Annotated in this window: 58 protein-coding genes, 1 tRNA gene and 2 pseudogenes (2 of these 61 running past the window's edge); 23 read left to right on the top strand and 38 right to left on the bottom strand. The window is 66.0% G+C overall.

The genetic code is table 11. The features are described 5' to 3' along the window. A protein-coding gene (gene waaA, locus HWX08_RS10950) for a lipid IV(A) 3-deoxy-D-manno-octulosonic acid transferase (protein WP_174919540.1) crosses the window boundary here: on the top strand, positions 1-584 show its final stretch. Its footprint begins 772 nt before the window's first position; 584 of the gene's 1,356 nt are visible here — the last part of the coding sequence; the start codon falls outside the window, past its left edge; its stop codon occupies positions 582-584. Positions 585-647: 63 nt separating this feature from the next. Here waaA and ureG read toward each other — a convergent pair whose 3' ends face one another. The 16 genes from ureG to hemN all read right to left on the bottom strand — a co-directional run bounded on the left by ureG (position 648) and on the right by hemN (position 15,396). Then, positions 648-1,295 carry an urease accessory protein UreG gene (ureG, locus tag HWX08_RS10945; protein WP_174919539.1) on the bottom strand — a complete coding sequence of 216 codons (648 nt, stop codon included), beginning with the start codon at positions 1,293-1,295 and terminating at the stop codon, positions 648-650. A 15-nt stretch (positions 1,296-1,310) separates the two neighbouring features. Next, on the bottom strand, positions 1,311-1,991 hold the full coding sequence (locus HWX08_RS10940) for an urease accessory protein UreF (RefSeq protein WP_069255969.1): 681 nt from the start codon (positions 1,989-1,991) through the stop codon (positions 1,311-1,313). After that, positions 1,978-2,619: an urease accessory protein UreE gene (gene ureE, locus HWX08_RS10935; protein ID WP_174919538.1), complete on the bottom strand. Its 642-nt coding sequence runs from the start codon at positions 2,617-2,619 to the stop codon at positions 1,978-1,980. Before ureE ends, HWX08_RS10940 begins: the two co-directional genes overlap by 14 nt. A gap of 22 nt (positions 2,620-2,641) precedes the next feature. Next, positions 2,642-4,348 (bottom strand): urease subunit alpha, encoded by a 1,707-nt coding sequence (ureC, locus tag HWX08_RS10930; RefSeq protein WP_069255971.1) that lies wholly within the window; start codon positions 4,346-4,348, stop codon positions 2,642-2,644. Between the two features lie 29 nt (positions 4,349-4,377). Then, positions 4,378-4,683, bottom strand: a complete 306-nt coding sequence (locus HWX08_RS10925; protein WP_046545089.1) for an urease subunit beta — start codon at positions 4,681-4,683, stop codon at positions 4,378-4,380. Positions 4,684-4,696: 13 nt separating this feature from the next. Continuing rightward, complete coding sequence (gene ureA, locus HWX08_RS10920) at positions 4,697-4,999, bottom strand: urease subunit gamma (RefSeq protein WP_006406310.1); 303 nt, start codon at positions 4,997-4,999, stop codon at positions 4,697-4,699. A 236-nt stretch (positions 5,000-5,235) separates the two neighbouring features. Further along, positions 5,236-6,111 carry an urease accessory protein UreD gene (locus HWX08_RS10915; protein WP_174919537.1) on the bottom strand — a complete coding sequence of 292 codons (876 nt, stop codon included), beginning with the start codon at positions 6,109-6,111 and terminating at the stop codon, positions 5,236-5,238. Positions 6,112-6,315: 204 nt separating this feature from the next. Then, positions 6,316-7,008 (bottom strand): urea ABC transporter ATP-binding subunit UrtE, encoded by a 693-nt coding sequence (urtE, locus tag HWX08_RS10910; protein WP_174919536.1) that lies wholly within the window; start codon positions 7,006-7,008, stop codon positions 6,316-6,318. 4 nt (positions 7,009-7,012) lie between these two features. Further along, positions 7,013-7,870, bottom strand: coding sequence for an urea ABC transporter ATP-binding protein UrtD (urtD, locus tag HWX08_RS10905; protein WP_107310899.1), 858 nt, complete (start codon positions 7,868-7,870; stop codon positions 7,013-7,015). Further along, complete coding sequence (gene urtC / locus HWX08_RS10900) at positions 7,867-9,054, bottom strand: urea ABC transporter permease subunit UrtC (RefSeq protein ID WP_174919535.1); 1,188 nt, start codon at positions 9,052-9,054, stop codon at positions 7,867-7,869. The genes urtD and urtC overlap by 4 nt, the downstream gene beginning before the upstream one ends. A gap of 1 nt (position 9,055) precedes the next feature. Further along, complete coding sequence (urtB, locus tag HWX08_RS10895; protein WP_174919534.1) at positions 9,056-10,675, bottom strand: urea ABC transporter permease subunit UrtB; 1,620 nt, start codon at positions 10,673-10,675, stop codon at positions 9,056-9,058. Positions 10,676-10,830: 155 nt separating this feature from the next. Next, a complete protein-coding gene (gene urtA, locus HWX08_RS10890; RefSeq protein WP_069255977.1) occupies positions 10,831-12,138 on the bottom strand; it encodes an urea ABC transporter substrate-binding protein in 1,308 nt (435 codons plus the stop codon). A 439-nt stretch (positions 12,139-12,577) separates the two neighbouring features. Then, positions 12,578-12,901 (bottom strand): rhodanese-like domain-containing protein, encoded by a 324-nt coding sequence (locus tag HWX08_RS10885; protein ID WP_069255978.1) that lies wholly within the window; start codon positions 12,899-12,901, stop codon positions 12,578-12,580. Between the two features lie 14 nt (positions 12,902-12,915). Continuing rightward, positions 12,916-13,572: a protein-L-isoaspartate O-methyltransferase family protein gene (locus HWX08_RS10880; protein ID WP_069255979.1), complete on the bottom strand. Its 657-nt coding sequence runs from the start codon at positions 13,570-13,572 to the stop codon at positions 12,916-12,918. A 104-nt stretch (positions 13,573-13,676) separates the two neighbouring features. Then, the gene (locus tag HWX08_RS10875; RefSeq protein WP_069255980.1) at positions 13,677-13,934 is read right to left on the bottom strand and encodes a hypothetical protein; all 258 of its coding nucleotides are present in this window, start codon (positions 13,932-13,934) and stop codon (positions 13,677-13,679) included. Positions 13,935-14,004: 70 nt separating this feature from the next. Beyond that, complete coding sequence (gene hemN / locus HWX08_RS10870; RefSeq protein WP_174919533.1) at positions 14,005-15,396, bottom strand: oxygen-independent coproporphyrinogen III oxidase; 1,392 nt, start codon at positions 15,394-15,396, stop codon at positions 14,005-14,007. Positions 15,397-15,567: 171 nt separating this feature from the next. On the opposite strand from hemN, the gene HWX08_RS10865 reads away from it, so the two are divergent. The 3 genes from HWX08_RS10865 (at position 15,568) to HWX08_RS10855 (ending at position 17,375) form a co-directional block, all read left to right on the top strand. Further along, the gene (locus tag HWX08_RS10865) at positions 15,568-15,885 is read left to right on the top strand and encodes a YkgJ family cysteine cluster protein (protein ID WP_069257951.1); all 318 of its coding nucleotides are present in this window, start codon (positions 15,568-15,570) and stop codon (positions 15,883-15,885) included. Then, a complete protein-coding gene (locus HWX08_RS10860) occupies positions 15,882-16,463 on the top strand; it encodes a DUF1439 domain-containing protein (RefSeq protein ID WP_069255982.1) in 582 nt (193 codons plus the stop codon). Before HWX08_RS10865 ends, HWX08_RS10860 begins: the two co-directional genes overlap by 4 nt. An 81-nt stretch (positions 16,464-16,544) precedes the next feature. Next, positions 16,545-17,375, top strand: coding sequence for an undecaprenyl-diphosphate phosphatase (locus HWX08_RS10855; RefSeq protein WP_174919532.1), 831 nt, complete (start codon positions 16,545-16,547; stop codon positions 17,373-17,375). A gap of 112 nt (positions 17,376-17,487) precedes the next feature. Here HWX08_RS10855 and trmB read toward each other — a convergent pair whose 3' ends face one another. Further along, the gene (gene trmB, locus HWX08_RS10850; protein ID WP_174919531.1) at positions 17,488-18,255 is read right to left on the bottom strand and encodes a tRNA (guanosine(46)-N7)-methyltransferase TrmB; all 768 of its coding nucleotides are present in this window, start codon (positions 18,253-18,255) and stop codon (positions 17,488-17,490) included. Positions 18,256-18,978: 723 nt separating this feature from the next. Between trmB and HWX08_RS10845 the strand changes: the two genes are divergently transcribed. Beyond that, entirely contained in the window at positions 18,979-19,311 is a 333-nt protein-coding gene (locus HWX08_RS10845; RefSeq protein ID WP_174919530.1) for a hypothetical protein, read from the top strand. A gap of 246 nt (positions 19,312-19,557) precedes the next feature. On the opposite strand, the gene HWX08_RS10840 is transcribed toward HWX08_RS10845, so the two are convergent. From HWX08_RS10840 to HWX08_RS10825, 4 genes are all read right to left on the bottom strand, one after another. Further along, a tRNA-Gly gene (locus tag HWX08_RS10840) sits at positions 19,558-19,632 on the bottom strand. A 183-nt stretch (positions 19,633-19,815) separates the two neighbouring features. Further along, positions 19,816-20,718, bottom strand: coding sequence for a hypothetical protein (locus tag HWX08_RS10835; RefSeq protein ID WP_174919529.1), 903 nt, complete (start codon positions 20,716-20,718; stop codon positions 19,816-19,818). A 56-nt stretch (positions 20,719-20,774) separates the two neighbouring features. Then, a complete protein-coding gene (locus HWX08_RS10830; protein WP_244122731.1) occupies positions 20,775-21,344 on the bottom strand; it encodes a hypothetical protein in 570 nt (189 codons plus the stop codon). Continuing rightward, complete coding sequence (locus tag HWX08_RS10825; protein ID WP_174919528.1) at positions 21,337-22,179, bottom strand: DUF7946 domain-containing protein; 843 nt, start codon at positions 22,177-22,179, stop codon at positions 21,337-21,339. Before HWX08_RS10825 ends, HWX08_RS10830 begins: the two co-directional genes overlap by 8 nt. Positions 22,180-22,505: 326 nt before the next feature. On the opposite strand from HWX08_RS10825, the gene HWX08_RS10820 reads away from it, so the two are divergent. Next, a complete protein-coding gene (locus HWX08_RS10820) occupies positions 22,506-22,796 on the top strand; it encodes a hypothetical protein (RefSeq protein ID WP_174919691.1) in 291 nt (96 codons plus the stop codon). 146 nt (positions 22,797-22,942) lie between these two features. Here HWX08_RS10820 and HWX08_RS34355 read toward each other — a convergent pair whose 3' ends face one another. Continuing rightward, positions 22,943-23,356 (bottom strand): toll/interleukin-1 receptor domain-containing protein, encoded by a 414-nt coding sequence (locus HWX08_RS34355; protein WP_244122730.1) that lies wholly within the window; start codon positions 23,354-23,356, stop codon positions 22,943-22,945. A 363-nt stretch (positions 23,357-23,719) separates the two neighbouring features. On the opposite strand from HWX08_RS34355, the gene HWX08_RS10810 reads away from it, so the two are divergent. The 7 genes and pseudogenes from HWX08_RS10810 to HWX08_RS10780 all read left to right on the top strand — a co-directional run bounded on the left by HWX08_RS10810 (position 23,720) and on the right by HWX08_RS10780 (position 30,961). Then, positions 23,720-24,139, top strand: coding sequence for a type II toxin-antitoxin system HigB family toxin (locus tag HWX08_RS10810; RefSeq protein WP_341773826.1), 420 nt, complete (start codon positions 23,720-23,722; stop codon positions 24,137-24,139). After that, entirely contained in the window at positions 24,120-25,343 is a 1,224-nt protein-coding gene (locus HWX08_RS10805; protein WP_174919526.1) for an ImmA/IrrE family metallo-endopeptidase, read from the top strand. Before HWX08_RS10810 ends, HWX08_RS10805 begins: the two co-directional genes overlap by 20 nt. Positions 25,344-25,378: 35 nt before the next feature. After that, the gene (locus tag HWX08_RS10800) at positions 25,379-26,479 is read left to right on the top strand and encodes a beta family protein (RefSeq protein ID WP_085517527.1); all 1,101 of its coding nucleotides are present in this window, start codon (positions 25,379-25,381) and stop codon (positions 26,477-26,479) included. 628 nt (positions 26,480-27,107) lie between these two features. Then, a pseudogene (locus HWX08_RS10795) lies at positions 27,108-27,416 on the top strand (phage late control D family protein); the annotation flags it as partial. A 91-nt stretch (positions 27,417-27,507) separates the two neighbouring features. Beyond that, positions 27,508-28,584: an Imm71 family immunity protein gene (locus tag HWX08_RS10790; RefSeq protein WP_107310911.1), complete on the top strand. Its 1,077-nt coding sequence runs from the start codon at positions 27,508-27,510 to the stop codon at positions 28,582-28,584. A 338-nt stretch (positions 28,585-28,922) separates the two neighbouring features. Further along, entirely contained in the window at positions 28,923-29,267 is a 345-nt protein-coding gene (locus HWX08_RS10785; RefSeq protein ID WP_174919525.1) for a cupin domain-containing protein, read from the top strand. A gap of 527 nt (positions 29,268-29,794) precedes the next feature. Further along, complete coding sequence (locus HWX08_RS10780) at positions 29,795-30,961, top strand: mandelate racemase/muconate lactonizing enzyme family protein (protein ID WP_174919524.1); 1,167 nt, start codon at positions 29,795-29,797, stop codon at positions 30,959-30,961. Between the two features lie 119 nt (positions 30,962-31,080). Here HWX08_RS10780 and HWX08_RS10775 read toward each other — a convergent pair whose 3' ends face one another. After that, positions 31,081-32,010, bottom strand: a complete 930-nt coding sequence (locus HWX08_RS10775) for a LysR substrate-binding domain-containing protein (RefSeq protein WP_174919523.1) — start codon at positions 32,008-32,010, stop codon at positions 31,081-31,083. A gap of 171 nt (positions 32,011-32,181) precedes the next feature. Between HWX08_RS10775 and HWX08_RS10770 the strand changes: the two genes are divergently transcribed. The 3 genes from HWX08_RS10770 (at position 32,182) to scpB (ending at position 35,595) form a co-directional block, all read left to right on the top strand. Further along, positions 32,182-33,504: an MFS transporter gene (locus tag HWX08_RS10770; RefSeq protein WP_069255996.1), complete on the top strand. Its 1,323-nt coding sequence runs from the start codon at positions 32,182-32,184 to the stop codon at positions 33,502-33,504. Positions 33,505-33,565: 61 nt separating this feature from the next. Then, positions 33,566-34,789, top strand: coding sequence for a CaiB/BaiF CoA transferase family protein (locus HWX08_RS10765; RefSeq protein WP_174919522.1), 1,224 nt, complete (start codon positions 33,566-33,568; stop codon positions 34,787-34,789). Continuing rightward, positions 34,786-35,595 carry a methylmalonyl-CoA decarboxylase gene (scpB, locus tag HWX08_RS10760; protein WP_174919521.1) on the top strand — a complete coding sequence of 270 codons (810 nt, stop codon included), beginning with the start codon at positions 34,786-34,788 and terminating at the stop codon, positions 35,593-35,595. The genes HWX08_RS10765 and scpB overlap by 4 nt, the downstream gene beginning before the upstream one ends. 122 nt (positions 35,596-35,717) lie before the next feature. On the opposite strand, the gene HWX08_RS10755 is transcribed toward scpB, so the two are convergent. From HWX08_RS10755 to HWX08_RS10745, 3 genes are all read right to left on the bottom strand, one after another. Next, positions 35,718-36,257: a chromate transporter gene (locus HWX08_RS10755; protein ID WP_069255999.1), complete on the bottom strand. Its 540-nt coding sequence runs from the start codon at positions 36,255-36,257 to the stop codon at positions 35,718-35,720. Beyond that, on the bottom strand, positions 36,254-36,865 hold the full coding sequence (locus HWX08_RS10750) for a chromate transporter (RefSeq protein ID WP_174919520.1): 612 nt from the start codon (positions 36,863-36,865) through the stop codon (positions 36,254-36,256). The genes HWX08_RS10755 and HWX08_RS10750 overlap by 4 nt, the downstream gene beginning before the upstream one ends. A 180-nt stretch (positions 36,866-37,045) precedes the next feature. Next, entirely contained in the window at positions 37,046-37,801 is a 756-nt protein-coding gene (locus tag HWX08_RS10745) for a DeoR/GlpR family DNA-binding transcription regulator (protein WP_069256001.1), read from the bottom strand. A gap of 81 nt (positions 37,802-37,882) precedes the next feature. On the opposite strand from HWX08_RS10745, the gene HWX08_RS10740 reads away from it, so the two are divergent. From HWX08_RS10740 to HWX08_RS10720, 5 genes are all read left to right on the top strand, one after another. Beyond that, the gene (locus HWX08_RS10740; RefSeq protein ID WP_174919519.1) at positions 37,883-38,482 is read left to right on the top strand and encodes an NUDIX domain-containing protein; all 600 of its coding nucleotides are present in this window, start codon (positions 37,883-37,885) and stop codon (positions 38,480-38,482) included. After that, the gene (locus tag HWX08_RS10735) at positions 38,479-38,859 is read left to right on the top strand and encodes a DUF4406 domain-containing protein (RefSeq protein ID WP_069256003.1); all 381 of its coding nucleotides are present in this window, start codon (positions 38,479-38,481) and stop codon (positions 38,857-38,859) included. The genes HWX08_RS10740 and HWX08_RS10735 overlap by 4 nt, the downstream gene beginning before the upstream one ends. Positions 38,860-39,041: 182 nt before the next feature. After that, positions 39,042-39,914 carry an SIR2 family NAD-dependent protein deacylase gene (locus HWX08_RS10730; protein WP_174919518.1) on the top strand — a complete coding sequence of 291 codons (873 nt, stop codon included), beginning with the start codon at positions 39,042-39,044 and terminating at the stop codon, positions 39,912-39,914. 200 nt (positions 39,915-40,114) lie between these two features. Beyond that, positions 40,115-40,501, top strand: coding sequence for a fluoride efflux transporter CrcB (gene crcB, locus HWX08_RS10725; protein WP_174919517.1), 387 nt, complete (start codon positions 40,115-40,117; stop codon positions 40,499-40,501). 23 nt (positions 40,502-40,524) lie between these two features. After that, positions 40,525-40,878 carry a DUF190 domain-containing protein gene (locus HWX08_RS10720; RefSeq protein WP_069256006.1) on the top strand — a complete coding sequence of 118 codons (354 nt, stop codon included), beginning with the start codon at positions 40,525-40,527 and terminating at the stop codon, positions 40,876-40,878. 12 nt (positions 40,879-40,890) lie between these two features. Here HWX08_RS10720 and HWX08_RS10715 read toward each other — a convergent pair whose 3' ends face one another. Together HWX08_RS10715 and HWX08_RS10710 are read right to left on the bottom strand one after the other, a co-directional pair. Further along, a complete protein-coding gene (locus HWX08_RS10715) occupies positions 40,891-41,454 on the bottom strand; it encodes a YggT family protein (RefSeq protein WP_027788138.1) in 564 nt (187 codons plus the stop codon). Positions 41,455-41,530: 76 nt separating this feature from the next. Then, positions 41,531-42,460: a Rossmann-like and DUF2520 domain-containing protein gene (locus tag HWX08_RS10710; protein WP_174919516.1), complete on the bottom strand. Its 930-nt coding sequence runs from the start codon at positions 42,458-42,460 to the stop codon at positions 41,531-41,533. A gap of 511 nt (positions 42,461-42,971) precedes the next feature. On the opposite strand from HWX08_RS10710, the gene HWX08_RS10705 reads away from it, so the two are divergent. Further along, complete coding sequence (locus HWX08_RS10705; RefSeq protein ID WP_006488565.1) at positions 42,972-43,268, top strand: hypothetical protein; 297 nt, start codon at positions 42,972-42,974, stop codon at positions 43,266-43,268. A 124-nt stretch (positions 43,269-43,392) separates the two neighbouring features. On the opposite strand, the gene HWX08_RS10700 is transcribed toward HWX08_RS10705, so the two are convergent. Together HWX08_RS10700 and HWX08_RS10695 are read right to left on the bottom strand one after the other, a co-directional pair. Then, entirely contained in the window at positions 43,393-44,061 is a 669-nt protein-coding gene (locus tag HWX08_RS10700; RefSeq protein WP_174919515.1) for a LysE family translocator, read from the bottom strand. Positions 44,062-44,118: 57 nt separating this feature from the next. Beyond that, positions 44,119-45,675 carry a UbiD family decarboxylase gene (locus tag HWX08_RS10695; protein ID WP_069256008.1) on the bottom strand — a complete coding sequence of 519 codons (1,557 nt, stop codon included), beginning with the start codon at positions 45,673-45,675 and terminating at the stop codon, positions 44,119-44,121. Positions 45,676-46,271: 596 nt separating this feature from the next. Between HWX08_RS10695 and HWX08_RS10690 the strand changes: the two genes are divergently transcribed. Beyond that, positions 46,272-47,393: a transglycosylase SLT domain-containing protein gene (locus HWX08_RS10690; RefSeq protein ID WP_069256009.1), complete on the top strand. Its 1,122-nt coding sequence runs from the start codon at positions 46,272-46,274 to the stop codon at positions 47,391-47,393. 114 nt (positions 47,394-47,507) lie between these two features. Here HWX08_RS10690 and HWX08_RS10685 read toward each other — a convergent pair whose 3' ends face one another. The 8 genes and pseudogenes from HWX08_RS10685 to HWX08_RS10650 form a co-directional block, all read right to left on the bottom strand. Next, a complete protein-coding gene (locus HWX08_RS10685; protein WP_174919514.1) occupies positions 47,508-48,704 on the bottom strand; it encodes a pyridoxal phosphate-dependent aminotransferase in 1,197 nt (398 codons plus the stop codon). Positions 48,705-48,777: 73 nt separating this feature from the next. Further along, positions 48,778-49,215 carry a transcription antitermination factor NusB gene (gene nusB, locus HWX08_RS10680; RefSeq protein WP_021157083.1) on the bottom strand — a complete coding sequence of 146 codons (438 nt, stop codon included), beginning with the start codon at positions 49,213-49,215 and terminating at the stop codon, positions 48,778-48,780. Beyond that, positions 49,212-49,727 (bottom strand): 6,7-dimethyl-8-ribityllumazine synthase, encoded by a 516-nt coding sequence (ribH, locus tag HWX08_RS10675; RefSeq protein ID WP_006476661.1) that lies wholly within the window; start codon positions 49,725-49,727, stop codon positions 49,212-49,214. Before ribH ends, nusB begins: the two co-directional genes overlap by 4 nt. Positions 49,728-49,780: 53 nt before the next feature. After that, the gene (gene ribBA / locus HWX08_RS10670) at positions 49,781-50,923 is read right to left on the bottom strand and encodes a bifunctional 3,4-dihydroxy-2-butanone-4-phosphate synthase/GTP cyclohydrolase II (protein ID WP_069256011.1); all 1,143 of its coding nucleotides are present in this window, start codon (positions 50,921-50,923) and stop codon (positions 49,781-49,783) included. A gap of 193 nt (positions 50,924-51,116) precedes the next feature. Next, a pseudogene (locus HWX08_RS10665) lies at positions 51,117-51,630 on the bottom strand (DUF1993 domain-containing protein). Between the two features lie 278 nt (positions 51,631-51,908). Further along, positions 51,909-53,030, bottom strand: coding sequence for a bifunctional diaminohydroxyphosphoribosylaminopyrimidine deaminase/5-amino-6-(5-phosphoribosylamino)uracil reductase RibD (gene ribD / locus HWX08_RS10660; RefSeq protein WP_069256013.1), 1,122 nt, complete (start codon positions 53,028-53,030; stop codon positions 51,909-51,911). A gap of 15 nt (positions 53,031-53,045) precedes the next feature. After that, positions 53,046-54,329 carry a glutamate-1-semialdehyde 2,1-aminomutase gene (hemL, locus tag HWX08_RS10655; protein ID WP_107310932.1) on the bottom strand — a complete coding sequence of 428 codons (1,284 nt, stop codon included), beginning with the start codon at positions 54,327-54,329 and terminating at the stop codon, positions 53,046-53,048. Positions 54,330-54,508: 179 nt separating this feature from the next. Then, a protein-coding gene (locus tag HWX08_RS10650; RefSeq protein ID WP_174919513.1) for a hypothetical protein crosses the window boundary here: on the bottom strand, positions 54,509-54,730 show its 3' portion. It continues 231 nt past the right edge of the window; the window shows 222 of its 453 coding nt (coding positions 232-453); its start codon lies beyond the right edge, outside the window; its stop codon occupies positions 54,509-54,511.

Genomic DNA, 54,730 nt, shown 5'->3' with positions numbered 1-54,730 from the left:
CCGGCGCGCTGCTGGTGCTCGTGCCGCGTCATCCGCAGCGATTCGCCGAAGTCGAGGCGCTCGTTGTGCGCAGCGGGCTCAAGTGCGTGCGCCGCTCGGTGTGGGCCGCCGACGCAGGGGCGCTCGCGGCCGGCAAGCCGGCCGCCGAACCGCTGCCGGACGACGTGACGGTGCTGCTCGGCGATTCGATGGGCGAGCTCGGCGCATATTACGCGGCGGCCGACATCGCGTTCATCGGCGGCAGCCTGCTGCCGCTCGGCGGCCAGAACCTGATCGAAGCATGCGCGGTCGGCGTGCCGGTGCTGATCGGGCCGCACGTGTTCAACTTCACGCAGGCGACCGCCGACGCGGTCGCGGCCGGCGCGGCGCTGCAGGTCGCGGACCCGCTCGATCTCGCGCACGTGCTCGACGCGCTGTTCGCCGACAACGCGCGGCGCATCGCGATGGGCGCGGCCGGCGCGGCATTCGCGTCGCGTCACCGCGGTGCGACCGCGCGCACGGTCGACGTGCTCGCGGCGCTGCTGCCGCCCGCCGAGCGCGGCGCGCGGGCGCTGCAGGACGAGCAGGACACGTCCGACGACTAAGCGAAGGCGGCGCAATGCCGCCGGGAGCCTGCGCGGCGGCACCGGAGGGCGCCGCCGTGCCGCTCAGACCGCGAGCAACCCCTTCTTCTCGATGAACGCGATCACGTCCGCGACGCCTTCGAGCGCCTTCAGGTTCGTCATCACGTAAGGCCGTTCGCCGCGCATCTTCTTCGTGTCGGACGCCATCACGTCGAGATTCGCACCGACCAGCGGCGCGAGGTCCGTCTTGTTGATCACCAGCAGGTCGGACTTCGTGATGCCCGGGCCGCCCTTGCGCGGAATCTTCTCGCCGCCGGCAACGTCGATCACGTAGATCGTCAGGTCCGACAGTTCGGGGCTGAAGGTCGCGGCGAGATTGTCGCCGCCCGATTCGATGAACACGATGTCTGCATCGGGAAAGCGCGCGAGCATCCGGTCGACGGCTTCGAGGTTGATCGACGCATCCTCGCGGATCGCCGTATGCGGGCAGCCGCCCGTCTCGACGCCCATGATGCGTTCCTCGGGCAGCGCGCCCGCGACCGTCAGCAGTCGCTGGTCTTCCTTCGTATAGATGTCGTTGGTGATCGCGACGAGGTCGTACCGGTCGCGCATCGCCTTGCACAGCATTTCGAGCAGCGTGGTCTTGCCGGAGCCGACGGGGCCGCCGATGCCGACGCGCAGCGGCGGCAGTTTCTTCGTGCGGCGGGTGGAGGAGGGGGCAGGTGCGTTCATGGTCTGGCGATGGGATCAGGAGCGGAACAACCGCGAATACTGGGTTTCGTGCCGCGCGGACAGGATGCCGAGCTGCGGCGCGAACGTGTTGACGGCGTCGGGCGGCGTCGCGAGCGCGCGGCGCACGGCCGCGTCGATCGCGCCGCGCAGCGCGACGATGATGCGTTGCCCGGCGAGCTGGCCGAGCGGCACGGCCTTCAATGCGGCGGACGTCTGGTTTTCGACCCAGCCGAATGCGTAGGCGGCGAGCACGGCGTCGGCGCTCGCGTCGTGTGCGGCGGCTGCGTATGCGAATGCGGTGGGCAGTGCGACCGGCGACAGCGACGCGAGTGTCGCGCGACGCGCGGCGTCGCCCCATTCGAGCGACGCGCACAGCTGCGCGAGCGACCAGCCCATCTGTTCGGTTTCGCGGCGCAGTTCCGCCGATTCGCGGCTCGCGACGTACCACGCGTTTTCCGTGGCAAGCGCGTGCGCGTCGTGCGCATGCCAGCGTGCGAGCTGGTGCGAGAGGAACGGCAGCTCGCCGTGCGCGAGCACGTCGGTCAGGCCGCTCGCGATCCAGTCGCGCGCGGAATCGGCGTCGTGGATCAGGTTCGCGTCGAGCGCCGCTTCGAGGCCCTGCGAATAGCTGTACGCGCCGATCGGCAGCGCAGGCGACGCGAGATGCAGCAGCGCGACGAGTTCAGTGGTGGTCATGGCCGTGGCCGTGCGCGCATCCGGGACCATGCTGATGGTCGTGGTCGTGGTCGTGGTCGTGGTCGTGGTCGTGGTCGTGGTCGTGGCTATGGCTGTGCGAATGCGCGTGGCCGTGATGCTCGCCGAATACTTGCTGCGCGAGCGCGTAATCCTCGGCGAAAGTTGCATCGTGCCCGTGCTTGTGACCGCCGCCGTACGCACCGGCTTCCGGCTGGAACGGCGCGTGCGCTTCCTCGACCTGCGTGCCGAGGCGGCGCAGCATGTCCGCGAGCACCGGGTCGGCTTCGAGCTTCAGGTAGCCGTCGCCGATCTCGACCGGCGTGTGGCGGTTGCCGAGATGGTAGGCGGCGCGCATCAGCGTGAGCGGATCGGCCGCGCGCACGTGCAGCACGGTTTCGGGCGCCGCGGCGATGCGCACGAGCGCGCCGTCGTCGGCGACGAGCACGTCACCGTCGCGCAGGATCGTGCCGCGCGGCAGCAGGACCGCGACGTCCTCTCCGGTATCGAGCGTCGCCGCGAGGCGGCTCTTGCAGCGGGCGTCGTAGGCGAGCGTGAGCGTCGGCGCGCGCGCGACGAGCGACGCGGCGAGTTTCACGTTCGGGGCAATGCGTTTGTCGAGGGTGCGCATGAAATCGAAAACCTGCAACGGATCAGAACAGGAAATAACGCTGCGCCATCGGCAGCACCGTCGCCGGCTCGCAGGTGAGCAACTGGCCGTCGGCGATCACGTCGTAGGTTTCCGGATCGACGCTGATCGACGGACGCCACGCGTTGTGGATCATGTCGGCCTTCGTCACGTTGCGGCAGTTGCGCACGGGCACGATCCGCTTGGCGAGGCCGTAGCGTTCGGCGATGCCCGCATCGGCCGCCATCTGCGACACGAAGGTCAGCGACGTGCGCGCGAGCGCACCGCCGCGGGTGGCGAACATCTCGCGATAGTGAACCGGCTGCGGCGTCGGGATCGACGCGTTCGGGTCGCCCATCTGCGCCATCGCGATCATCCCCCCCTTCAGGATCATCGACGGCTTGATCCCGAAGAACGCCGGTTCCCACAGCACGAGGTCGGCCCACTTGCCCGGCTCGATCGAACCGACTTCGTGCGCGATCCCATGGGTGAGCGCCGGATTGATCGTGTACTTCGCGACGTAGCGCTTCGCGCGAAAGTTGTCGTTGCGCGCGCCGTCTTCCGGCAGCGCGCCGCGCTGCACCTTCATCTTGTGCGCGGTCTGCCACGTGCGGATGATCACTTCGCCGACGCGGCCCATCGCCTGCGAATCGGACGACAGCATCGACAGCGCGCCGAGGTCGTGCAGGATGTCCTCGGCCGCGATCGTCTCGCGGCGAATGCGCGATTCGGCGAACGCGAGATCCTCGGCGATCGACGGATCGAGGTGATGGCACACCATCAGCATGTCGAGATGCTCGTCGAGCGTGTTGATCGTGTACGGGCGCGTCGGGTTGGTGGACGACGGCAGCACGTTCGCCTCGCCGCACACCTTCAGGATGTCGGGCGCGTGGCCGCCGCCGGCCCCTTCGGTGTGGTACGTGTGGATCGTGCGGCCCTTGAACGCGGCGACCGTCGATTCGACGAAGCCGCCTTCGTTCAGCGTGTCGGTATGAATCGCGACCTGCGTGTCGGTCTCGTCGGCGACGGACAGGCAGTTGTCGATCGCGGCGGGCGTCGTGCCCCAGTCCTCGTGCAGCTTCAGCCCGATCGCGCCGGCCGCGATCTGCTCGACGAGCGGCTGCGGCAGGCTCGCATTGCCCTTGCCGAGAAAGCCGAGATTGATCGGCCAGCCGTCGGCGGCCTGCAGCATTCGCTCCATGTGCCACGGGCCCGGCGTGCAGGTCGTCGCGTTGGTGCCGGTGGCCGGCCCCGTGCCGCCGCCGAGCATCGTCGTGACGCCCGATGCGAGGGCCTCGTCGATCTGCTGCGGGCTGATGAAGTGGATGTGCGTATCGATGCCGCCGGCCGTCACGATCAGCCCTTCGCCGGCGATCACTTCGGTCGCGGCGCCGATCGCGATCGTCACGCCCGGCTGGATGTCGGGGTTGCCGGCCTTGCCGATCGCGGCGATACGGCCGTGCTTGATCGCGATGTCGGCCTTCACGATGCCCCAGTGATCGAGGATCACCGCGTTCGTGATGATCGTGTCGGGCACGTCGGCGGCCACGCGCTGCGACTGGCCCATCCCGTCGCGGATCACTTTCCCACCGCCGAATTTCACTTCCTCGCCGTAGGTGGTGAAGTCGCGTTCGATCTCGATCAGCAGTTCGGTGTCGGCGAGCCGGACGCGGTCGCCCGTCGTCGGCCCGAACATTTCCGCGTACGCGCGGCGGCTCAAGCGTAGTGTCATGTTGCTGTTCCTGAAGAGCGGGGCGCGGCTTACAGCGGCCCCATCACCTTGCCCTGAAAACCGTAGACGGCGCGATCGCCCGCGAGGGCGACCAGCTCGACGGTGCGCGTCTGGCCCGGCTCGAAGCGCACGGCGGTGCCGGCCGCGATGTTCAGGCGAAAGCCGCGCGCGGCCGCGCGATCGAACGACAGTGCGTCGTTGACCTCGAAGAAGTGGTAGTGCGAGCCGACCTGCACCGGGCGGTCGCCGGTGTTCGCGACGACGAGCGTCAGCGTCGCGCGGCCCGCGTTCAGTTCGTGTTCGCCGTCGTCGGTGAGGATTTCGCCGGGGATCATGCGCGGACCTCGCTCACGGGATCGGATGGTGGACGGTCACGAGCTTCGTGCCGTCGGGGAAGGTCGCCTCGACCTGGATGTCGGGAATCATCTCCGGCACGCCGTCCATCACGTCGTCGCGCGTGAGCAGCGTCGTGCCGTAATGCATCACTTCGGCGACCGTCTTGCCGTCGCGCGCGGCTTCCATCAGCGCGGCGGTGATGAAGGCGACGGCCTCCGGATAGTTGAGCTTCAGGCCGCGTGCGCGACGGCGCTCGGCCAGCAGCGCCGCCGTGAAGATCAGCAGCTTGTCCTTCTCGCGGGGAGTCAGTTTCATGAAGGCAGACGTTCAGGAAAACGTAATTTTTATCGGTGCGTACGCAATGGGGCGAACGCGCGGGTCATCGTAGCACCGCGCTGTTTTGCGTGCGTCGTGTATCGGTTATGTAAGGAGCAAGGCCCGTGCCAAGGGCACGGAACGCCACGTCGTGCGCGTTCTTGGTGCGCGATGCATGGGCAGCGTGCAGCGTAGCCCGCGATGCTGCGCCGAAACGGTGCGTGGCGCGAGCGCGCTCAGGTTTGCCAGAGGCGCAGCGGCCGTGCGTCGACGCCGTGCACGATCGGCCGCAGGTGCAGCCAGCAGTCGGTGAAGTGGCGTTGCAGCGCTTCCATCGACGTCGACAGCGCGCGCACCAGCACGACGCCGGGTGTCACGCAGGTCGCGCCCGCGCGCAGCGTGGCATCGAACGGCATCCGCGCGGCGAGCGATTCGGCGAGGGCGGTGTCGCACGCGGCGCCGACTGCCCACAGCGTGCCGTACGCGGGAAAACCGGCGAGACCCTGCGGCGCGCCGCGCAGCGGGTCGTGCGCATCGAGCAGCGCGCGCTCGGTCCACAGCGGCCGGCCGTCGGCATCGACGAGCGCCGACGTCGACGCGATGCGGCCCGCGGACCAGGTTTCGCCGGCCGCCTGCCGACCGAGCTGCGTCGCGTCCCAGCCGATCGCGCTGGCGCCCGTGCCGAGTGTCAGCCTGAAGTCGAGCGACGCGTGCGCGGCGTCGAAGAACAGGTTGTTCTGCGGCAGCCAGTCGAGCTTCGCGCGCTCGCCGACCGTGATGCCGATGCGCTGCGTTGCGTCCAGCCCGTTCGACTTGTACCACTTGGTCGCGCCGGGCGTCGTGAGCACCGCGTGCGTGCCGGCGTCGAGCGCGATGTCGATGCCGAGCCGGTCGCCGCCCGCGACGCCGCCGGGCGGATGGACGATCACTGCGTGGCAGATCGCGTCGCCTTCCGGGTACAGCGGCCGCTGCACGCGCAGCGGGCCGTCGTGCAGCCGGTGCGCGAGCGTCGTGCGCGCACCGTGCCGCTCGAAGCCGAGTTCGAGGCGGCCGCGCCACGACTTGGCGACGGCAGGGCGGGACAGCGGGGCGTGGGAATCGGGGGCGGACATCGGCGGTGAACGGGAGAGCAGTGAAACGGGCACGCAGAACGTGGATGCTACCGGAACAATATACGTTTCGGTGCCCGCGTTGCAGTGCGCGGCAACGCGGGCACCCGACGGTGCCGCTGCGCCGCCGCAAGCGCGACCTGCGCGACTCGGCGACGCACCGGAGCGACAGCCGCAAGCGATACCCGCCGCGCGCCGCTTTTCCGGCTAGACGGCGATCAGCTCGCGCACCCCGTTCGCTGCCATGTCGCGCGCGTCGCCGCCCGCGACGATTTCGCCGCGGCTCATGACCCAGTATCGATCGGCGATCGATTGCGCGAAGTCGTAGAACTGCTCGACGAGCAGCACCGTCATCCCCGCTTCGTCGACGAGCTGGCGCAGCGTGCGGCCGATGTCCTGGATGATCGACGGCTGGATGCCTTCGGTCGGCTCGTCGAGGATCAGCAGCTGCGGCTCGCTCATCAGCGCACGGCCGATCGCGAGCTGCTGCTGCTGGCCGCCCGACAGGTCGCCGCCGCGCCGTGCGCGCATGTCCTTCAACACCGGGAACAGGTCGTAGATGCGGTCGGGAACCCTGGACGGCGCTTTCCGGCTTGCCGCGCCCACGAGCAGGTTCTCCTCGACGGTCAGCCGCGGAAAGATGTCGCGGCCCTGCGGCACGTACGCGAGCCCCGCCGCGACGCGTGCATAAGGCGGCATCGCGCCGAGCGCCGTGCCGCGCCACGACACGCTGCCGCTCTTCGCGGGGACGACGCCCATCAGGCAGCGCAGCAGCGTGCTCTTGCCGACGCCGTTGCGGCCGAGCAGCACGGTGAGCTTGCCGTCGTCGGCGGCGAGGCTCACGTTGCGCAGGATATGGCTGCCGCCGTAGAACTGGTTCAGTGCATCGATCTTCAGCATCGCATCATCTTCCGAGGTAGGACTCGATCACCGCGTCGTCGCGCTTGACCTGGTCGAGCGTGCCTTGCGCGAGCACCGCGCCTTCGGCCATCACCGTCACGCGTCCGGTGTCGCCCGCGAGCGCCGCGACGAATTCCATGTCGTGCTCGACGACCATCATCGAGCAGGTGCCGCGCAGCGTGTTCAGCAGCTCGGCGAGCTCCATCGTCTCGTGATCGGTCATCCCGGCCGCCGGCTCGTCGAGCAGCAGCAATGCGGGGCGCTGCATCAGCAGCATGCCGATCTCGAGCCGCTGCTTCTGCCCGTGCGACAGCTCGCCGGCCGCGCGATACGCGTGGCTTTCGAGGCCGATCAGCGCGAGCGTCTCCTCGATCTTCGCCTGCGCGGCACGGTCGAGCCGCGCGCGCAGCGACGCGAGCCAGCCCTTGTCGGTCTGCATCGCGAGCTCGAGGTTTTCCCACACCGGATGCTGTTCGAATACGGTCGGCTTCTGGAACTTGCGGCCGATGCCCGCGCGCGCGATTTCGGGCTCGTTCATCCGCGCGAGGTCGAGCGTCTGGCCGAGAAACACCTTGCCCGCGTCGGGGCGCGTCTTGCCGGTGATCACGTCCATCATCGTCGTCTTGCCGGCGCCGTTCGGGCCGATCACGCAGCGCAGCTCGCCCGCGTCGATCGCGAGCGACAGCTTCTTCAGCGCGCGAAAGCCGTCGAAGCTCACCTCGATGTCCTCGAGGTAGAGGATCGTGCCGTGCGACGTATCGATGCCGGGCTGCACGACGCGTCCCATCGACGCGGTGCCGCTGACGGTCAGCGGATCGTCGTCGGGCGGCGGCGTGAACTGGTAGAGAGCCGTTCCGTTCATGCGCGTTTCCCCTTCGCGAGCACGGTTTCGACGAGGCCCATGATGCCGCGCGGCAGCAGCAGCGGCACGAGCACGAAGATCAGGCCGAGGAAGAACAGCCAGTATTCGGCGAAGTACGCGGTAAACAGGCTCTTCGCGCCGTTCACCGCGAACGCGCCGACGATCGGCCCGATCAGCGTGCCGCGCCCGCCCACCGCGACCCAGATCGCCATCTCGATCGAGTTGCCGGGCGACATCTCGCCGGGGTTGATGATGCCGACCTGCGGCACGTACAGCGCGCCCGCGATCCCGCACAACACGGCCGACACGGTCCACACGAACAGCTTGTACGCGAGCGGGCTGTAGCCGAGGAACATCAGCCGCGTCTCGCCGTCGCGCACCGCGGTGACGACGCGCCCGAGCTTGCTCGTGACGATCGCGCGCGCGGCGACGAACGCGAGCACGAGCGTCGCGAACGTCAGCAGCAACAGCACCGTGCGCGTGGCGGGCGACGTGATTGCGAAGCCCGCGATGCGCTTGAAGTCGGTGAAGCCGTTGTTGCCGCCGAAGCCCGTCTCGTTGCGATAGAACAGCAGCATCGCGGCGAACGTCATGGCCTGCGTGATGATCGACAGGTACACGCCCTTCACGCGCGAGCGGAACGTGAAGAAGCCGAACACCCACGCGAGCACGGCCGGCACCAGTACGACGAGCGCGAGCGCCCATGCGAGATGCTGGGTGCCGCTCCAGTACCACGGCAACTGGTGCCAGTCGAGAAACACCATGAAGTCGGGCAGGTCGCTGCCGTACTTGCCGTCGCGGCCGATCTCGCGCATCAGGTACATGCCGATCGCATAGCCGCCGAGCGCGAAGAAGAGGCCATGGCCGAGACTCAGAATCCCGCAGTAGCCCCAGACGAGATCGAGCGCGAGCGCGGCGATCGCGTAGCACATCAGCTTGCCGGTGAGCGTCATCGCGTACGCGGACAGGTGGAACGCGCTCGACTCGGGCGCGACGAGCGCGGCGAGCGGCACGCCGATGCCGATCGCGACGCACAGCGCGATCAGCGCGAGCCATGCGCGCCGCGACAGCAGCGCGGGGCGGGGCGGCAGGCCGAGCGCGAAGCCGTCCGCCGCGCGCGCGGCGGCAGCGGGCTTCGACGCGTCGGCGACCGGGTTCGATATCGAATCGGTGAATGAAGTCACGTCAAGCCTCCGCGCTGCGGCCCTTCGGCGCAAACATGCCCTGCGGGCGTTTCTGGATGAACAGCACGATCATCACGAGCACCGCGATCTTCGCGAGCACGGCGCCCCAGAACGGCTCGATCGCCTTGCTCGCGAGGCCGAGCCCGAAGCCGCCGAGCACGGTGCCGGCGATCTGCCCGACGCCGCCGAGCACGACCGCCATGAACGAATCGATGATGTAGTTCTGGCCGAGGTCGGGCCCGACGTTGCCGATCTGCGACAGCGCGCAGCCGCCGAGGCCCGCGATGCCCGCGCCGAACGCGAACGCGTACGCGTCGACGCGGGCCGTCTTCACGCCGACGCACGCGGCCATCCGGCGGTTCTGCGTGACCGCGCGCACGAACAGCCCGAGCCGCGTCTTCGTCAGCACGGCCCACGAGACGAACACCACCGCGAGCGCGAACGCGAGGATCGCGAGCCGGTTGTACGGCAGGATCAGGTTCTGCATCACGGTCACGCCGCCGCTCATCCACGACGGGTTCACGACCTGCACGTTCTGCGCGCCGAACAGCATCCGTGTCGCCTGGATCAGGATCAGGCTCACGCCGAAAGTCGCGAGCAGCGTCTCGAGCGGGCGGCCGTACAGGTGCCGCAGCACGAGCCGTTCGAGCACGATGCCGACGAGCGCGGCCGTCGCGAACGACACGGGGACGGCGACGAGCGGATACCAGTCGAACGCGCCGGGCGCGTAGCGCTGGATCAGCGTCTGCACGACATAGGTTGCGTACGCGCCGATCATCAGGAATTCGCCGTGCGCCATGTTGATCACGCCGATCAGCCCGTACGTGATCGCGAGGCCGAGCGCGGCGAGCAGCAGCACGCTGCCGAGCGACAGGCCGGCGAACAGCGTGCCGACGATCTCGCCGCGGCGCTGCAACGCATGCAGCGCTTCGAGACCCTGCTGCGCGGCGTCGCGCACGCGCGCGTCGGGCTCCGCGTAGCTGCCGTCGGCGTTCTTCGCGACGAGCGGGCGCAACTGTTCGATCATGTCGAGGTCGCGGCGCGCGGCCACCACCTGCACGGCTTCGAGGCGCTTCGCCGGATCGGCGTCGTGCAGCGCGGCGATCGCCCACAACGCGTCGAGGCGGCGCTTCAGTGCGGGATCGGTTTCCTTCACGCGGGCGCGGTCGATCATCGGCTTGAGTGCCGGGTCGGGCGCTTTCAGCAACGCATCGATCGCGTCGCGCCGCGCGGCGACGTCGGGCGATGCGAGCGCGAGGCCCGACAGCGCCCCCGCGATCTTCGTGCGCAGCAGGTTGTTCAGCATCACGGGCTGCGCGTCACCGGCGGGCGTTGCGGCCTGCGTGAGCGCGTCGTGCGCGGTGTCGCCGGTCTGGATCAGCAGGCGGCCGTCGCCGGTCGCGAGCGCGTCGCCGGTCGACAGCGCGTTGAGCAACGCGACGGCGCGCGGATCGGGATCGACGGCGAGCCGCTCGATCGCGGCCGTTTTCGCGTCGAAGTCGTCGCCGGCGAGCGCGGCGGTATCGGTGGCCGTCAGCGCGAACGCGGCGTGCGGCAGGCCGCCCGCGAGGGCGGCGCACGCGACGATCGCGACGGCGGCTCGGCGAAAGCGTGTAGGCATCGGGAAATCCTGTCGGGCGTGGGGAAGCGGATGCCGGCGGCGAGGCGGCCGCGCGTGCGGTTCATCGCGGCAAGTGCGGCCGGCGCAGCGGCGTCGACATCGGCATCGGCGTGCGAGCGTCGCGTCGCGTGTGACGCACGACGCGCCGCCGGGCGTCAGGCGAGCGCCGCGCGCTGCCGGCGCAGGAACGCCGGGATCGACGTGACGATGTCCGGCTTGCCCTGGTTGCCCGCGATGAACGGGCTCCACGGTTGCGCGCGCACCGCGGTCTTGGTCTTCCACACGACGTTGAACTGCCCGTCGCCGCGGATCTCGCCGATCATCACCGGCTTGTGCAGATGATGGTTGCCGTCCATCGCGAGCGTGAAGCCCGACGGCGCGGCAACCGTCTGGCCGATCATCGCGACGCGCACCTTGTCGACGTCGGTGCTCTTCGCCTTCTCGACCGCCTGTTTCCACATGTGGATGCCGACGTAGGTCGCCTCCATCGGATCGTTGGTCACGCGCTTCGCGCCGCCCGGCAGGTTGTTCGCCTTCACCCACGCGGCGAACTGGTCTTTGAACTTCGTGTTGGTCGGGTTCTTCACCGACATGAAGTAGTTCCACGCGGCGAGGTGGCCGACGAGCGGCTTCGTGTCGATCCCGCGCAGCTCTTCCTCGCCCACCGAGAACGCGACGACCGGCACGTCGGTCGCCTTGATCCCCTGGTTGCCGAGCTCCTTGTAGAACGGCACGTTCGAGTCGCCGTTGATCGTCGAGATCACGGTCGTCTTGCCGCCCTGCGAGAAGTTCTTGATGTTTGCGACGATGGTCTGGTAATCGCTGTGGCCGAACGGTGTGTAGACCTCCTGAATGTCGGCATCCTTCACGCCCTTCGATTTCAGGAACGCGCGCAGGATCTTGTTGGTCGTGCGCGGATACACGTAGTCGGTGCCGAGCAGGAAGAAGCGCTTCGCCGCGCCGCCTTCGGCGCTCATCAGGTACTCGACGGCCGGGATCGCCTGCTGGTTCGGCGCGGCGCCCGTGTAGAACACGTTGCGCGACATTTCCTCGCCTTCGTACTGCACCGGATAGTAGAGCAGCCCGTTGAGTTCCTCGAACACCGGCAGCACCGACTTGCGCGACACCGACGTCCAGCAGCCGAACACGCACGCGACCTTGTCCTGCGTGAGCAGCTGACGCGCCTTCTCCGCGAACAGCGGCCAGTTCGACGCGGGATCGACCACCACCGGCTCGAGCTTGCGGCCCATCACGCCGCCGCTCTTGTTGATGTCGGCGATCGTCATCAGCGCGGTGTCCTTCAGCGACGTCTCCGAGATCGCCATCGTGCCCGACAGCGAATGCAGGATGCCGACCTTGATCGGGCCGGTGCCGGCGTCGGCCGCGTGTACGAACGGGCTCTTGCCGGCGAGCGCGAGTGCGCCGGCCATCGAACCGAACTTCAACAGACTGCGACGTTTCATCGGGTTCCCCTTGACGTGTTGGATATGCGTGCGCCGCGAAGGCGTCGGCCAACGGGTAACGCAAGGCATGTGCCAGTCGTGCGGATGCACGTCCGGCGTGCCTGCGCGGGGCAGTGCGCGGCGTCGGGACGGTGCGCATGACGCATCGTGCGGCATGCGCGGTCCGTCGCGGTGCAGCGTCGCGGGCGCAAATGGTGCACGGTCGGGGTTCGCCGTTCCGGTGCGTGCACCTGCACGCGGCGCGGGAACCGTCGCGCACCGTGACGGCGCGCCACGCACGCGCGGCGCGTCATCGAGACGAGTCAGCGAGGCGACACGTGAGCCGGCCGGAGCGGAAAAGAGAAACGGGCGCGCAATGCGCGCCCGTTCGGGGGATCAGTGTGACTGGCGGCAGGGGGAGCCGGCCGGTGCGGCGGCGCGTGAGGCGCCGCCGGCGGGATCAGTAACGCGGCACGGACGGATCGACGTCGCGCGACCACGCGTCGATTCCGCCTTGCAGGTTGTACAGCTTCGTGAAGCCGCGCGATTCGAGGAACATCGCGACCTGGGCGCTGCGCATCCCGTGATGGCACACGCAGACGATGTCCGCTTCGTCGTCGAGTTCTTCACTGCGCGCGGGAATCTGCTGCATCGGAATCGACACGCTGCCGGCGATCTGCGCGGTCGCGATTTCCCACGGTTCGCGCACGTCGAGCACGATCGGCGCGGGGCGCGCCTCGTCGCCGAGCCATTCCGCGAGCATCGCGGCCGTCAGGATCTGCATGGAGGCTCCGCTGCTCAGAACTTGAAGCGCGACGGCTCGATCGCGTTGACGAGGTGGTCGATGTAGGTTTCGAACACGTCGGCGACGCGGTACTGCTTGTCGTCGATACGCGTGATGATCTGTGCCTTCATCACCGGACGGCCGCCGACGAACGCCGCGAGGCGGCCGCCGACCTTCAGCTGTTCGAGCATTTCCTGCGGCACGACGGGCAGGCCGCCCGCGACGCAGATCACGTCGTACGGCGCCTTGGCGGCCCAGCCGCGCGAACCGTCGCCGAGCACGACTTCCGCGTTGGTTACGCCGTCGTTGCGCAGGTTGTCTTCCGCGAACTTCGCGTTGGTCGGATCGATCTCGACGGCCGTCACGTGCTGCGCGCGGTGCGCGAACAGCGCAGCCAGGTAGCCCGAGCCGGCGCCGATGATGAGCACGTTCTCGTGTTTCTTGACCGTCAGCTCCTGCAGCACGCGCGCTTCGACGCGCGGGAACAGCATCTTGCTCTTGCCGCCCGGCAGCGGCAGTTCGAGGTCGGCGAACGCGAGATCGCGGTATTCGGCGGGAACGTAGTTTTCACGCTTGACGATCGACAGCAGGCCCAGGACGTCGAGATCCAGCACGTCCCACGGCCGGATCTGTTGTTCGATCATGTTGAAACGCGCGTTTTCGATATTCATGGTGTGGTCACGCAGCCAGGTCGGCCATCAGCGAGGATAGAGAAACTTCGTGATTGTACCAAACGGGGCGGCTGCAAGGCCTTCAGACGGCCTGCAACAGACCTTTACCCCTTGCTCTTCCTGATCTGCGCCTCGAACGCGAGGTCGAGCTTGCTCGCCTTGCGCGGCTTTTTGGGGCCGAATTCGTCGACGAACCTGACGAACTCGTCGAGCGGCAGCGGCTCGCAGCGCTTTTCGGTGGTGCCGCCCGAGCGGTCGACCAGATAGAACAGGCCGCCCGCCATCGCGACGGCTGCGAATTGCGGGTTGCCGGAGCGGGTCTTCAGGCGTTCGACCGCGTGGGTCGCTTTGGTGGTGCGCATCGTGCGGATTCTGGCGGGGCGTAAGCCCCACACTGTATCAAACCGGCCGCCCGCGTGCGGCGGGCCGGCGCTAGACGGTGCGCGAGTAGCGCTGCGGCGACGCGTGGCCGAGATACGCATCGAACGCCATCGCGATGTTGCGCACGACCATCCGGCCGGCCGGATGGATCGTCAGGCGGTCGGACGAGAGCGTCAGCAGCCCGTCGCGCTCGAACGGGCGCAATGCGTCGAGTTCGCGCGCAAAATGCTCGGCGAAGCGGATGCCGTGCGCGGCCTCGACGTGCGAGAACGGCAGGTCGAGGTTGCACATCAGTTGCGTGATCACGTCGCGACGCAGCCGGTCGTCGGGCGTGAGCCGTACGCCGCGCGCGATCGGCAGCCGGCCCGCGTCGAGCGCGGCGCCGTACGCGGGCAGGTCCTTCGCGTTCTGCGCGTAGACGTCGCCGACCTTGCCGATCGACGACACGCCGAACCCGACGAGGTCGGTATCCGCGCGCGTGCTGTAGCCCTGGAAATTGCGCTGCAGCGTGCCGTGCTTCTGCGCGCACACGAGCGCGTCGGACGGCCGCGCGAAGTGATCCATCCCGATGTACACGTAGCCGGCCGACGTCAGCATGTCGACCGCGAGGCCCAGCAGCGCGATGCGCGTTTCCGGCGGCGGCAGCGTCGCATCGTCGATCTGCCGCTGCATCTTGAACAGATGCGGCATGTGCGCATAGCCGAACACCGACAGCCGGTCGGGCGCGAGTTCGATGATCGTCTCCAGCGTGCGCGCGAAGACGGCAACGGTCTGGTGCGGCAGCCCGTAGATCAGGTCGACGCTCACCGAATGAAAGCCCGTCGTGCGTGCGGCCGACAGCAGATCGGCCGTCATCGCGAGCGGCTGGATGCGGTTGATCGCCTGCTGCACGGCCGGATCGAAATCCTGCACGCCGAGGCTCAGCCGGTTGAAGCCGATGTTGCGCAGATGCACGAGCGTCGCGGGCGTGACCGTGCGCGGATCGATCTCGATCGAGAACTCGGCGTCGGCATCCGGCGCGAGCGCGAAGTGCTCGCGGGTGGCCGCCATCAGCTCGGCCGTTTCGTCGTCGGACAGGAAGGTCGGCGTGCCGCCGCCCCAGTGCAGTTGCGTGACCGGGCGCGCGGGATCGAACAATGCGGCCTGCAGCGTCATCTCGCGCTTGAGCTGGTCGAGATACGGGCGCGCGCGGCGGCGGTTGCCGGTCGCGATCTTGTTGCAGCCGCAGTAGAAGCACGCGGTGTTGCAGAACGGGATGTGGAAGTACAGCGACAGCTCGCTCGACGATGCGCCGGGATCGCCGGCCGCGCGCACGTAGTCGGCCGGGTCGAAATCGTCGCGGAACTGCAGCGCGGTGGGGTACGACGTATAGCGCGGCCCATTCGCGCCGTATTTCGCGAGTAAATCGGGACGGAACATTGTGTCGGCAGAACCGGAACGCATGACGATCTCGCGCTTTTTAGATGCTTTCGAGTATATAAACGCGCGATTCGGCTGCATTGTGTAATAACGTCGCAGCCGGCGATGGCACAATGCGGGGTGAGGCTGCCGGCACCGCGTCCGGTTGCCGCACCGTTTTCGTTGTTCGTTCGAGAGAGTTGCGTGTCCGTCGAAATGCCTGCCCGCCCGGCGCCCGCCGATGTCCCGCCGCCGCATGCGTGCCGCGAGGGCTGCGGCGCGTGCTGCATCGCACCGTCGATTTCCAGCCCGATTCCCGGCATGCCCGGCGGCAAGCCGGCCGGCGTACGCTGCGTGCAGCTCGGCGACGACCTGCGCTGCCGGATCTTCGGCCGCCCCGAGCGGCCCGCGTGCTGTTCCGGGCTGCAGCCGGCCGCGGATATGTGCGGCGCGTCGCGCGACGACGCGCTCGCGTGGCTCACGCATCTCGAGGCCGCGACGCGGCCGTCGTCATCAGAAGAGGGTTCAGCATGACCGCACCTTGCGCGCCCGGCCGGCGCCGTTTTCTCGCCGCAACCGTCGGCGCCATCGGCGTGACGCTCTCGCTCGCCGCGTGCGCGTCGACGTTTCCATTCATCCCCGATCACTACACGTTCTCGCGCGGCGACGTGCAGAAAGCCGTCGCGCGCAAGTTCCCGTACCAGAAGACGGTCGCGCAGGTCGTCGACGTGTCGCTCGCGAACCCGGCCGTCAACCTGCTGCCCGACCAGAACCGCGTGGCCGTGCAGCTCGACGCGCATTTCGCGAGCCCGTTCCTGCGGGCACCGGTCAGCGGCAAGTTCACCGTGTCGGGCCAGCTGGCTTACGACGCGCCGACCCGTTCGGTCGTGCTGCGGTCGCCGGCCGTCGACAGCCTCGCGCTCGACGGCGACGCGCAGATGTATGCGCAGCAGGTCGGCGCGGCCGCCGGCCTGCTCGCGACGCAGTTGCTGACCAACTATCCGATCTACACGTTCAAGCCCGAGCAACTGCAATTTGCCGGGGTGAACTACGAACCCGGTACAATTACGATTCTTACAAACGGCATACGCGTGGCGATCGTCGAAAAATGACGACGAACCGCGCTCGGCCGGACGGGGGCCGCGCGCGCAACAGTGGCCCATTCATTCGACCATTTCGGAGTTGGGCCACGGATGGACTGGATCCTGATCTGCAAGGCTTTGATCCTCGGCGTCGTCGAGGGGCTGACGGAATTCCTGCCGGTGTCGAGCACCGGCCACCTGATCGTCGCGGGCAGCTTCCTGAATTTCAACGATTCGCACGCGAAGACCTTCGACGTCGTGATCCAGTTCGGTGCGATCCTCGCCGTCTGCTGGGAATACCGGCAGCGGATCGCATCCATCGTGTCGGGGCTGCCGAGCCGGCCCGACGCGCAGCGCTTCACGCTGAACGTCGTGATCGCGACGATTCCGGCGATCGCGCTCGGCCTGCTGTTCGAGAAGAAGATCAAGGCCGTGCTGTTCTCGCCGGTGCCCGTCGCGTTCGCGCTCGTCGTCGGCGGCGCGATCATCCTGTGGGCCGAGGCGAGGCAGCGTGAGCGCAGCGAGCCGCCGCGCGTGGTGTCGGTCGATGCGCTCACGCCGCTCGACGCGCTGAAGGTCGGCATTGCGCAGTGTTTCGCGCTGATTCCCGGCATGTCGCGCTCGGGCTCGACGATCATCGGCGGGATGCTGTTCGGCCTCGACCGGCGCGTTGCCACCGAATTCTCGTTCTTCCTCGCGATTCCGATCATCTTCGGCGCGACGCTCTATGAAACCGTCAAGGACTGGCAGGCGTTCACCGTCGATTCGCTCGGCCTGTTCGCACTGGGGCTCGTCGCGGCGTTCGTCAGCGCGTTCGTATGCGTGCGCTGGCTGCTGCGCTACGTCGCGACGCACGATTTCACGGTGTTCGCGTGGTACCGGATCGCGTTCGGGCTGTTCGTGCTGCTGGTCGGGTACAGCGGCTGGCTGAACTGGGCGTGATGCTGATAGGGAGGCGGGCGCGCCTCCGATGAAGAAAGCCCGATCGGCGCAACGCCGATCGGGCTTTTTCTTGTCCGGAGCGCGGCGGCGTGCGCCGCAGCGGCAGGTAGGATCAGCCTGCGCGCTTGCGGAACACCAGGTCCCACACGCCGTGGCCGAGCCGCAGCCCGCGCCGTTCGAACTTCGTCACCGGGCGGTAGTCGGGGCGCGGCGCGTAATCGGCGGCCGTGTTTTCGAGCGTCGGTTCCGTGCCGAGCACGTCGAGCATCTGCTCCGCGTAGTTCTGCCAGTCGGTCGCGCAGTGAATATACGCGCCGGGCTTCAGGCGCGACGCGAGATGCGCGACGAGCGGCGGCTGGATCAGCCGGCGCTTGTGATGGCGCGCCTTGTGCCACGGATCGGGGAAGAAGATGTGCACGCCGTCGAGACTCTCCGGCGCGAGCATGTGCTCGAGCACCTCGACCGCGTCGTGCTGGATGATGCGGATGTTCGTCAGATCCTGCTCGCCGATCAGCTTCAGCAATGCGCCGACGCCCGGCTCGTGCACCTCGACGCCGAGGAAGTCGTCACCGGGGCGGTTCGCGGCGATTTCCGCGGTCGAGGCGCCCATGCCGAAGCCGATCTCGAGGATGCGCGGCGCGCTGCGGCCGAACACAGCGTTCCAGTCGGGCAGTTCCGGTGCGTACGGCACCACGAAGCGCGGGCCGAGTTCGTCGAGCGCACGGCGCTGGCCGGTCGACACGCGGCCGGCGCGCGTCACGAAGCTGCGGATGCGGCGGCGGTGCAGCGGGTTGATTTCGTCGGCGCCTTCGGAGGCTTCGTCGGAAATGGCGTCGTCGTGCGGCGGCAGGCCGGCTTCGTTCGGATCGTCGTGCATCATCGGTGACAGAGAAAGGCTCGGTTGCGGGCGAGGCGTCGGGCGCGCGGGACGCGCCAGCGCGGTACAAAAAAGCCGCCTTCGACGAGGCGGCTGGGCGCGCGGTTGCGGAACGTGGCGACGGGAGCGGCGGTATGCCGTCAAGCCGTTGATCCTTAAGGATTTCCCGTTCGGCCAACCGGAAAGAGCCGGATTATGGACTGCTTTGATCCGACTGGCAAGGTTGCGGGGGCGCGGCCGCCTGGCGGCTGGCCTGGCGTCGACGCAGGTCGCCTTGAGGGTCGTATGGCTCGAGGTCCGTCGCGCGTGTCGCTTCGGTTCTCGTCTCGACGACCCAGCAAGTCGCGCAGCATGCGACGCATCGAGCGATGGGGTTGCACTGGCGGTAACGACGCTCTCCTCGGCGCCGGTTTTGGGACGGGTCTTCCCGATGAGAGGCGTGTCCATTTTCCTTGGGCGGTTCGCGATTGCCCGGACGATGGGCTATCGCCGGGCGATTGAGTAGAATCGCCGACGCAGCCGGCATGACCGGATGCGTGAGACGCGTGCGCAAGCTGATGACTATGAACGGCGCGCGTTTCGTTCCGATTGCCCGTGGCCAGAACGACAAGAAGCGATGACGGCCGCCGTGATGCGTCATATCCCGCATGTGGTTGCTCTGGCAACGATCGTGCGGGACGACGCGTGGGCATGATCCGCGACCAATGGCCTTTGGAGAGAAACGCCATGAATGAAACCACGTCCGTTCGTCGCAAGGTTGGCAGCGGCTCGGCCGTGCTCGCACTGGCCGAGTGTGCGATTGCCGGCGTCGTCGGTATTTCGGTTCTGAGCAATCCGGAGGGCTTTGCCGGAGCGTCTGGATTCGGCGCGATCGGCACGGCGCTGGCGGTCGTTGTCCTGTGCGGCATCGTTTCGCTGGGCGGTCTCGTCTGGACGATCGGCGCGTTGCTGCACGCGCACGGCGATGCCGGAGCGAATTCGGCTCCGGCGTATTGCGCGATCGTGCTTCATGGGCTGCTGTGCGTGCCCTTCCTCATCGTGATTTTGCGGGCGGCATGAGATAGATGCTGCATGCATCGGCAGCGTTCGCACGTCGTCGGGTGAGGGGGCTGCAGGTGGCAAGTGCGTTGCGGATGAAGCAGGCGCCGGATCATTCGCCACGGGTTATCGGGGGAGATCTTGCGATGAGCGCATACCGGAAATACGCCGTCGCACACGCTCACGATCGGATATCTCAGGAAGGGGGAGGTTCGGCGACTGCCGGAAACCCTCGCAAGCGTTGCGCGGCAAGGGTTTGAGAGAGACTGGAGCGGGCGATGGGAATCGAACCCACGTCATCAGCTTGGGAAGCTGAGGTAATGGCCATTATACGACGCCCGCAGAACGCGTAATTCTACAGGGTTTGGCGTGGAGATGGCAAGCGCGCGGTTTAGGGCGGTGGCAGCGAAACTGGCATGGCTCACTGGCGGCGCGGTGGCATCGCTGGCAGTCGTGAGCGATGGGTTGAGGTCGGTCGGAAACGATCGCTCATAAAGTAGTTGCATCGGACAGCGACCAGCAACCTCATCTTTCTCTGCTCCGTGGAATGGGCAGGTTTGGTGTTGTCAGTTCGCTCACGAACTGCTCTCGGATTTGCTTACAAGCACGGTCGGAGCGTCTTCCGTCGTCCAAGCCAGGCAACAGGTGTTCGATGGATAGCTGGTATCTACCGCTGTTTCCATTCAGTTTATCAATCGCCTCGGACAACGTAACAACAGAACAGGCTATCTGGCGACGCCCTTCGGGTGTCGTTGCACTCCAGGCTAGCTTTGGTGAATATCGAAGCGTCGCATAGCAACCGACCAAGCGATCTATCTTCTGTCGTAATCCAGCTTTGTCTTGCTGCGCGCACATTGATTGGCTTGGCGCGTACCACTGCCATTCGTCAACAATCTCGCCCGTCAATGGGTTTATGAGTTGGTGAAATACTTCATTAGGTCGTATCGTCAACAATCTGCGAGCGGCTTCTTGGTCGGTGAAAATGCGCATGCCTTTGCCTGCTGTCTCGTAGGTTGCTGCTCGAGTCACTGCATCGCCAACGATAAACGCCCCTAGGGAGCGATTCACTTTTTCTGGTTCGTGAATGTCTCCAATGGAGAATCCTCCGCGGCACAGAAGCCCCTTCAGTGCGGCTTCGTGCATCAGATGGCGTCCGGCATCTCCCACCACTCCTACGTTAGCCGACCAGAGAAATGCGCAGTCTGACAATTGCGCCACCCTTACGTCGGGAAATTTATCTTTCGTCTTCACCAGCACACTGCGAAACGCCAATAAAATCTTTGCGGCAAGTAGCTGGTGCGGGAAATTGCCATGTGGGTCAACCTTCCACGGCTTGCACTCATCTATGCCAAGGCTAAGCGTGCCTCTGGTAAGCGCACTGAAGCCTAGCATATCAACGAATAGCACTGCTCCCTGAAAACTTCGCATGCGCTCCTCCTAGATGTCCGTACGGCAGCATATTGAGGGAGGCTCACCTTATGGGGTCAAAGAGAGACCGATTCTGGACCATTCGGATTTTTTTCAAAAAAATCGTCAGCGTCTCGCACAAAACGAAAAAACAGACGCCAATACGCTTCGGTCATGGCTATGCCCACTTGAAAATTGCTGCCGTACATGGCGCATCTAGCGTAATGGCCAAACATATAGAGGGCAACTTGCTTGTCCAGTTGACCGCTGTCGATGAGGATTTGAATTTCTTCGAAAAATGTAATAAATTTCCTCTTCCGATCCCACATGTCGGTATTTGCTAGAGCCTCATTGTCAGAGTCGACCAAGCACAGTACGGCGTATAGCTCTGGATTGTCAAAAAGTCGGCGGTGCTGATTTAAGAAAAATTCTGTTCTTTTTAATTTTGCGGCCGCATCTCTGTCTGTAATCTCTTTCTCTCGTTGTTCATTAAGACGTTTGAGTTCCGCGCGAATTTTATAGAGTCCGAATGCGCCGAAGATTACTGCGGCGAACGTTCCAAGGGCTTGCCAATAGACACCCCACTCCGACATCAGCATGCAGCTTGATGTGTGCAATACACAAAACAAGCTTGGGGTGTTAGTCATCGCCTTGGATCGGGGTTGCGTCATGGATTACATATCGCTTTACAAATCCTTGTGCGCTTTCAATGGATGATACCTTGAGTTGTAGCTTTCCGGTCAGGCCGTCTATGCGTTTCTCCATGGAATTGACTACGAGTTTCTTAACTTTATTCCCGGAGCTTTTGGCTATTTCAAAGGAAATTACTTTCCCGTCTTCATCGGAATAGAGGCGGCCAAAATCACTAAGAACGTTATATCTCGTGATGTTGCCTCGAATTACTCGCTTGTCGGACTTTATTTCGCGAACAGTTACGAAGTCGCGCGTTTGCCAATTCATTGTGAGTAGGTCGCCTTTGCGTAAACGAGCCAAGGTAATGCTTACGCTGTCGTTTGATTCAATAGGGCGTTGCAATTCTCTCATCGCCGACTCTAACGCATCAGCGATTTCATATATAAAATCAGGGTCTCTACTAAGAGTGGCCTCGACATATGCGGTTTCTGGTGTGTACGACAATCCCAGCGCCGCAGACCAGCAGCAAGTTAGATAGTCCCAAAAGCTATTGACCAACTTACTGGGGCCGATTCGCTTGATTGTTGTCGCATTGAATCTAATGTCGATGCGCTCTTCAAAGCAACCTTTGAGGGATGAGTGGACGAACGCTTGAACGCCATGAGCTCTGTCGGCACGGGTGCGAATCTGATCGTTGTTGGCAAACGCGTGGCTAGCAATGTTAACTGCCCGAGCGATGCCGAGCATAGTCTTAGCTCCGTCGTGCAAATCTAAGATGCCTTCGTCTGCGGTGCCGCCTTCAACACGGATGAGGGCGCTTACTTCTTTTTCTTCGCTAGGCTGAGTCATACGTTGCTATTTTAATCCCCGTTTTTTTGCACGTTATCACAGAAGCACAAGCCGCGTAAGCGGCCTGTGCGTGATGTAGAAGTGAGAATTATTATTAGTTGTGGGTCGGCCCGAAGGTACGCGCCGACACAGATGATTTTATGTTTGGATCGAGAGTGAATGATCTAGCCGTTGTTTCTCTCATGGGGCTCAGGGATAGTCATCGCATGGACAACACTCGACACCCCAACAATTTTCCGCTGCTGACCATCGACCAGATTTGCGATCTGGCTGCAGCTGTGTGTGAAGATTGCGGCGGCAAGCTTTCACGAGCGGAGCAAGGTGCAATGGGCAAGGACGAGAAAGCTGGCAAGCCGACTGCTGCTGACCAGAAGCAGGACGCGGCCTCGACCTCGACGGGGAACGATACCGCAGCGAAGGCGGCACAGGCGACGGCGGCCGCGCCGACGAAAATGGAACTGGCGACCGAAATCTACAAGCGGATGCGGACCGTCAAGGACGTGACTCGGAAGGACATTATCGACAAGTTCATCGCCGAGGTGAAACTGACGAAGGCCGGTGCAAGCACCTACTATCAGCTGATCAAAGACAAGCACGAGCCCATGAGCAAGAAGTGAGTGACGCGGTGATCGCGCGTAACGCAAAAGGCTCCTTCGGGAGCCTTTTGTTTGGGCGTTCGCGCTCTGCTGTTCTCCCTCAATGCTTTCGCGTCAGCGATTGGACTAGTCGCGCGACGTCCGGCTGGCTGCCTCGACAAAGAGACCTAGATGGTGAGCAGTTCGGCGAGCTTGATCGCGACTTCTGTCATCGACGATTCAGCAGTGCTCAGGCCGCTTCGCGAGCCGAGCAGCGGGCTAACTTCGCGGAGAGCTTCGTAAGTCGTGTTATGCACGATAGGAACGAGTAGGTCCCGTGCTAGTAGTGCCGAAAGCTCTTTGTCGGCGATGCCTTCTCCTTGGACGCGGCTGAGCAGCGCCGGAGTGACCAGTACGATCCCGACTCGCGATTTCGCCAGTCCCTTGTCGATTTCGCGAAGCAGCGACGTGCCGAGCGCCACGTCTTTCTCGCTGAACCAAACCGAAACACCGCGCGACTCAAGCATATCGTGCAGATCTTTAGCAGCCCCTTTTCGGTCGTCCCACGCGTGGCAAAGAAAGACGTCTCGAAGATCGGGCACGGACGCTCGCTTCTCGACGTTTTCGCGGACTGGCGTGAGTGTCCGCACTTCTGCAGGCGTGTACACCACGGACGAGCCTGCGCGTGACCAGCGCGGCCTCACACTGCTGCTGGACCCACTGGCAGTACTGTGGCCACCCCCGCTGTACCCCGGCGAGGAGTAGGACGGGGGAGAATATGAGTATGACCGGTAGCCGCTATAGCGACTACCACATGCCGGACATTCCGCTGCCGCGCTCGCAGTGCGATGGCCGCGTACCGGTGCTGTGCATCTAGCCATGTCGTAATCCTTTCATTTTCAGTCTCGTCGTATCGACTGCCGAATGCGCAGCGATAGCTTCGGGGTGGCGATGCCCCCCCTTTTATGAGGGCCACGCCAAGCTCGATGGAGCAAGCGTATCACACCTTGTTCCCAATTTGGGAACAAGGTGTGATACAGTGGATGCAGTGCATAAGGTCTCGGTTGACGATGAAGGTACATGGACTAGACAAGCTAGATGGCTTCGTTTCCAAGCACCCCCCGGCTCGGGCGTGGATTAACGCGTGGTTGGCGGATGCTCGCGATGCGAAGTGGTTGAGCTCGCACGACATCAAGTTCAGGTACCCGACAGCAAGCTTCTTGGCAGGGAATCGAGTTATTTTTAACGTGAAAGGTAACGACTATCGAATGGTGAGCAATGTCGCGTACCGAATGGGAATCGTGGTTGTAACGTGGATTGGAACGCACGCGGAATACAGCAAGATCAATTGGGAAGTCAGGCAAAATGAAGCTAGCAGTCGTTAAGTCTGAGGCCCAATACCGGGAGTACATGACTCGTATTGAGGACCTCGTTGTGCTTGACCCAACTCCGGACTCGCCGGAGGGGGGCGAGTTGGAGTTGCTGTCTTTGCTGGTCGAAGACTACGAACGCCGGACCTACCACTTTGAGAAGCCAGATCCTGTGGAGGCGGTGAAATTCCGAATGATGGAGCAGGGACTTCGACAGGCTGATTTGGTGCCATATTTCGGCTCGCGAAGCCGTGTCTCTGAGTTTCTGTCAAGGCAGCGCCCACTGACGGTAGGCATGATTCGACAGCTTTCCGCGGGGCTGGGTATTCCCACAGAGGTTCTGGTTCAGGAGACGCCTCTTGTTGTTTCGAGTGAAGAAGCGAGGAGTGAAGAGGTAGATTGGTCGCTGTTCCCCGTCAAGGAAATGATCAAGCGGGGCTGGATTCAATTCGACCAGCGCCGTATCGATTCTGCTAAAGCTGCCGAACTTGCTCGGACGTTTGTCGAGAAGGCAATGGGCGGTGCGCGTATGGGCGTCTTAGCGCGACGCACGGTCAAAGGCGATGCGTTCGCGCCAGAGGCAATTTGCGCCTTGACGGCATGGCAGGCCCGTGTGTTGCAAAAGGCTGCGGAGCCCTCCTATTGCCCACGTGGGCCTTTCCATATCGACAAGCTTAGCGAGTCTTTTTTCAAGGAGCTGGTGTCATTCAGTCCTTTAGAAGACGGACCTTTGCGAGCGGTTGATTATCTGCGTGATGCAGGTATTGCCGTAGTGGTGGAGGAACATTTGGCTAAGACTAAACTGGATGGTGCTGCCATGCTATCGGGGTCTGGTGTACCAGTTATTGGTCTGACACTCCGCTTCGACCGGTTGGACAACTTTTGGTTTACGCTTCTGCACGAGTGTGCTCATATTTGGAAGCACCTTAGTCGGCCAGGTGATGTGATTCTGGATCGTCTGGTAGATGCCGAAAGCACGGAGGCCATTGAGAAAGAGGCAAATCGCATTGCGAGAGATGTGCTTATCTCGCGGGCACACTGGCGTAGTGCCTCGGTTCGCCAAATGCCGACAAAGACAGGAATTGTCAGTTTCGCACGAGAGCAAGGGATACATCCCGCTATCGTTGCCGGCCGGTTGCAGCGAGAAACTGAGAACTACGCAATTTTCAAGGATATGATTGGCCAGGGTGCTGTTAAACCGCTGTTTATGAACCGTTAAACATCTCGGCTTGGTGTCGTTGATTGGAGTTAAGAATGAATCAAGGATTCGTGTATAGCCCGATCATCAAGGGAAAACTTAACGACATCAAGGCTATGGCATACGTTGATCATAGCCTTGCCAGCCAGACTAAACCGCTGTACGAGTTGCCTCCGTTTCTGCCTACGAAAAAGCCGGAAGAGGAGTTGACTCGATTTGTGAAGCGTTTGGCGAAGATGTCTGGTCCTCGGCAATGCTACGTAGACTTCCCAATGTTGAAGCCCGGCACGCGGGTCGAGACAGGGGAATCCGCTCTTATGGTGGGCTTCGCTTTACTCAAAAACGCTGGCGTTAATTTCGAGCCGGTGTATGGTTTTGATCGGGACGAAGCAGAGCTGTCCACCGTTGTTCAATGGGCTCAGCAGCAAGGAGGGCTGCTGCTGAGGTTGGATCGAGATGACTTGGATTTTCCCGATGAAACCATAGAGCGAATCTTCGAATTGCGGGCTATGGGTTTGGATCTTCGGATGCTCGACTTGTTGGTAGATCACCGATACCTCGGGACGGAAGCGGACGCTCTTGCCGCTGCTGCGAATACTTGTGACTTTGTGGATGCACTAACGCGCTTTGTCAGTGCACGAGCCATCATCGTTGCTGGCTCGAGTTCTCCGAAGACTGTTGCCGAGATCGAGCGGAACTCTCATGGTGAAGTAGCAAGGCAGGAGCTAACGTTGTGGGCCAACGTGGCGACGCAGCGACTACCTGCAAACATGGTCTTCGGGGATTATGGTGTGATTCATCCCGATTTTAGCGACCTGACGCCGAGCACCCACATCAACGGGAAAATCCGCTATACGCATGGTGCGAAGCTGCACATTCATCGCGGACATAGCCTTCGCCAAGGTGAGAAGTACGAGCAGTACCGGAGGCTCGCTGCTGCAGTGGTTGGAAGCAGTTACTATCAAGATCGCACGTTCAGTTACGGCGATCGATACATCTACGAGTGTGCGACTGGTCACGCCGGTACAGGCAACCCCGGGACGTGGGTGCTGGTCGACCAGAACCATCATATTTCCTACACCGTGAAGCAAGCGGTGCGTTTGCGGGCATTGGCTACTCAAGGAGCTTCCATCGAGGAGTTGCTTGAGCAGAGCTAAAGCCTGCCTCTATTTCACGATACGACAGCAGCTTCTTGAGATTGGCGCTGGCATGAAAACTGGCATCGCCGTGAGCCCCGCATGAACAGTGGTTCTTCGTGGAGTCGGGAGAAAATACGACGTAAGAACGCGCGTGAATAGTGGTTTTGATTAACGCGCTGAGGCTTGGGAAGCTGAGGTAATGGCCACATTATACGACGCCCGCAGAACGCGTAATTCTACAGGGGGTCGGGCGGGGATGGCAAGCGGAGGATTCTGGCCGGTGGCAGCGAAACTGGCATGGCTCGATGCTGGAGCGGTGGCGTCCCTGGCAGTGCTTGGTGAACCCTCCGGCATTTACGGGATCGACCATCCACGCCGAGGGTATTCCTTCGGCGCGCTGTAGCATCGAAGCCGAATTGCAACGGCCGAACGGATGTATCGAATACGCTTCTCGAGCGATTCGCGTTTTAACGCCTGGTTCGATACATTGCGGGCCTCGGCGGACTAGATTCTCATGACTTGTCGGCCCCGCTTCAATTCCGGCGATATAACCGGGGAGCCGTCCCCGTGAGAGCGCGAGCCACCGTGGGCTTGCAACAAATAAGAAGATGGATAACGCATGAACATGACTGAATGACCTCAGGCAATTCGCGGTGGCCTGATTCAACTAGCTAGCTTGCTCAAGGCAGACATTCCGCCGCTGCCAGACAATGCGCTCATGCCGTGCCGGGCCGTGATCTATTCCGAATTCGATCGCGACTTCAGCGTCACGCTCGACATTGTATCCATGGCAGGCGATATCGAACCCAAGACATTGATCGCTCAAACGATGACGCTGTGGATTCAGCAGGCGAACAAGTCTTATCTGCCAGTCAACGGTTATATCCATACGGCGCGCAGGCTGGGCAGCGACGGTAGCCATTCCAGCTATCAACTTGTCGTCGCGTCGTGGATGCGCGCGAGCGATCGGCCAAGATCAGACAGGAAGGTTACGCGCGGAGAGCGCTAGCCGATAGCGGCAAACAATCGACGGACGAACAGGTTCCATGATGTTGAATATTTTGACCATGACCCCCGAGCAGGAACAGGATGCGCGAGCAAAGGCGTTTTATCTGCTCAAGAAATGGACGAGTTTCACGTTCCTGGAATACGCCGTTGGACTATATCGGGATTTTCTCGGCGCGTACGCCAAACAACTGGACACACCGAGCCCAAATCAGGCGGAGCTTGAGGAAGCCTACACACACGATTTCTTGGGGGCCCTGGTGCACATGGATCTGGGCATCGACGCATTGCGCCGAGGTCTTGACAAACGAGCAGCATACGACGCGTTGGTCATAGGAAGCCAGCAGGGTGGCGACCTGTTGTTTGGACGGAGCGCGCTTGAAATCGGTCGCAAATACGATCCGTTTTTTCATTCACTGGGACTGAAGGACACCAACTTTTCGGACCCGGTGTATGCCACCGGGTTCGCCGAGGGAGTATGGATCGAGAGATTGATTTGCTACGCGCTCAAGTGCACGGTCGGATTCGGTTATACCGGGATGCTTGCATACGGAACACGTGCGGATGGCGGGACCCGGGTATTTGAGCACTGGACCTATGAATCCATGTTTGAAAATGCGCCCCTGCCTGCATGGCGGTATTGGCCACCCGGTCGCACCTATCCCGCATCGCTTCCTCCCTGTCCGCCGAAGAACGAATCCGCAAGCGGTGAGATTTACAGCGATCAGGAGATTCCTGTCGAGGGTATCTGGGAGCCGTGGTTTCCGTCCGGCAAGGTGGGCTGTCCGAGCTACTTCCTCAAAGGCAGTATTGCCCACAAGTACCTGTTAGAAGGTACGAACGACGAACATGTGGTGCGCTGGCGGCTGCTGTGGGAGGACAAGCGCTACCGTGATGGCAGCATTCCAGCGGAGGAGGAAACCTACTTCCCCACGCCCGTCGCGCAACCGAGGCTACGGGTGCTGCCCGGAGAGCCTTGTCCGCGCACCGGTTACTGGCAAAGCCCGGCTGTGAAAGATTCGGTTCATGTCGAGGCCGGAGCGCCTATGCCGGGGCCGCAGCGCACGGCGTGGGGGATGGTCATTTGGCATTATGCCGATCCGCAACCGGACAATTGAATAGCTGCCGAGGCAATAGGGTATTCGCACGCGCTGTCGTCTACCCTGAATTACAAGTAGCACAAGCGCTTCGAGAAGGTGCGCCACTACATTCTGCGGCGGTTCGCGAAGATTTCGGCGGCTGGGGATGCGGATAAAAACGAGGTTCGTCAACGCAATTTGCTCGATTGGTTGAATCCGCAAATCTAGGGGCCGTTGCGCCCGAGCCAGAGGGAAGCGCGCTTGCAGACGAGCCGGTGTCGAAAATAGACGAGTCGGCGTCGGACCCATACAAGTCCCGACAGCCCTTTCGCACTAACGTGACAGTCCTCTCATTCGATCGTTGCTCTGGAGCTGACATGTCCGATTTCATCACCGTTCTGCGCGAAACCTGCCCGACCCCGGTCCTCGATGCGACCAAGTGGAAGCGCATCGGCGGCGACCCGCATACCGTGAACCTCAACGCTTACGTCTCGAACGACGGCAGCAAGATCATGGGCACCTGGATCTGCACGCCGGGCAAGTTCGAGGTGAACTACGAGAAATGGGAGTACTGCCACTTCCTCGACGGCTACTGCATCATCACGCCGGAAGGGGAAAAGGCGGTGCACTTGAAAGCCGGCGACGTGTTCGTGATCGAACCCGGCATGAAAGGGACGTGGGAAGTGGTGGAAACGGTGCGCAAGTATTTCGTCTTCGCCTGAGCACGTTGACCGGTTGACCGGTTCGACCTGCGCAAAAGGCGCCGGTCGTTCCGGCGCATTGAACCGCACCCTTCGGCCGATACCAGCGAACAGGGATTGCTGCCGGGATGACCCGCGAGGAATTTCGGCTCAATAGCACTCGTTCCAGTTCGGAAGTTCCAGTTCGGAAACAACGCATCGTGCGTGGTCGCATGCTCGGCCGGTTCGGCCATCCCGCCGATCACGCCCTCGATCGACAGCATCGCGACGCGGCGTAGCTTGGGGCCAGTCGCCACGCCCGTATCACGGCCATTCATGCCCAGTGCCTGGCGTGTCGTTCGACGAACCGCACGCCGCAGGCAGCGATCGCGTCCATACGCCGATGCGGTAAGGAGCGGCATGATTCCGCCGCTGCCGATCGAATTGCACGACGGTCGCGAGCCTGCGTGACTTCGCGCATGCGCCTATGATGCAGCGATCCGGCAGTTGCGCCGGCCGCCATGCGAGCATGACCCGCGAACACCGACCGTTTTCCCGGAACCCCGACCATGCGCATTACCGCGATCCACGAGCAAGCGATTCCCGTCTCCCGCTATGCCGATCCGGCGATCCCGTCCGGCGGGCTGACGACGAGCGTCGTAGCGGTCACCACCGACGTCGTGCGCGACGGCCGCCCGGTGACGGGCCACGGCTACGCATCGATCGGCCGCTTCGCGCAGGGCGGCCTGATCCGCGAACGGTTCGCGCCGCGCCTGCTGGCCGCCGCCGACACGCTCGCGGACGAAGCCGGCACGAACCTCGATCCGTTCCGCGCATGGCGCGCGATGATGGCCGGCGAAAAGCCCGGCGGACACGGCGAACGCTGCGTGGCGGTCGGCACGCTCGACATGGCGATCTGGGATGCCGCCGCGAAAATCGCCGGCCTGCCGCTCCATCGCTTTCTCGCTGACCGGCTTGAACGCACGGCCGCACCGCGCGTGCGCGTGTACGCAGGCGGCGGCTACCGCTATCCGCATGACGATCTCGCGCGGCTGTCGGACGAGATGCGCCGCATCGCCGATCTCGGCTACACGCACGCGAAGATCAAGATCGGCGGCACGGATTTCGATCAGGACCGCCGGCGCATCGAAGCCGCCGCCGCGCACCTGGCGAACAGCTCGCATCTCGCGGTCGACGCGATGAACACGTACGACGCGACGACCGTCGACGCGGCCGCCGCGATGCTCGCGCCGTTCGATCTCTGGTGGTTCGAGGACGTCTGCGACCCGCTCGACCTGCCGCTTCAGGCGCATGTCGCCACGCGCTACGCAGCGCCGATCGCGGCGGGCGAGGCGCTGTTCTCGCTCGCGGAAGCGAAGCTGCTCGACCGCTACGGCGGCCTGCGTCCCGAGCGCGACGTGCTCGTGTTCGATCCGGTGCATTGCTACGGGCTGCCCGGCTATCTGCAAATCGTCGAACACTTCGCGTCGCGCGGCTGGCGGCGCGACGCGTTCTGGCCGCACGGCGGCCACCTGTTCTCGCTGCACGTCGTCGCGGCGCTCGGGCTCGGCGGCGCGGAAGTCAGCCCCTTCGCATTCCATCCGTTCAGCGGGCTCGCCGACGGCGAAACCGTCGACGCGGGATACGCACGCGTGCCGCAGGCACCGGGCATCGGCTTCGAGCTTCATGCCGGCGCGCGCGACGTGTTTCGTGCGGTATCGATGTCCGGCCGCTGACCCTTGAAGCGCGTCGACCGCGAAACGCACCGCGAAGCCGAGCATCATCGCCGCGACGAAGAAATCGAGCACGCGCCATGCGAAAGAACCACGCGCGGCACGTGCCCGCGCCGCTCCAGTCACGCACGGTCGGCCTGCCCGGCCGCCCACTCCGGCCGCTGCCCGAGCGTGTCGAACAGCCGGACGATCTCCGCTTTCACCTTCAGCACCGCGTTGCTGACGAGCGCCGTATCGTGCCAGCACAGCGACAGATCGCGCGCGAACAGCCGGTGCGCGACCGTCGACAGCTTGAGCTTGCGCTCCTCGATCTCGACGTGCGCGGCCGTCCACGGCAGGATCGTCACGCCGAGCTGCGCCATCACGGCCGCGAACAGCAGCCCGGTCGAGCTCGCCTCGAAGCTGATTTCGTACGACAACCCGGCCTCGCGCATCGCCCAGTCGACCCGGTTGCGGATCGTGTTCGGCGCGCTCGGCAGCACGAGCGGCATCCGCGCGATCGCGTCGAGCGGCACGGGATCGTCCGGCACCGGAAACCCGGGCCACGTGATCAGGTACAGCGTCTCGGTCAGCAGCCGGTGGACTGCGATGCCGCGCGTTTCCACCGCATCGACGACGATCGCGAGATCGAGCCGCGCGCGTTCGAGCAGCGTGTCGAGATCGGCGCTCGGCGCGTCGATCAGCTCCAGCATGATGCCGGGAAAGCGGTCGCGCACCGCGCGGGCGAGCGGAATGGCCAGCACGCGCGCGGTGCTCGACGGCATGCCGACCGTCACGCGGCCCTGCGGCGTGTCGGCGTCGCGGCGCAGCAGCTCGCGCGTGCCGTCGGCCTGGCGCAGCAGTTCAAGCGCGTGCCGGTACAGCGTGCGGCCGGCGGCGGTCGGCGCGACGCCGCGCACGCTGCGTTCGAGCAACTGCATCCCGAGATCCTGTTCGAGATTGCGCATCTGCTGGCTCACCGCCGGCTGCGCGACGTGCAGCGCCTCGCTCGCATGCGTGACGTTGCCGCATTCGACGACCTTCACGAAATAGCGCAACTGTCTCAAGTCCATCGTCGCCGTCTCCCGATTCAAGCCATAAGCCAATCCGATCGAGCAAGATGAATATCATATTTTTCTGCGATCGATAGGGTTTCTATACTCGTCTCACAAAAGAGCCCGACTGCCGGCCATCCCGGACCGGACGCGGCGAAAGCGCCGGCCCACGCCGGCAAGGAGACGAAGATGTTCAAGGCGATCGACGCGCCCGCCGCCGGCGCGAAGCCGCGGCGCACGCCGCTCACGCGCGAGCAGGTCAAGGGCTTCTGGGCCGTGTATGCGGGCTGGGTGCTCGACGGCGTGGATTCGGTGATCTACGCGCTGGTGCTGATTCCGGCGCTGACCGAACTGCTGCCGGCGTCCGGCATCGCGGCGACGCCCGCGAATCTCGGGATGTACGGCTCGATCCTGTTCGCGCTGTTCCTGATCGGCTGGGGGCTGTCGTTCATCTGGGGGCCGCTCGCCGACCGCTTCGGCCGCGTGCGCACGCTCGCCGCGAGCATCCTGATCTACTCGGTGTTCACCGGCGCGGCCGCGTTCGTGCACGACGTGTGGGCGCTGGCCGCGTGCCGGTTGATCGCCGGGATCGGCGTCGGCGGCGAATGGGCGCTCGCGGGCACCTACGTGGCCGAGAGCTGGCCGGAGGACCGTCGCAAGATGGGCGCCGGCTATCTGCAGACGGGCTACTACTTCGGCTTCTTCATCGCGGCGTGCCTGAACTATACGATCGGCGCGACCTACGGCTGGCGCGCGATGTTCCTGTGCGGGCTCGCGCCCGCGCTGCTCGCGGTGTTCACCGTGATGCGCGTGAAGGAGCCGGGGCAGTGGCGCCGCCACGATGCGCGCGACGGCGACGCCGCGCAGGCGAAGCGTGCGCATCCGCTGCGCGAGATCTTCGCGCCGGCGTTCCTGCGCCGCACGCTGACGAGCGCGAGCCTCGTCGGCGTCGCGATCGTCGGGCTGTGGGCCGGCTCCGTCTACGAGGCGAGCGCGGTCAGCACGCTGGCGGCGCGCGCGGGCATCGACCACATCGGCGCAATGCGGCTCGCGTCGGTCGGCGCGGCGATCCTGTCGTGCGCGACGATCGCCGGCTGCCTGGTCGCGCCGTGGCTGTCCGAACGGCTCGGCCGGCGCACCGCGCTCGGCGTGTATTTCGCGGGCATGGCCGCATCGATCGTGTTCGCGTTCGGCTGGGCGTTCTACCAGCCGAACGGGCTCACGGCGTTCATGGTGTCGCTCGCGTTCCTCGGTTTCTTCGGCGGCAACTTCGCGATCTTCTCGTTGTGGCTGCCCGAGCAGTATCCGACACGCGTGCGCGCCACCGCGTTCGCGTTCAACGCGTCGGTCGGCCGCTTCATCGGCGCGGGCGTGAACTTCCTGCTCGGCGCCGCGATTCACGGCTACGGATCGCTCGGCGTGCCGGTCGCATGGACCGCGGCCGTGTTCGGGCTCGGCATCCTGATCCTGCCGTTCGCGGTCGAAACGCGCCACCAGACGCTGCCCGAATGAGCGGCGCGCCGCGATCGTTCGGGAACGAGCTACACCTCATCATCAATATCAGGAGTCGGGAATGCAGGCATTACAAGGAATCAGGGTCGTCGATCTGAGTCGCGCGCTGTCGGGGCCGTTCTGCTCGATGGTGCTCGCCGATCTCGGCGCCGACGTGATCAAGGTCGAGTCGGGGCCGCACGGCGACATGAGCCGCGCATGGGGGCCGTTCGATCGCGGCGTGAGCACGTACTACCTGTCCTGCAACCGCAACAAGCGCGGTATCTGCGTGGATTTCCGGCAACCGGCCGGTCTCGACGTCGTGCGCCGGCTGATCGCGCAGGCCGACGTCGTGATCGAGAATTTCAAAGCCGGCACGATGGATGCGATGGGGCTCGGCTATGCGGCGCTGAGTGCGCGCGATCCGCGGCTCGTGATGGGCAGCGTCACCGCGTTCGGCCCGCGCGGGCCGCTGCGCGACTGGCCGGGCTTCGACCAGATCGCGCAGGGCTATGCGGGGCTGATGAGCGTCACCGGTTTCCCCGACGGCGAGCCGACTCGCACGGGCACGGCGATCGGCGATCTCAGCTCGGGTATATGGGTCGCGACCGGCGTGACGGCCGCGCTGTTCGAGCGTGAGCGGACGGGGCGCGGGCAGCATGTCGGCACGTCGCTGCTCGAGAGCCTCGTGTCGCTGTTGAGCGTGCACGGGCAGCGCTACCTGAGCCTCGGCGACGTGCCGCGCCGCACCGGCAATGCGCATGCGGTGATCGCGCCGTACGGCGTGTTCGAGACGGCCGACGGGCCGCTCAATCTCGCGCCGATCACGACCGACATGTGGCTGCGGCTGTGCCAGCTGCTGGATCTGCCCGAGCTGCCGAACGATCCGCGTTTCGCGACCAACGATGCACGCGTCGCGCACCGCGACGAACTGAAAGCGTTGCTCGAAAGCCGGCTGCGCACGCGCGGCAAGCGCGAATGGACGCAGCGTTTCGTCGACGCCGGGCTGCCGGCCGGGCCGATCAATACGCTCGACGAAGTGTTCGACGATCCGCAACTCGCGCATTGCGGGCTGGTCGAGCCGGTTGCGCATCCGACGCTCGGCACGCTGCGGCAGGTCGTCACGCCGCTCGGCGGGATGGGGGACGAACTGCCGGAGCCGCGCACGCGCCATGCGCCGCCGCTGCTCGGCGAGCATACGGTCGACGTACTGCGCGAAGCCGGCTACGACGACGATGCGATCGACGCGCTGCTGGCCGCGCGCACGATCTTTCAGGCCGAAGCGCCGGTGGAGGCCGCGCAATGAGCGATACGACAAAACACGACCGAGCGTCGAACGTCACGGTCGACATGATCGGCCAACGGATCGCGCGCGTGCGGTTCGCGAATCCCGCGCGACGGCATGCACTCGACGCACCGTTGCTCGATGCGCTCGTCGCGCGACTCGATACGCTGGCCGCGCACCGTCCGCCGCCCGTCGTGATCCTGTCGAACGACGGCAGCGGCGACGTGTGGAGCGCCGGGCACGACCTGCGTGAGCTGGCCGACGATCGCGATCCGCTCGCGTATGGCAAGCCGCTCGAACGTGCGCTGCGCCGCGTGCGGACCTATCCGGGCGCGGTGATCGCGGCGGTGTCGGGTTCCGCGTGGGGCGGGGCGGTCGATCTCGTGATGAGCTGCGACCTGGTGGTCGCGTCGCGCGACGCGCGTTTCGCGATGACGCCGGCGAACATCGGCCTGCCGTATTCGACGAGCGGATTGCTGCGTTTCTACGACAACCTGCCGATCCACGTGCTGAAGGAGATGTTCTTCTGCGCGCAGCCGCTCGATGCGGAGCGCGCCGCGCATCACGGGCTCGTGAACCGGCTGGCGGAAGCCGGCGGCGTCGACGAGGCGGCGCTCGACGTCGCACGCACGATCGCCGCGAAGGCGCCGCTCGCGGTGTATGCGGTGAAGGAGCAGTTGCGCGTGCTGCAGGACGCGCGACCGTTGCCGGCCGACGCGTTCGAGCGGATCGCCGAGCTGCGCCGGCACGCGTGCGCCGGCGCGGATTTCGACGAAGGGCTGCGGGCGTTTGCGGAGCGCCGCGCGCCGGTGTTTCGCGGGGTGTAGGCGAGGTGTCGTGCGAGCCGGACATCCAAGCGGTGAAAGGCACCGGTATCGGCTGCGTCGTTCGCGGTTGCCGGCGCGTGCCACGCTGTCGCATCGCATCGCCGTCGCACATTCCGTGCCGGCTACATGCCGAGCGCATGCATGCCGACCAGCAACAACGCGCCGACCGCGATCAGCAGCAGCGCATGAACGCGCGTATAGATCACGCACAGCGTCGACGCGACCGCGATCGCGCGAGCGGCCCAGCCGCCGTCGAGCGCCTGCAGCAACACCCACACCGACGCGAGGATCATGCCGGCCGCGACCGGGCGCAGGCCGGCTTCGAGCGCGATCTGCCAGCGCGCGCCCTGGTGGCGGCGCCACAGATGCGCGACGCCGTAGATGAGGAACGCGGTCGGGCCGAACAGCGCGAGCGTCGCGATCACCGCGCCCCAGAAGCCGGCCACCTGCCAGCCGATCAACGTCGCCAGCAGCGAGCCGGGGCCCGGCGCCATCCGCGCGATCGCGAAGTCGTTCACGAATTGCGTGGCGGTCATCCAGTGATGCACGTCGACGACCTGTCGCTGGATGTCGGCGATGATCGCCTGTCCGCCGCCGATCGTCGCGATCGACAGCGGCGCGAACACGCCGAACAGCGCGGCGTAGCGCTGCGACGCAGTCATCGCGTGTCGCTCCCGGTCGGTGTCGCGGCCGCACGGCGGTATTCGAGTGCGACGCTCAGCGTGCCGCCGACCAGCACGGTCCATACGAGCGGCCAGTGCAGCACCGCGACCGAGACGAAGGTCAGCGCCATCACCGCGAACGGCAGTGCGCGGCGCGGCAGCCGGCGCACGGCGGTGATCGCCATCGAGATCGACAGCCCGATCGCCGCGGCCGCGGCGCCTGCGAGCGCGACATGCGTGAGCGGAAAGCGCGTGAGGGTCGAGAACGCGATGCCGAACAGCACGATCAGCACGGCCGGCGGCGCGATGATGCCGGTGAAGCCGGCCACCGCGCCGCGCCATCCGGCGAGCCGGTAGCCGATCCAGATCGCGAGGTTCTTCACGTTGACGCCCGGCAGCGCCTGCGACAGCGCGAGGCCGTTGAGGAACGCCTCCTCGTCGAGCCAGCGTCGCTCGTACACGAAGTCGCGCATCATCCGGCCGCTGAGCCCGCCGCCGAAGCTGGTCAGGCCGATCTGCGAGAACGCGATGAACAGCGCGAGGACGCCGGGCGGCGGTGCATCGCCCGCGGGCGGAGTCGGGGAAGGGGCGGCGGAGGGCGGAGGCATCGGACGGGCGGTGCGTGGCGGTTGGGCGGGTGCCCATGTTAGCAAGCGGATACTGTCAGCCCGCTGACAGGGGGGGCGATGAAGGCGGGTGGGCTCGACGGTGGTGTTACAGCGTGTTCGGGGCATCGCGCGCCCGCAGATCCGACAGATCCAGCCCGTCCAGCGCAGCCGCACCCCCCACTACGCGCGCACGATCGTCACCCCCGCGGCCTCGATCGGCGTCGTCAATTCGGCGGCGGTTTCCTTTTCGACCACCACGGTATGCGCCAGCGTGATTTCGCCGATCACGAACTGCGATGCCGCGCGCAGCTTCGACTGCGACGCGAGCACGACCGTTTCGGCAGCGCGTTCGGCCAGCGCGCGCTTGATCGCCGCTTCCTCGAAATCGCCGGTGCTGAGCCCCGCGACCGGATGCACGCCCGTGACGCCCATGAAGTAGAGGTCCGCATGGATGCGCGCGATGCCCTCCATCGCCGCCGCGCCGACGGCGACGATCGAATGCTTGTAGAGCCGCCCGCCGATCAGGATCACGTCGATCGACGGATGCGCGGCGAGTGCGACCGCGACGCTCGGGCTGTGCGTGACGATCGTCGCGCGCAGATCGGCCGGCAACTGGCTGACGAGCAGCGCCGAAGTCGTGCCGCCGTCGACGATCGCCACCTGTCCGGGCGCGATCATCGCCGCGGCGCGCCGCGCGATGCGCCGTTTTTCGGCCGTCTCGAGCGCCTCGCGCTGCGCGAACGGCGCAACGGCCGGCGACGCCGGCAGCGCGCCGCCATGCACGCGCTGCAGCAGGCCTTCGGCCGCGAGCTCGCGCAGGTCGCGGCGGACCGTGTCTTCGGATACGCCGAATTGCGCGCTCAACTCGACCGCCAGTACCTGGCCGTCGCGCGCGAGTGCGTCGAGGATCGCTTTCTTGCGTTGTGTCGTCAGCATCGCGGTTGCACGAATGTTCTTGAAGTTGCACGAATATGCACGTTACCATGGGCCCCGTCTTTTGTCGAACGGGAGGCCGGAATGGCTGCAACACGCGACCGGGTCCGCATCGTCGATACGACGGTGCTGTCCGATGACTGGTATGTGCTGAAGAAGGTGACGTTCGATTTCCTGCGTCGCGACGGGACGTGGCAGCGCCTGAGCCGGGAGACTTACGATCGCGGCAACGGCGCGACGATCCTGCTGCGTCATGCCGATACGGGCGACGTGCTGCTGACGCGCCAGTTCCGGATGCCGGCATTCGTCAGCGGGCACGACGGCATGCTGCTCGAGACCGCGGCCGGCCTGCTCGACGACGCGACGCCCGAAGTGCGGATCCGCGCCGAGGCCGAAGAGGAGACCGGCTATCGCGTGCGTGGCGTGCGCAAGGTGTTCGAAGCGTTCATGAGCCCGGGCTCGGTGACGGAGAAGCTGCATTTCTTCGTCGGCGAATACGATGCGTCGCTGCGCGCCGGCGATGGCGGCGGCGTCGCGGAAGAGGGCGAGGATCTCGAGGTCGTCGAGATGCCGCTGCAGGCGGCGCTGGACGCGACCGAGCGCGGCGAGATCGTCGATGCGAAGACGATCATGCTGCTCCAGTACGTCGCGCTGCGGGAAACCGCCGACGTGCGCACGGCATGACGCCGCTGCTCGTGCTGGTCGCCGGCCCTTATCGCAGCGGCACGGACGGCGACCCCGCGCGCATCGCCGCGAACCTGCACCGGCTGGAGGCGGCGGCGCTCGCCGTGTATCGCCGCGGGCACGTGCCGATGATCGGTGAGTGGGTGTCGCTGCCGCTCGCCGTCGCGGCCGGGTCGCGACAGGTCGGCGATGCGATCAGCGAAGCGTTCCTGTATCCGGCCGCGCACCGGCTGCTGCGTCGTTGCGATGCGGTGTGGCGGATCGACGGTGCGTCGCGCGGGGCCGACGCGGATGTCACGCTTGCGCGGCGGCTCGGCAAGACGGTCTATTTCTCGGTCGACGAGATTCCGGTCGTGCAGGACGATTCGGATCACTGAACAGGCCGCGAGGGGGGGCCTTGAGACGGCCGGCGGTGCCTCGTTTCGTGTCGGCGGCCGCACTATTCGAGGCGAGGCAAGCATCGCGTCATGGCGTCGCATCGCGCACGCCGCGCTGCGCGCGAACCGGCGTATGATCGCGACGATTCCCGCGCTTCGTTCGACGCTACCTCCGCCCCATCATGCCGTTTCCCGACTCCGCCAACTCCGACGCTGACGCCACCAGCGCGCACCTGCCCCCCGAGCTCGTCGCCTCCGCCGTTGCCGCGCTCGCGCGCGCCGACGCGTTGCTCGTGACCGCCGGCGCCGGTATCGGTGTCGATTCCGGGCTGCCCGATTTTCGCGGCACGGACGGATTCTGGCGCGCGTATCCGGCGCTGCGCCACGAGCGTTTCGAATTCCACGAGATCGCGTCGCCGCACGCGTTCCGTGCGCGCGCGCCGCTCGCGTGGGGCTTCTACGGGCATCGTCTCGCGCTCTATCGTGCGACGGTGCCGCATGCGGGCTTCGCAATCCTGCGCCGCTGGATCGACGCGATGCCGAACGGCGGCTTCGTGCTGACGAGCAACGTCGACGGCCAGTTCCAGAAAGCCGGTTTCGATCCGGCGCGGATCGTCGAGATCCACGGGTCGATCCACGCGATGCAGTGCCTGCGCCCGTGTTCGGACGACACGTGGGATGCGGCGTCGTTCGCGCCGGAAGTCGACGAAGCCACGTGTCGCCTCGTCGGCGACATGCCGCGCTGTCCGCACTGCGGCGGCCTTGCCCGGCCGAACATCCTGATGTTCGGCGACAGCGGCTGGCTCGGTGCGCGCTACGACGCGCAGGAGCGTGCGCTGGAAGACTGGATCGCGCGGGCCGGGCGCGTCGTCGTGGTCGAAATCGGCGCGGGTACCGCCATCCCGACCGTGCGGCTGCTGGGCGAGCGGCTCGGCGTCGACGTGATCCGCATCAACGCGCGCGAAGCGCATGCGCGCCGGGCGGACGTGATCGGCTTGAAGGGCGGTGCGCTGGCGACGCTGAAGGTGCTCGACGCAGCCTGGCAACGCGCGTGAGCCCGCCGGCGGGCGAGACGACCCGAACGCCCCGCCGTCCAGCCGCCCGACGTCGTTGCGGGCGCGTGGCGAATCCGCATACAGTTCACCCAGTGCCGCCGCGAACGCACCACGCGCGTCCGGACGGAGGACACGGACACGGCCCCGCCAAGCCGCGGGGCGGCGGCTGATTTCAGCCGAATCATCGACCGGGAGCGCCCTTGTTCTATTCGATCGTCGCGATCTTCGTCGGCGCCGGCCTCGGCGCGTTGCTGCGCTGGTTCCTGAGCCTCGCGCTCAACCCGTTCTTTCCTGCCGTGCCGCTCGGCACGCTCGCCGCGAACCTGATCGGTGCCTACGTGATCGGCATCGCCGCCGTCGTGTTCACGATGCGCGTAGGCCTGCCGCCCGAGTGGCGGCTGTTCGTGATCACGGGCTTTCTCGGCGGCCTCACGACGTTCTCGACCTATTCGGTCGAAGTGATGACGCATGCGCTGCAGGGCGAATTCGGATGGGCGTTTGCGGTGGCTGCCCTACACTTGACTGGATCGTTCGCGCTGACGGCGCTCGGCATGTGGACCGCGCGCGCGTGGCTCGCGGCGGCCTGAGCGCGCCGCCATCGGAGGGAGCGATGGACAAGGTCTTCTTGCGCTTCTACGTGCACGAGCGGCACCGGCTGCACTGGAAGCCGCTGTGGGAATGGCTGCTGGAGGAGGCGAACCGGATGGGCGTCGCGGGCGGGTCCGCGTTTCGCGCGATGGCCGGTTTCGGTCAGCACCGCGTGCTGCACGAGGACCGCTTCTTCGAACTGCAGGGGTCGCTCGCGATCGAGGTCGAATTCATCGTCACCGAGGACGAGGCGCAGCGCTTGCTCGAGCGGCTGTCGCACGAGAAGGTGCGCGTGTGCTACGCGATGATGCCCGCGCACTTCGGCGTGATCGACACGCTTGGCGCGGCACCGCCGGCGCAAGGGCCGGCGGCGTAGGGTGCGGCTGCGTCAGATGCCGAACATCGTCAGCGACACGGCCGCGCGCGTGACGATCATCAGCAGCACCTGGACGATCACGAACAGCAGGATCGGCGACAGGTCGATGCCGCCGAGATTCGGGATGACGCGGCGCAGCGGGTTCAGGAACGGTGCGGTGAGCTGGTAGAGGATCGGCATGGCCGGCGAGCGCGGATTGAGCCACGACAGCAGCGCCATCAGGATCGTCATCCAGATCACGAGATTGAGCGCCCACTTCACGACGGTGAGCAGCGCGACCACGACGAGCGTCGCGATCACCGCGGCCGGATCGAAGCCGGCCATCACGACCATCAGTACGACGTAGACGAGCGCGGTGAGCAGCGCGGCGACGACGCTGGCCCAGTCGATGCCGCGCACGCCCGCGATCACGCGGCGCAGCGGCAGCACGAGCCAGTTGGTCGCCTGCAGCACGGCCTGCGTGACGGGGTTGTACGGCGGCACGCGGACGGCCTGCATCCAGACGCGCAGGATCAGCGCGGCGCCGAACAGCGTGAAGATGGTATTGAGCAGAAAACGGGCGATCTCGCCGAACATCGTTGGCATCCTTTTTTATACGGTCAGTAGCGTGCGGCCGCCAACGCCGGATGGCGGCGCATCGGCCGACACCTTATCACGCCTCGTCTCGCGACGGGGAGGGGGGCACGGCCGTGCGCGCGAGCGACGTTTCGACGGCTTCGGCGAGCGCCGGCAGCGTCGCCGGCGGCGTGGCGCGCTGCGCGGCGAGCGCGACCGCGCGGCGCGTCAGCAGCGCGTACAGCGTCGCGTGATCGCCGCCGCGCGCCTCGAGCAGCGCGAGCTGGCGCTCGACGATGCCCGTGTCGCCGCGCGACACCGGGCCTGAGAGCGCGTTCGCGAGCCCCTTGTCGCGGGCGGTCTCGATCGTGCCGGCCAGCATCGGCAGCAGCGCGCGCAGTGCGGCGTCCTCGTCGAAACCGAGGCCGCGCCACAGTTCGACCGCTTCCGCCAGCCCGCACAGCGCGAAGCTCGCCGCGTAGTGCGCGGCCGCGTGATAGAGCATCCGGCCGCCGGCCGGAATCGACAGCGGATGGCAGCCGAGTGCGGCAGCAAGTCGCATCAGCGTGGCGTGCAATGCGCCGTCGGCTTCGATTGTGACCGAGCAGCCGTCGATGCGGGCGAGGTCGGCATCGGTGCCGCCGAACAGGTAGAGCGGATGGAAGCCGCCGGTGGCCGCGCGTTGCCGTTTCGCCGGATCGAGCAGCGCGACCGCCGACGCGCCGCTGCAATGAACGATCGCCTGCTGCGCGGCGCGCGAAGGATCGAAGTGCAGCGCCGCGGCGGTCGACGCGAGATGGTCGTCGGGTACCGTCAGGAAGATCAGGTCGGCGGCGTCGACGACCTGCTGCGGCGTGTCGACCGCCCGGCAGCCGTCGATGCGCGCGGCGAGGGTCGTGGCCGACGCGGGCGTGCGGCTCGCGATCGCGACGACCGGAAAGCCGGCCTGCGCGAAGCGCTGCGCGACGCAGCGCGCGAGACGGCCGGCGCCGATGAAGCCGAGGCGGGGAGTATCGGGAACGGACATGGCAGCGGGCGTAAGCGAAAACGAAGCAACCGCCAGTATCTCAGGAATGACGGCGCGGCCGCGAAAGGGCCGTCTCCGTGCGCACACCTGCGCGACCGCCTATATGCGGCGCGACCGATGCGAGCGTCGGCGCCCGGCGTCGGGGAATTCGCGATCATGGAATTCGACCCCGAAACTTCGCGGCCCGAGTCCCGCTTGATATGTCGGGATCTTGTCTCAAATTTGTAATCGTTCATTACGGTCGCAGGCCCGCCGCGTGCGCCGTATCCGGTAAGACTGACCGGCCTGGATGGGGTGATCCCTCTCGTCGGACGGAATCGCGCGACCGGCAAGGGTCGCCGGCCCTGCTGCGAACGACCCCGCAGCGCGGCTCCGGCCGCGTGCAATTGCAATTTGCAACAAATGCACGATACGCGAAGGGCGGGTTTTCGCTACATTGCTTCCATGCGACGTGCACGCCCGCCGTTGCCGACAGGAGCGCATAAATTACCGCTCCAGCAGGAGAATCGAAGTGAAAAAGCTCATTCCGTTCATCGCCGCCGCCGCGCTGGGCCTGGGTGCCGCAAGCGCTGCTCAGGCTCACGTGTCGATCGGGGTCGGCATCGGCATCCCGGTCGCGCCCGCTTATCCCGTCTATGCACCGCCGCCGCCCGTGTACTACGCGCCGCCGCCTCCGCCCGTCTATTACGCACCGGCGCCGGCCTACTACGCGCCGCCGCCTGCCGTGGTCGTCGGCGGCTACTATGGCCGCCCGTACTGGCGCCATGGTTACGGCGGCTGGGGCCATCACGGCTACTGGCGTCGCTGATTCGTCCCGCGCGGCCTGACCGCGCGCGGCAAAACGGCGCACCGTCCCGACAGGGGCGCTGCGCCGTTTTTCTTTTGGGCGCTATCGCCGATATCGGCGCGCGGCCCGTGCGGGCGGGGTTCGATTACACCGCGTGCACGATCAGGTCGCGGTAGCCGCCGACGATCACGCTGTACGAGAAATACGCGAACAGCAGCGCCGACGCGACGTGACACGCGCGCATCAGCCCGGCGCCCGCGCGCTTGCGGCCCTGGCTCGCGAGCGTGCACATGAAGAGCGTCCACGCGAGCCCGCCGAGAAAAAATCCCGACAGGAACACCGATGCGGTGGCCGGCGTGGTCGCGCCGGCTTTCGCGATCAGTGCGCCACCGACCGCCGCGAACCACAGGATCGCGCTCGGCGACGACATCGCGAGCAGCATCCCGCGCAGGAAACTGCGCCGCGCACTGGCGCGCGGCTGCGGCGTATCTTCCGCTTCGTCGCCGGCGGCCTTGGCGGGCACGAGCGCTTCGCGCGCCATCTTCCACGTGAGGAACAGCAGCACCGCGCCGCCGCCGATCCACACGATCCAGCGCACGGGCTCGAACTGCAGCAGCACGGCCATCCCCGCGAGCGCGAGCGCCGCATAGACGAGGTCGCCGACGCACGAGCCGATGCCGAGCCAGAAGCCCGGCCGGAAGCCGTGCGACAGCGTCAGCGACAGCATCGCGACGTTGACGAGGCCGATGTCGAGACACAGCGACAGCGACAGGAAAAAGCCGTCGGACAACATGGAGGTAGGCGGAAAGGTCATCTGCGTGATTCTTGTCGGGTGGCGATCCACGGGCCGGCTATCGCCGGCCGCATCGCATCAGAGGCCGATCTCCTGCCAGAGCCGGTCGACGCGCGCCTTCACGGCGGCATCCATTTCGATCGGGCGGCCCCATTCGCGGTTCGTCTCGCCGGGCCACTTGTTGGTCGCGTCGAGCCCCATCTTCGAGCCGAGGCCGGCCACCGGCGACGCGAAGTCCAGATAGTCGATCGGCGTGCTGTCGACCATCACCGTGTCGCGCACGGGGTCGACGCGCGTCGTGATCGCCCAGATCACTTCCTTCCAGTCGCGGATGTTCACGTCCTCGTCGACGACCACGATGAACTTCGTGTACATGAACTGCCGCAGGAAGCTCCACACGCCGAACATCACGCGCTTCGCGTGGCCCGCGTAGCTCTTCTTCATCTGGACGATGGCCATCCGGTAGCTGCAGCCTTCGGGCGGCAGGTAGAAGTCGGTGATCTCGGTGAACTGCTTCTGCAGCAGCGGCACGAACACCTCGTTGAGCGCGACGCCGAGCACCGCGGGCTCGTCGGGCGGCTTGCCCGTGTAGGTGGAGTGATAGATCGCGTCGCGGCGCATCGTGATGCGCTCGACGGTGAACACCGGGAACCACTCCTGCTCGTTGTAGTAGCCGGTGTGGTCGCCGTACGGGCCTTCGAGCGCGTGCTCGTAGCTGGCCGACGCGCCACCGGCCGGGCGCGGCGGTGCACCGGCCGGAGCGGGGGCGGGCGCGCCTTCCTGCGGATAGATGAAGCCTTCGAGCACGATCTCCGCGCGTGCGGGCACCTGCAGCGTGTCGACGCCGGGCGTCAGGCACTTCGCGAGCTCCGTGCGGCTGCCGCGCAGCAGCCCGGCGAACTGGTACTCGGACAGCGAATCGGGTACGGGCGTCACCGCGCCGAGCGTGGTGGCCGGATCGGCGCCGAGCACCACCGCGACCGGATACGGTTTGCCGGGATTGCGCAGCGCGAATTCGCGGAAGTCCAGCGCGCCGCCGCGATGCGCGAGCCAGCGCATGATCAGCTTGTTGCGGCCGATCAGCTGCTGGCGATAGATCCCGAGGTTCTGCCGCGACTTGTTCGGCCCGCGCGTGACCGTCAGGCCCCACGTGACGAGCGGCCCCGCGTCGCCGGGCCAGCAGGTCTGGATCGGCAGCCGGTTCAGGTCGACGTCGGCGCCTTCCCAGACGATCTCCTGGCACGGCGGCGCCGACACCGATTTCGGCGCCATGTCCCACACGGCCTTCGCGAGCGACAGCAGCTTGCCGGCGTCCCTCAGGCTCTTCGGCGGATCGGGCTCCTTCAGCGCGGACAGCAGCCGCCCGAGATCGCGCAGCGAATCGAGCGCGGCGTCGTCGCCCGCATCGACACCCATCCCGAGCGCGACGCGGCGCGGCGTGCCGAACAGGTTGCCGAGCACCGGGAAATCGAAGCCGGTCGGCGCGTTGAACAGCAGCGCAGGGCCGCCGGCGCGCAGCACGCGGTCGCACAGCTCGGTCATTTCGAGCACGGGCGACACGGGCTGCGTGACGCGCCGCAGTTCGCCGAGCGTCTCGAGGCGCTGGGTGAAATCGCGTAAGTCTTTGTATTTCATGAAGAAGGTCCGGGCCACCCGCACGGCGGGCAGCGATGGGCGGGCGCAGCCGCCGGCTGCGGCCCCGAATCGACCGACGATTTTACCCGCGCCGCCGCAAGCCCGCCCGGCGCAGAAAAAAGTCGATCGCGCGCAAACCCCCTACGGCACGGGGATTGCGTTCTGAAGAGCAATTCAAAATTACTTTTTGTTATGATTTTGAGATTTTATAGTGTTGACGATCTATAAAACCCTGCTAGAATCCGCTCACATTGGCTGCAGGGTAAAAGGCTTCGAGCCGCCAATCACCGATCTTTGACGCAGCGCGTCACCGTCCGCCGAATCCTGCACGGCGTATCCGACGGCCTTAGTCGTAGTCTCAGCCAGCGCCACCAGACGCTGGTTTTTTGCGTGGGTGCCACCGCGTATGCCCGCCTCGCCCAATGTGCGAAGGTGCCGGCCCTCTTACACCGTGGCCTCGAACGGTACTTATACCGTTTCCCCGATGTCTGCACGCCCCAACCAAAGCGTGCGGCGTCGTGATTCCGCGGCGCGTTACCTGTCTCGCCACCGAGCTGAGCGAGCCGCACGAGTCATGTTCATGGGAGATGATCTGAATGAACGCTTGGTTATCGTGGCGTCCTAGTGAGCAGCATGCGCAGTTCGTGCGCAGCATGCTGCGTCGCGGGACGCGTGTCAGTCACCATCTATTCAGCGTTGTCGGCTGTTTGGCCGTCGCAGTTGCGCTCGCACTGTGGCTGCTGCCAACCGTCCGCGGCACGCTCGCCGCGAAGCTGATGCCGGTCGTATCCGCGGCCGTGCAAGCCGGGCCGGCCCGTCTGCTGACCGGCCATCCTCTGCCGAACTTCGCGCCCGCCGGCGCGCAGCCGCAGCAGGACGACGGCCCGGAAACGGACGCGCTCGCGGTCGGCCTCGACGTCGCACCGGAAGCCGCCACGCAGGGCGATGCGGCCGATGCGGTCCGTAACGGCCCGTCGCCCGTCGCACTCGCCAAGCTGATCCCGATCCAGCGCGTGGCGGCCGATGCGCGCGACGACCGTGCGCTCGCGTCGAATCGCGAACAGGCGCTCGTCGCGACCTACCTGTCGCGCCGCTACCACGTCGCGCAGGAGCCGCTCGGCCAGCTCGTCAAGGCAGCGTTCCAGACCGGCCGTGACGTCGGCCTCGATCCGCTGCTGCTGCTGTCGGTGATGGCGATCGAATCGGGCTTCAACCCGTACGCGGAGAGCGGCGTCGGCGCGAAGGGGCTGATGCAGGTCATGTCGAAGGTCCATTCCGACAAGTTCGAGTATTTCGGCGGCACCGATACCGCACTTCAGCCGCTTGCGAACCTCCAGGTCGGCGCGCTCGTGCTGAAGGACTGCATCGCACGCGGCGGCTCGCTCGCGAACGGCCTGCGCATGTACAACGGCTCGACGAACCCGGACGACAACGGCTACGGTTCGAAGGTGATGGCCGAGCGCGGTCGCCTGCGCGACGTCGCGCGTGGCCGGAGCGTGCCGATCAATGCGCCGCAGGCGCCGGCCCAGCCCGCGAAGCCGATCGTCACGACCGCTGCCGTCACGGCCGCGGCGGGCGGAGCGAAGCGCGTGCATGCGACGCTCGACGGCACGACGTCGGTGAAGGCGGCCGCATCGAAGGACGCATCGCCGCAGGACGACGCAAGCGTCGACACCGCGAAGCAGTCGCACGGCGACCATTCGGAGCTCGGCGCGTAACGTACGGCGGTAACGTACGGCGGGGCTCCGGCCGGCGGGAAACGAAAAAGGCACCCGATCAGGGTGCCTTTTCGTTTTTGCGGCGGACGGAACGACCGTCGTGCCGGCTGCACGTCAGTGCTGCCCGAACAACGTCGCGAGCCGTTCGACCGCTTCTTCGAGCCGCGAGTAGGCCGTCGCATAGGACAGGCGGATATAGTCGCGCGGCGCATGGACACCGAAGTCCATGCCGGGCACCAGCACGACCCCCGCGTCGTGCAGCATCGTGGTCGTCAGCGCGGCGCTGTCGCCGGCCGCCGGGTGAGCGACGCCGCCGCAGTGCGCATACACGTAGAACGCGCCGTCCGGCATCACGGGCACCGTGAAGCCGAGCCGTTCGAGCGCCGGTGCGATGAAATCGCGGCGACGCTTGAATTCGAGCCGGCGCGCTTCGTAGATATCGAGCGCGGCCGGTTCGAAGCACGCGAGCGCCGCGTGCTGCGCAAGCGCCGACGGGCAGATGAACAGGTTCTGCGCGAGCTTCTCGAACGTGCCGACCAGTGCGGGCGGCACGACCAGCCAGCCGAGCCTCCAGCCGGTCATGCTGAAATACTTGGAGAAGCTGTTCACGGTGACCACGTCGTCGCCGAACGACAGCGCCGACACCGGCGCCGCATCGTAGCTGAGTCCCTGGTAGATCTCGTCGACGATCGTGAAGCCGCCGCGTGCACGCACGGCTTCGACGATCCGTTTCAGCTCGTCCGGCTCGAGCGACGTGCCGGTCGGGTTCGACGGCGACGCGAGCAGCACGCCGCGCGTACGGTCGCTCCAGCGCGTGCGGACGTCGTGCTCGGTGAGCTGGAAGCGCGCGTCCGGGCCGCTCGGCACGAGTACCGCGCGGCCTTCGGCCGCCGCGACGAAGTGCCGGTTGCACGGATACGACGGGTCGGGCATCAGTACTTCGTCGTCGCGCCCGACGAGCGCGAGGCACGCGAGCAGCAGCGCGGCCGACGCGCCGGCCGTCACGACGATGCGCTCCGGACTGATCGTGAGGCCGTAAGCGCGTGCGTAGTGCGCGGCGATCGCCTCGCGCAGCGGCGCAATGCCGAGCGCGCTCGTATATTGGGTGACGCCGCGGCGCAGCGCGGCCGCCGCCGCTTCGACGACCGGCTCCGGCGCGGTGAAATCCGGCTCGCCGATGCCCATGTGGATAACATCGCGCCCGGCGGACTCGAGACGCTGTGCCTCCTTCATCAGTTCCATCACGTAGAAGGGCTGGATCGCGTCGACGCGTGCGGCGAGCTTGACGAGCGAATCGGTGGCGGTATTCATCGGGCGGGCAGGGCGAAGGAGGCGGGACGAAAGAAAAAACGGGCGCATGTGCGCCCGTTTCGGACAAACGGTATCAGCCGTTGCGGCGCGCCTGCGTTTCGGCGGGGCGCAGCTTCGCGGCGAGCTTGTCGAGCACGCCGTTCACGTACTTGTAGCCGTCTGAGCCGCCGAACGTCTTCGCGAGTTCGACGGCTTCGTTGATGATCACGCGGTACGGCGTTTCGACGTGGTGCGTGAGCTCGAACGTCGCGATCAGCAGCACGGCGCGTTCGACCGGGGACAACTGGTCGATCGGGCGGTCGAGCGACGGCGTCAGCGCTTCGACGAGCGTTGCGTGCTCGCGGATCACGCCGTGCAGGATCGCGTCGAGCAGCTCCTTGTCGGCCTTGTCGTAACCGAGCGCGCCGCGCAGTTGCGCGTCGATCTCGCCGGAGGACGCGTTCGACAGCAGCCACTGATACAGCCCCTGCGTCGCCAGCTCGCGCGATTGTCGGCGGGCGCTCTTCTTCATGCGCGCTCCTCTTCGTCGTCTTCGTCTTCTTCTTCGTCCTCGTCATCGCCGAGCTGGTCGAGCGCCATCGTCAGGTTGGCCATCTCGACGGCGACGCGTGCGGCGTCACGACCCTTTTCGGTCATGCGCGCGACGGCCTGCTCGTCGTTTTCGGTCGTCAGGACCGCGTTCGCGATCGGCAGGTTGAAGTCGAGGCCGATGCGGGTGATGCCCGCGCCGCTCTCGTTCGACACGAGTTCGAAGTGGTAGGTCTCGCCGCGGATCACCGCGCCGAGCGCGATCAGCGCATCGAACTGGCCGCTTTCCGCGAGCTTCTGCAGCGCGAGCGGGATTTCCAGCGCGCCGGGCACCGACACGAGCAGCACGTCTTCACCGGTGACGCCGAGGCGTTCCAGTTCCTCGACGCACGCGTCGGCGAGGCCGTTGCACACCGGTTCGTTGAAGCGCGATTGCACGATGCCGATACGCAGGCCGTCGCCTTCGAGATTCGGTTGGTATTGTCCGATTTCCATGATCTTGTCCGTGGTGTGGATGAACGGTTATAGGGCGAAAGCGCCGTGGCGGGTTACGCGTGGGACGCCGGGCAGGACTTGGCTTCGCCGCCGGGCATCGGGATGAAGCCCGTGACTTCCAGGCCGTAGCCGGACATGCTGCCCAGCTTGCGCGGATTCGACAGCACCTGCATCTTGCCGACGCCGACATCGCGCAGGATCTGCGCGCCGATGCCGAACGTCTTGAAATCGACCGGCCGGCGCTTGAGCGCAGCGGCCCTTTCTTCCTCGTCGAACGCCTTGAAGACGTCGATCAGGTGTTCCTTCGTGTCGCCGCAGTTGAGCAGCACGATCACGCCGAGGTCGCGCGCCGCGATCTCGCGCATCGCGGCGTCGAGCGTCCACGAGTGGGTCGAGATGCCCGTTTCGAGCAGGTCGAGCACCGACAGCGGCTCGTGCACGCGCACCGGCGTATCGCCGTCGGGCGACGGCTCGCCGCGCACCAGCGCGATGTGCGGCGAGCCGCTCGGCTGGTCGCGGTACAGCACCGCGCGGAACGTGCCGTGCGCGGTCTGCATCGTGCGTTCGGCGATTCGCTCGATGATCGATTCGGTGCGGCTGCGGTACTGGATCAGGTCGGCGATCGTGCCGATCTTCAGGTTGTGTTCCTGCGCGAACTCGATCAGGTCGGGCAGGCGCGCCATCGTGCCGTCGTCCTTGATGATCTCGCAGATCACCGCGGCCGGCGTGAGGCCCGCGAGCGCGGTGAAGTCGCAACCGGCTTCGGTATGGCCCGCCCGCACGAGCACGCCGCCCGGCTGCGCCATGATCGGGAACACGTGGCCCGGCTGCACGATGTGCTCGGGGCGCACGTCGTGCGCGACCGCCGTGGCGATCGTGTGCGCACGGTCGGCGGCCGAGATGCCGGTCGTCACGCCTTCGGCCGCTTCGATGCTGACCGTGAACGCGGTGCCGTACTGTGTGCCGTTGCGGTAGGTCATCAGCGGCAGGTGCAGCTGCTTGCAGCGTTCCTGCGTCAACGTCAGACAAACCAGGCCGCGGCCGTACTTGGCCATGAAGTTGATCGCTTCCGGTGTGACGAATTCGGCGGCGATCACGAGGTCGCCCTCGTTTTCGCGGTCTTCTTCGTCGACCAGGATCACCATCCGGCCGGCTTTCAGCTCGGCGATGATGTCGAGCGTGGAGGCGAGCGTCATAAGGGGGCGAGAAAGAGGAAAGTGCGTATTTTACGCCAGCCGGACGGCGTTTCGGCTGGCACGGGCCGAGCGCGGCCGGCGAGCGCTCCGGAAAGCGCTGCAACCGGCCCGTGCGGCAGGTCTGGCATGGCTGCCGCGCGTTGCCTGCACGCGGGGGCGGTCGGCAGCGGGCCGGGCATCGCCCGGCCGTGCGTCACGCGTGCAGGTCGCGCCCGCCCAGGTAGTCGAGCTTGCCGAGTTCGACGCCGCTGTGGCGCAGGATGTCGTACGCGGTGGTCACGTGGAAGAAGAAATTGGGCAGCACGAAATTCAGCAGATACGACTGGCCGGTGAATTCGATCGGGCCGACGCGCATCTTCAGCACGATCTGGCGCGACTCGCTGCCGTCGATCTGCGCGGCGTCGAAGCTTTTCAGATATCGTCTTCTGGATGCGTGCGTGCAGCTCGTCGAAGGTCTGCTCGACGTCCGGGTAGCTCGGGATTTCGACATCGGCGAGCCGCGCGGCGCAACCCTTCGCCGTGTCGGTCGCGATGTAGACCTGGCGGACGAGCGGCAGCATGTCCGGATACAGGCGCGCGCCGACGAACACCGACGGATCGATCTGCTTTTCGGCCGCGTGCGCCTGTGCCTTGCCGAGGATGTGCTGCAGGTTGGTCAGGCCACGGATCAGCACGGGCAGCGAAGCCTGGTACATCGAGATGGACATGGGGACGACTCCTTGAAGAGAAGAGGGTGACCGGCAAGCGGCGCGCCGTGCGTTGCGGCGTTGAAACCGCTGTCGACGCATCTTAGCGCGACGGGATGACCCGTGCGCGTCGTTGGCCATTCGGCCGAGGGCACAGGTGGGAAGGCGGGGCAGGCGCTACCGCATTCGGTCACACGCGCGGCCGCACGTTTCCGGCGTCGGCCGACGTGCCGAGCGGAACGATCGATTCGATGCGACCGACGGCCGCGACCCTTCCGCTCGACCTTGCGGCGATCCGTTCAGCGAGCGGCTTCGGGCGGCGTAAAGCGCGCGAGGATCCGCAGATCGTCGCCGACCCGCTCGACCCCGTGGAACGACAGCCGCGTGCGCGCGTCGAGGTTCGCCGGCGCGGCGAGGTCGAACATGCCGGCCGCGTCGGCGCCCAGCAGGCTCGGCGCGAGATAGACGAGCAATTCGTCCACGCACTGCTCGCGCAGCAGCGATCCGTTCAGCTTGTGGCCGGCTTCGACGTGCAGTTCGTTGACGCCGCGCGCGCCGAGCGCCGCCAGCATCGCGGGCAGGTCGACCTTGCCGTGCGCGTTCGCGAGCGGCACGATTTCCGCGCCGCGCGACTTCAGCACGTTCGCGCGCACCTCGCCGGCGGCGTCGAGCCGCCCGCAGAAGATCAGCAGCGGCGCACCTTCGAGCAGCCGCGCGTCGAGCGGCAAATCGAGGCGGCTGTCCACCAGGATGCGCTGCGGCTGGCGCGGCGTGTCGATGCCGCGCACGGTCAGCAGCGGGTTGTCTTCGCGCACGGTGCCGATGCCGGTGAGGATCGCGCACGCGCGGGCGCGCCACGCGTGGCCGTCGAGGCGCGCGGCCTCGCCGGTGATCCACTGGCTTTCGCCGGACGGCAGCGCGGTGCGGCCGTCGAGCGATGCGGCGGTCTTCATCCGCACCCACGGGCGGCCGCGCGTCATCCGCGACACGAAGCCGATGTTCAGCTCGCCCGCTTCATGCGCGAGCAGCCCGCAGCGCACGTCGACGCCCGCGTCGCGCAGCATCCCGAGGCCGCGCCCCGACACCTGCGGATTCGGATCTTCCATTGCCGCGACGACCTTCGCGACGCGCGCGTCGATCAGCGCGTTCGCGCACGGCGGCGTGCGGCCGAAATGGCTGCACGGTTCGAGCGTCACATAGACGGTCGAGCCCGCGACGTCGTAGCCGCGCGAGCGCGCATCCTTCAGCGCCTGCACTTCCGCGTGATCCTGGCCGGCCGGCTGCGTGAAGCCTTCGCCGATCACGTCGCCGTCCTTGACGATCACGCAGCCGACCCGCGGATTCGGCGCGGTCGTGTACATGCCGCGCGCGGCGAGCGCGAGCGCACGCTGCATGTGGGCGAAATCGGTATCCGAGAACATGCGCGCGGCCCCGGGTCAGGCGGCGAGTGCCGCGAATGCGCGGCGCGCGGCCGCGAGTGTCGCGTCGATCACCGCGTCGTCGTGCGTGCTCGACACGAAGCCGGCCTCGTACGCGGACGGCGCGAAGTACACGCCTTCGTCGAGCATCAGGTGGAAGAAGCGGTTGAAGCGTTCGACGTTGCTCTTCGTGACTTCCGCGAAGCTGGTCGGCACGCGTTCGGCGAAGTAGAGGCCGAACATCGCACCGATCGAGTCGGCCGCGAACGGCACGCCGGCCGCGCGCGCTTCGGCCGCGAGGCCGTCGGCGAGGCGCTTCGTCTGCGCGGTGAGCGCGTCGTAGAAGCCGGGCGCCTGGATCAGTTGCAGCGTCTTCAGGCCCGCGGCGACCGCGATCGGGTTGCCCGACAGCGTGCCGGCCTGGTAGACGCCGCCGAGCGGCGCGAGGTGGGCCATGATGTCGCGGCGGCCGCCGAACGCGGCAGCCGGCATCCCGCCGCCGATCACCTTGCCGAGGCAGGTGAGGTCGGCCGTGATCCCGTAGTAAGCCTGCGCGCCGCCGAGCGCGACGCGGAACCCGCACATCACTTCGTCGAAGATCAGCACGGCGCCGTGCTTCGTGCACAACGCGCGCAGCGCGTTCAGGAATTCGGGCGTGCCGCGCACGAGGTTCATGTTGCCCGCGACCGGCTCGACGATCACCGCGGCGATCTCGTCGCCGAACGCGCCGAACGCTTCTTCGAGCGCGGCGACGTTGTTGTATTCGAGGACGGTCGTGTGCTTCGCGATGTCGGCAGGCACGCCGGCCGACGTCGGGTTGCCGAACGTCAGCAGGCCCGAGCCGGCCTTGACCAGCAGGCTGTCCGCGTGGCCGTGATAGCAACCCTCGAACTTGACGATGCGGCTGCGGTTCGTGAAGCCGCGCGCGAGGCGCAGCGCGCTCATCGTGGCCTCGGTGCCGCTCGACACCATCCGCACCTGCTCGATCGATGGCACGAGCTTGCAGATTTCCTCGGCGATCTCGATCTCGGCTTCGGTCGGCGCGCCGAACGAGAAGCCGTCGGCGAGCACGTTCTGCACGGCCGACAGCACGTCCGGATGGACGTGGCCGACGATCATCGGGCCCCACGAGCCGATGTAGTCGATGTACTGCTTGCCGTCGGCATCCCAGAAATACGGGCCTTGCGCGCGCGCGACGAAGCGCGGCGTGCCGCCGACCGAGCGGAAGGCGCGCACCGGCGAGTTGACGCCGCCGGGAATGGTCTTCTGGGCGCGTTCGAAGAGGATCTGATTGTTGGACATGAGCGAAACCTGCGAGAGAAGGGCGCGGGGGCCTGTGCACGGGCCGCGGCGCCTGGGCGGAACGATCGTCCGATTGTACCGGAGACGCGCGCGGCAGGCCCGCCGGCCGGACTGCGGCCATTCGGCGCGCGGGGAACTTCCGGGGTGGCAAGACGGGCCTGATTCGACCCGGTTTCCGGTTATCGCGGCGGCTTGCGCTTGCCGGTCAGCTCGGCCCAGCGCTTTTCGAGCGGACCTTCGACCATCGGCTTGATCACGGTGCCGGAGCTTTGTGCGTCCCAGGTCTGCACCGAGTACGGATGCACGCGCAGCGCGTCGCGCGCGATCGCGACGTCCTGATGCGCGTCGACCAGCCAGTCGTACACGAAATCGATGCACAGCCGGTAGCCGCGCTTCGTCGC

It is taken from the genome of Burkholderia metallica, from assembly GCF_902832845.1.
Lineage (GTDB): Bacteria > Pseudomonadota > Gammaproteobacteria > Burkholderiales > Burkholderiaceae > Burkholderia > Burkholderia metallica.
The sequence above is the reverse complement of the archived record's forward strand: the minus strand, read 5'-3'. Positions and strand labels throughout refer to the sequence as shown.

Coding starts and splice junctions, on each gene's coding strand:
- ureG (WP_174919539.1), bottom strand. CDS start 1,295: ATGAACGCACCTGCCCCCTCCTCCACCCGCCGCACGAAGAAACTGCCG.
- HWX08_RS10940 (WP_069255969.1), bottom strand. CDS start 1,991: ATGACCACCACTGAACTCGTCGCGCTGCTGCATCTCGCGTCGCCTGCG.
- ureE (WP_174919538.1), bottom strand. CDS start 2,619: ATGCGCACCCTCGACAAACGCATTGCCCCGAACGTGAAACTCGCCGCG.
- ureC (WP_069255971.1), bottom strand. CDS start 4,348: ATGACACTACGCTTGAGCCGCCGCGCGTACGCGGAAATGTTCGGGCCG.
- HWX08_RS10925 (WP_046545089.1), bottom strand. CDS start 4,683: ATGATCCCCGGCGAAATCCTCACCGACGACGGCGAACACGAACTGAAC.
- ureA (WP_006406310.1), bottom strand. CDS start 4,999: ATGAAACTGACTCCCCGCGAGAAGGACAAGCTGCTGATCTTCACGGCG.
- HWX08_RS10915 (WP_174919537.1), bottom strand. CDS start 6,111: ATGTCCGCCCCCGATTCCCACGCCCCGCTGTCCCGCCCTGCCGTCGCC.
- urtE (WP_174919536.1), bottom strand. CDS start 7,008: ATGCTGAAGATCGATGCACTGAACCAGTTCTACGGCGGCAGCCATATC.
- urtD (WP_107310899.1), bottom strand. CDS start 7,870: ATGAACGGAACGGCTCTCTACCAGTTCACGCCGCCGCCCGACGACGAT.
- urtB (WP_174919534.1), bottom strand. CDS start 10,675: ATGCCTACACGCTTTCGCCGAGCCGCCGTCGCGATCGTCGCGTGCGCC.
- urtA (WP_069255977.1), bottom strand. CDS start 12,138: ATGAAACGTCGCAGTCTGTTGAAGTTCGGTTCGATGGCCGGCGCACTC.
- HWX08_RS10885 (WP_069255978.1), bottom strand. CDS start 12,901: ATGCAGATCCTGACGGCCGCGATGCTCGCGGAATGGCTCGGCGACGAG.
- HWX08_RS10880 (WP_069255979.1), bottom strand. CDS start 13,572: ATGAATATCGAAAACGCGCGTTTCAACATGATCGAACAACAGATCCGG.
- HWX08_RS10875 (WP_069255980.1), bottom strand. CDS start 13,934: ATGCGCACCACCAAAGCGACCCACGCGGTCGAACGCCTGAAGACCCGC.
- hemN (WP_174919533.1), bottom strand. CDS start 15,396: ATGCGTTCCGGTTCTGCCGACACAATGTTCCGTCCCGATTTACTCGCG.
- HWX08_RS10865 (WP_069257951.1), top strand. CDS start 15,568: ATGCCTGCCCGCCCGGCGCCCGCCGATGTCCCGCCGCCGCATGCGTGC.
- HWX08_RS10860 (WP_069255982.1), top strand. CDS start 15,882: ATGACCGCACCTTGCGCGCCCGGCCGGCGCCGTTTTCTCGCCGCAACC.
- HWX08_RS10855 (WP_174919532.1), top strand. CDS start 16,545: ATGGACTGGATCCTGATCTGCAAGGCTTTGATCCTCGGCGTCGTCGAG.
- trmB (WP_174919531.1), bottom strand. CDS start 18,255: ATGATGCACGACGATCCGAACGAAGCCGGCCTGCCGCCGCACGACGAC.
- HWX08_RS10845 (WP_174919530.1), top strand. CDS start 18,979: ATGAATGAAACCACGTCCGTTCGTCGCAAGGTTGGCAGCGGCTCGGCC.
- HWX08_RS10835 (WP_174919529.1), bottom strand. CDS start 20,718: ATGCGAAGTTTTCAGGGAGCAGTGCTATTCGTTGATATGCTAGGCTTC.
- HWX08_RS10830 (WP_244122731.1), bottom strand. CDS start 21,344: ATGACTAACACCCCAAGCTTGTTTTGTGTATTGCACACATCAAGCTGC.
- HWX08_RS10825 (WP_174919528.1), bottom strand. CDS start 22,179: ATGACTCAGCCTAGCGAAGAAAAAGAAGTAAGCGCCCTCATCCGTGTT.
- HWX08_RS10820 (WP_174919691.1), top strand. CDS start 22,506: ATGGGCAAGGACGAGAAAGCTGGCAAGCCGACTGCTGCTGACCAGAAG.
- HWX08_RS10810 (WP_341773826.1), top strand. CDS start 23,720: ATGAGGGCCACGCCAAGCTCGATGGAGCAAGCGTATCACACCTTGTTC.
- HWX08_RS10805 (WP_174919526.1), top strand. CDS start 24,120: ATGAAGCTAGCAGTCGTTAAGTCTGAGGCCCAATACCGGGAGTACATG.
- HWX08_RS10800 (WP_085517527.1), top strand. CDS start 25,379: ATGAATCAAGGATTCGTGTATAGCCCGATCATCAAGGGAAAACTTAAC.
- HWX08_RS10790 (WP_107310911.1), top strand. CDS start 27,508: ATGATGTTGAATATTTTGACCATGACCCCCGAGCAGGAACAGGATGCG.
- HWX08_RS10785 (WP_174919525.1), top strand. CDS start 28,923: ATGTCCGATTTCATCACCGTTCTGCGCGAAACCTGCCCGACCCCGGTC.
- HWX08_RS10780 (WP_174919524.1), top strand. CDS start 29,795: ATGCGCATTACCGCGATCCACGAGCAAGCGATTCCCGTCTCCCGCTAT.
- HWX08_RS10775 (WP_174919523.1), bottom strand. CDS start 32,010: ATGGACTTGAGACAGTTGCGCTATTTCGTGAAGGTCGTCGAATGCGGC.
- HWX08_RS10770 (WP_069255996.1), top strand. CDS start 32,182: ATGTTCAAGGCGATCGACGCGCCCGCCGCCGGCGCGAAGCCGCGGCGC.
- HWX08_RS10765 (WP_174919522.1), top strand. CDS start 33,566: ATGCAGGCATTACAAGGAATCAGGGTCGTCGATCTGAGTCGCGCGCTG.
- scpB (WP_174919521.1), top strand. CDS start 34,786: ATGAGCGATACGACAAAACACGACCGAGCGTCGAACGTCACGGTCGAC.
- HWX08_RS10755 (WP_069255999.1), bottom strand. CDS start 36,257: ATGACTGCGTCGCAGCGCTACGCCGCGCTGTTCGGCGTGTTCGCGCCG.
- HWX08_RS10750 (WP_174919520.1), bottom strand. CDS start 36,865: ATGCCTCCGCCCTCCGCCGCCCCTTCCCCGACTCCGCCCGCGGGCGAT.
- HWX08_RS10745 (WP_069256001.1), bottom strand. CDS start 37,801: ATGCTGACGACACAACGCAAGAAAGCGATCCTCGACGCACTCGCGCGC.
- HWX08_RS10740 (WP_174919519.1), top strand. CDS start 37,883: ATGGCTGCAACACGCGACCGGGTCCGCATCGTCGATACGACGGTGCTG.
- HWX08_RS10735 (WP_069256003.1), top strand. CDS start 38,479: ATGACGCCGCTGCTCGTGCTGGTCGCCGGCCCTTATCGCAGCGGCACG.
- HWX08_RS10730 (WP_174919518.1), top strand. CDS start 39,042: ATGCCGTTTCCCGACTCCGCCAACTCCGACGCTGACGCCACCAGCGCG.
- HWX08_RS10720 (WP_069256006.1), top strand. CDS start 40,525: ATGGACAAGGTCTTCTTGCGCTTCTACGTGCACGAGCGGCACCGGCTG.
- HWX08_RS10715 (WP_027788138.1), bottom strand. CDS start 41,454: ATGTTCGGCGAGATCGCCCGTTTTCTGCTCAATACCATCTTCACGCTG.
- HWX08_RS10710 (WP_174919516.1), bottom strand. CDS start 42,460: ATGTCCGTTCCCGATACTCCCCGCCTCGGCTTCATCGGCGCCGGCCGT.
- HWX08_RS10700 (WP_174919515.1), bottom strand. CDS start 44,061: ATGACCTTTCCGCCTACCTCCATGTTGTCCGACGGCTTTTTCCTGTCG.
- HWX08_RS10695 (WP_069256008.1), bottom strand. CDS start 45,675: ATGAAATACAAAGACTTACGCGATTTCACCCAGCGCCTCGAGACGCTC.
- HWX08_RS10690 (WP_069256009.1), top strand. CDS start 46,272: ATGAACGCTTGGTTATCGTGGCGTCCTAGTGAGCAGCATGCGCAGTTC.
- HWX08_RS10685 (WP_174919514.1), bottom strand. CDS start 48,704: ATGAATACCGCCACCGATTCGCTCGTCAAGCTCGCCGCACGCGTCGAC.
- nusB (WP_021157083.1), bottom strand. CDS start 49,215: ATGAAGAAGAGCGCCCGCCGACAATCGCGCGAGCTGGCGACGCAGGGG.
- ribH (WP_006476661.1), bottom strand. CDS start 49,727: ATGGAAATCGGACAATACCAACCGAATCTCGAAGGCGACGGCCTGCGT.
- ribBA (WP_069256011.1), bottom strand. CDS start 50,923: ATGACGCTCGCCTCCACGCTCGACATCATCGCCGAGCTGAAAGCCGGC.
- ribD (WP_069256013.1), bottom strand. CDS start 53,030: ATGTTCTCGGATACCGATTTCGCCCACATGCAGCGTGCGCTCGCGCTC.
- hemL (WP_107310932.1), bottom strand. CDS start 54,329: ATGTCCAACAATCAGATCCTCTTCGAACGCGCCCAGAAGACCATTCCC.